The sequence below is a fragment of the Streptomyces sp. NPDC059832 genome, assembly GCF_042731715.1.
Classification (GTDB): Bacteria; Actinomycetota; Actinomycetes; order Streptomycetales; family Streptomycetaceae; genus Streptomyces.
This window is the reverse complement of sequence record NZ_JBHWIY010000001.1, coordinates 515,886-572,311: the sequence shown is the minus strand read 5'-3', so window position 1 is coordinate 572,311 and position 56,426 is coordinate 515,886. Positions and strand designations below refer to the sequence as shown.

Genomic DNA, 56,426 nt, shown 5'->3' with positions numbered 1-56,426 from the left:
ACCGACCTCGTGCGGGGAGTCGGCGGACACGATCTGACCGTACCCGTACCCGTACCGTCACTGTGCGGGTACGGATTCGGAATTGTCGGCTACTCGCTGACAATCGAGGGCAGGTCCGTGAGCGAATCGATCACCCAGTCTGCCGTCTCCCGTACTTGAGGGCCGTCTGTCCACAAGTGCCCCCAAGGCCCACGGCGCAGGTGCACCGTCCGAAGACCGGCCCGAGCAGCCGGGAAGGTGTCGTTCATCGGGTGGTCACCGACGTAGACGGTGTCCCGTGCCAGGGCCTGCGAAGCGTCGAGGACCCGCGCGAAGAAGTCAGCCGACGGCTTGGCGCACCCCCACTCTCCACACGGCCTTAAAACCTGCGTATTCACGACGGCCGTTCAAAGTCGCCCCGATCAGCTGCCGTTGGACGCGAGAACGTCATCGGGTTTGCCATGAGAAGTGTCAGTAGCCCGCCCAATGCCGCCACGCCAGTTCGGCGTCGCGCACGTCTTGCGCGAGGTACTGGCGGTGCCCGGTGCGCGGGTCACGTTGTGGGGTGAGGGCTCCAGCGCGTTCCCAGGTGCGCAGGGTGGCGGGGTTGAGCCCGAGGTGGCGGGCAAGTTCACCGATGCTGTACGGCGCCCGAGTGCCGGCCGCCGTATCCGGGGTGCCGGCTCCGAGATGTGAGAGCGCCCCTTCGACGGTTCGTGGCGTGTTGCGGTCGCGAGCCAGGAGCGCGTGCCCATCGTCGACGTACTCCAGTGCTTCGTCGAGCCGGCCGCCGGTGACGGCATGCATGATGCGTCTGCTCGTCGAGTGGCCGAAGGCAGGGACGAGCGCCAGGTGCCGCGAGGCCGGCGGCATGAGTGGCGGTGCAGTCCCGGTACCCCGTCGGTGCCGGCGGTCTCGTGGTTGCGGACCGCCTGCGTGGAGAGGCCATGGCGACGAGCCAGGTCCACGGGCCGCAGCATGTGACCTCCGATTGAGGGTTCCGACGTGGGTGAGCGGAGGATTCGTCGCAGAGTCTCCACCGAGTGTTCAAGGATATGATTCATGGACATGGGACAGAGCAAGTACACCGTGTCCGGAGACTTCGATCTGACGATGGACGAGCTGCGCGTCGTGGCGCGTTATGTGGTTCGGCACGCAGAGGACGTCCTGTCGGTCTTTGAGCAGGATGTTCCCGATGATCCGCGCCCCCGTGCGGCGATCGACGCGGCCTGGGCGTTCATCAACGGTGCCGGCAGGACGAAATTGCAGCGCGTCACTTCCCTCGACGCTCACCGGGCAGCCCGGTCCGCGCCCTCCGAAGCCGCGCGACTGGCCGCGCGATCCGCCGGCGACGCCGCATCGGCCGCATACTTGCACCCCATCGCCCAGGCCGGCCAGGTCGGCCACATCCTGCGAGCCTGCGCGAGCGCTGCGCGCATCGGGGAGATGGAGGCGGGCGGTGACCCCGCGATCGGGCATGCCCTGCTGGAACGGTCGCGGCAGCGTGCGACACCGGTGCTCATCGACGTGCTCTGCCGCTACCCGCCCGCGCCAGGCGGCAGCAATCGTGTCGCCCGGCTGATGAGCACTCTGGATCATTCCCTGCGCCAGGCGGCTGACCGGCCCCCGGAGCACACCGCAGCGAGCGGCGCCGATGCGCGCAGGAGGGGGTGCACGTCATGATCCTCCCGAAGGTCCGCGACCCCCGCTTCGTGACGATCCGCCGTGGTGGGACTCTCACTGATGCGGATCACCGTCTCCTCGCTCTATGGGCTGCCGCCTGTGCAGAGCACGTCCTTGGCCTCTTCGAGTCGGCCCAGCCCGGGGACCCGCGACCGCGCCAGGCGATCGAGCATGCGAGGGCCTGGGTGCGTGGCGAGGTCAAGATGATGCAGGCCCGCGCGGCGGGCGGCCATGCGATGGGGGCAGCCAGAGACCTGCGTGGGGCAGCGCGGCATGCCGCGTACGCCGCCGGCCAGGCCGGGGCCGTCGCTCACGTCGCCGCGCACGAGCTCGGCGCGGCCGCCTACGCGATCAAGGCCGCACGTGCAGCAGCACCGGAAGGCGAGAGCGAGACCGCGGGACGACTTGAGTGCCAGTGGCAGCGCCATCAGCTCCCGGATGCGATCCGCGAGCTCGTACTTGATGACCAGCGGCTGCGCAACGACATCTGCTGGTCGGTGTTCGACTGTTGAGGCCGAACCGTGCACGGCCCCCCGTTGTCGGCCCAATCGGTCAGAGTTCCCCGCCTTGATGCCGGCGATCTTCCGCCAACCGGCTCGGTCGATGCCTGGCCGCTCTCGTCGACATCGGTTTCGGTGCCGACGCCGGCGCCGTACGGCCCGAAGGGGGGCTGGCAGCGGGCGAGGAGTTGGCGGTGGGCGGCGGGTGGGGCGCTGACGCGCAGTGAAGTCGGCGACCTTGCCCGGCATATCGAGGGTGCCCGCCAGCTCCAGGGCCGGGGCGTCCTGGTGGCCGGTGGAGTGCTCGGGCATGAGGTCGGCGACGGCCGTACGGATGGCGCCGCGGCTGACGTCGTGCTCGCGGGCGAGGCCGGCGCTGGACTGGCCGCCCAGGTACGCGGCGCGTACGCCGTCGGTCTGCTCGTCCTTGACCGCCGGGCGGCGCCCGCCTATCCGCGGTGGCCCGCAGCCCGTCGTAGGTCAGTTCCCGCTGCAGGTCGCGCCGGAGTTCGCCGGCGGCCGCGAGGGTCTGCACCATGAACTTCACGGTGGACAGCAGTTCTCCGGTGCGCGGGTGGCGTGCGGTGAGGTCCACCGCGGAGAACGCGCCGTCGTGGATGCGCAGGGCGAGGCGACCCTGGTGCAGGACGTCGAGCACGTCGAGGATGTGCTGCGTGCCGCGTACGAGGCGGAACATGTCGGAGATGTGCACGGCGTCGCCCGGCCGCGCGTACGCCGGCGGCTCGCTGAACTTCGGGCGCTGGAGCGGGTGGAGGCGGCTGGAGGTGTCGGCCTCCTCCTCGAACGTGACCGGACCCTCGATCCCGGCCTCGGTGAGGAGGAGGTTTTGACGGTCGGTCGACTGCTGGTCGGTCGACACCCGCCTGTAGACCAGATTGGCCATGGCGAGCTCAAGCGGTCAGCGCATCACCGCTGTTCAGGAGGCCAGCGTAGGCCTCTGCCGGAGTGCGGTAGCCATGGGTCTCGCGCGGACGACGGTTGAGCTCATGGGCGATGGCGTCCAGGTCGGCCTGGCTGAACGTGCGGAGGTCCGTGCCCTTGGGGAGGTACTGCCGAAGCAGCCGGTTGGTGTTCTCGTTGGTGCCGCGCTGACGCGTCTCAGCGGAACGCGGCGACATTGCGGGCGGCCCAGTCGGCGAAGGGGCGCGGGGCGTGGCCGAGGACCCGCTGGACGTCCGGGCTGACGCGCAGCTCGGCCGGGCTCGGGGAACCAAGGATTTCCAGAGTGTCGTCGGCGAGCTCCGCCGGCATGCTCTGGGTCATGGCGGCCTTGGCCTCGTCGCGGGTGAGCTCGTGAAACCTCACCGGCGAGCCCAGCGCGGCGGCGATGGCCTCCGTCTGCTGGCGCGGAGTGATCACCTCCGGGCCGGTCAGCTCGTAGACGCCGCCGGTGTGCCGGTCATCCAGCAGGCAGGCCGCCGCGACCGCGGCAATGTCCGCCGGGTCGATGATCGGCACCCCGACGTCGCCGAAGGGCGCGGCGACGACCTGTTGCGCGCGGACGGACTCGGCCCACCACAGAGCGTTGGAGGCGAAGCCACCCGGCCGCAGGATGGCCCACTCCAGGCCGGACTCCCGCAGCGTGTCCTCCAGCGCGCGCATCGCGATCCGTGTTGGGCCGAAGGGCCTGGTCACCACGCCCAGCGTGGAGAGCAGGACGACCCGGCGGACCCCGCTGACCGCGGCTTCGCCGATGATGTCGGCAGGGCTGGCTCCAGCGGCGTGCAGGTCGCCGGACAGCAGCAGGAACAACGCCTTCGCCCCGGCCAGCGCGGGCTTGAGGCTGACTGGCCTGGCCAGGTCGGCCGCCACGTGGCGGACGCCGTTCGGCACCGCCGCCGTGTGCCGTGACACAGCCGTCACCTGCTGGCCCGCCTCGGCCAGCGCCTGCGTCAACGGCCGGCCGATATTCCCGGTAGCCCCGGTCACCACGATCATGATCAGCTCCTTGTCGGATGTCCTGTGTGGCCTTCACGCTAAGAGCGGTGGCTAACTTTTGGTAAGGACATACCTTGGAGTAAGCTCATGAAATGACGGGAAGCGCGCAGCACGGACAGGCCGAGACAGAGAAGCGGTATGACGTGTTTCACACCGACTGCCCCGCGCGCGATGTGGTCGACCACGTGACCAGCAGGTGGGGCGTCTGGGTGCTGATCTCGTTGCGGAGCAATGACCTCCGGTTCTACGAGCTGCGCGAGAGCATCCAGGGCATCAGCGAGAAGATGCTCGCCCAGACCCTGCGCGCACTGGTCCAGGACGGCCTGGTCTGGCGGGAGGTCGAGCCGACGACGCCGCCCCAGGTCACCTACGGGCTGACCGAGTTCGGCCGGGACGTCGGCGAGCCGCTGACGGAGCTGTTCGACCGGATCACACGGCGGCTGTCGCCGCGCAGCGCGGGATAGCGTGGTACTGGCTGGTGCACATCCGCGACGCGATGGACGGCCGGCTGAGCCAGATCTTCGCCCTGATCCCATAGCGCCCTCTGGCCGCCCTGAACGCGCTGCATGACCTCCAGGTGGAAGAGATCACCACGGCCGTGACCCGCGGCCCGGCACAACGGCGGGGCGTGGCAGCAGATCGCCAACCAGCTGGGAGTCTCCAGGCAGCTGACGTGGCAGAAGTCCAAGTCCGCCGGTTCCACCGAGGACGTCGTCGACGCCTACGCGAAAGCCGGGTCGCTTTCGATCGTACGCGCCGGCCAGCGGCTGTCCGTCCTCGCTGTCATCCGTGCGCGGGTCACGCGGTTGCCGTGGCCCGGCGCCGACGGGCCGGTGAAGGCGCAGCTGCCGAGGAAGTCGGCAAGCTCTGACGAGCCGCCAGTTACCGTTTCGGGTCATGCCGGAACGCCGACGCCAGCCTGGCAGTAACCCAACCCGGGCCGCAGGTCGACCATCACAGTTGCCTTTTCCGTGGCTCCGCAATGGGGCCTTCCGGCCCTTCGGGTCCGGCATGGCTTCCCCCCTGTCGCGGTTGATGATCCCGTGGGACCTTCTTGTCCTGCGGACAGGTGCGTGATCAGCTTCGGAGATGGGGGCCGAGGAATCCGAGCACATGAAACCCATCCACCGCTGGCTGGCCGGCGAGGTGGTCAACAACACCGTCGGCATCAAGCTGACCGGCGGTCCGTTCAGCGGACGGACCAAAATCGTCCAGCTCGATCAGGACGGGCTTCCACCCGCACGCCTCCGTGCTCGCGGCGGCCGGGGGCAGGGACCTGGGAACCCTGCCGCCCGGCATATCTGCACAGCCGTCCGGGCCTCTGACACTTCCGCCGGCCGGACCTACGGATACGCCGGATCCGACACACCCACGGACGACTGACGCTCCCGCTCAGAACCCCTCAGGCGCCCACACGGCTTGACCAAAGAGTCCTCGCCTCAACCGCGCTTCATGCGCGCCGTCGGGGGCCCGGCCAGGGGTAGCCGAGCTGATCAGTAAATTCCCTTCGAACCGCCGCAAACCTCGGCGACCTCGCGGGGATCCTCGGCCGTGAGACGCGCCTCCAGGAGCTCTGCCTGATCAGCCGGGTCGTCTCCGGAGATCGGAAGGGCCATTCTGAACTGAAGCCAGGGACGGTCTTCCCTGATCGCGGAACGGCCGGGATGGAACAGAAAGACATTGATCTGGTCAGGCTCCCAGTGCCAAGCCGAGACGGCTCCCAGCTCGCATTCCCAAGTCGTCAGCCGGCCGGCGTGCTCCCGGAGCCTTTCCTCCAGAAGCCTGGCGACTGTTCGGGCCGGCCACTCCCAGCTGTGGTCCGTCGAGGCCCGGCGGACCTCCACTTCGTACTGATTGACGTCGAATCGAAGCTCTGGGAGATCGACATCATCCTCATACGGGTTGCGCCAGCCGCTCCAGATCACGTGTTGCCCTTCGCGCCTGATGGTCACGTAGACAGCGCCGCAGCATCCTTCCGTGCACTCGGCCACGGCAAGCCGAACCTCATGGGGGGTGTCTGTCGCGTGAAGCGGCGCGTCCGGCCCCAAGAGATAGCGAGGGTCATCTGCCGGGCCTTCATCGAACACTTCGGCCAGGATGTCTCGTCCGTTGACGATCGGTCGGCATTCCACGGCGCCGTGTCGACTTCCCAACGGTGGCACGACGATGCTGAGGGACAGCAGATGCGGTTCTGTGGTCATTGGCTGATGGTCTCGGAGCCAGTGGCAGTTGTCCTGCATATTTCTGCTCGGGAGGAGACGGAGGGCCTCCGTCTTGGACCTGGTGGCGATCCAGCAGATGCTCGGTAACTGGACGGTCAGCTCGACCACACGTTGTGTCCGGCCGTCGGCGACCTTCGTCGAGGACGCCTGTCCGCGTGCCGTCGCCAGTACTTTGGCTGAGCTGGGCGGGAAGGACACCACGTCGTGAAGATCCAAGGACGCGTCCGCCCGCTCGACGATCTCACCTCGCAGCTGCTGCTGGACCGGCTGGAGCACCGGCGCCGCCGGTGGCCGACCACTGCGCACCTCCACCTGCTGATCAACGACCTGACCGCCAACGGAGGTCAGTGCCCCGGTCGTCAGCGGCCGGGCAGTACGTCGACCGGGCCGATGTACGCCTGGGTCGCCTCGTCCGGGAGCCGGACGGCCTGCGCCCAGAAGTAGATCAGCAGGCTGAACGCGGCGATGATCGCCATGTCCCACCACAGAGGGATGACGCCGGTCGCACCGCAGGACACCTTCGACGCCGGTCCTCCGCTGCAGTAGCCGCCCTGCCAGGAGACCAGGCCCAGCCCCACCAGATACACCGGCAGCCACTGGGCGGACCGCCAGTCCAGGTGCGGGGCCCTCGGGTTCAGCCTGAGCAGTGCCGAGCCGCCCAGCAGCAGATATCCGAGGACGATCGCCAGGCCGAGTCGCCACAGGGTGTCCCAGCCGGCCCAGTAGATGATCAGGTTGGAGACGATGAAGGCGACGGGGGCCCAGAACAGACCGCCGGGCAGCCGGTATGGGCGGTGCCGGTCCGGGTCCTGCTTGCGCAGACACCCGAGGGCGAGCGGCGCGCCCGCATACATCAGCACGCTCGCGGAGGTGACGAAACCGACGAGCTTCTGCCAGGTGGGGAAAGGCAGGAAGACGATGAGCCCGACGAGGAAGGCGAAGAGCAGACTGAACCAGGGAACCCCGCGCGCCGTCGTCCGTTCGAAGACCGCGGGCACATAGCCGTTGCGGGAGAGGCCGTACGACACCCGGGAGGCGGCGGTGGTGTAGATCAGGCCGGTGCCGGTCGGTGAGACGACCGCGTCGATGTAGATCAGCGCGGCGAGCCAGCCGAGCCCGGCGGACAGGGCGAGTCCGGCGAACGGCCCCGCCTTGTCGGCGAAGGTCAGATCGGCCCAGCCGTGGGCGAAGGAGCTCTGTGGCAGGGCCCCGATGAAGACCACTTGGAGCGCCCAGTAGACGAGCGCGCCGATGAGGATCGAGCCGATCACCGCCCGCGGAATGTCCCGTGCCGGGTTGCGGCTCTCCCCCGCCAACTGGTCCGCCTGTTCGAATCCGAGGAGCGCGAAGATGATTCCGCCGGTGCTGACGGCGGAGAGCACGCCCTCGACGCCGAACGGGGCGAAGCCCTGGTGGCCGAAATTGCTTCCGTGGAAGGTGGTCCCCGCCAGAGCGGCGATGGTGAGCAGGGGGATGGCGAGCTTCCACCATGTGGCCACGCTGTTGGTGTGGGCGAGCCAGCGGATGCCGAAGAAGTTGACGAGGACGAAGAAGGCCATGAAGGCGACGGCCAGACCGTATCCGGCGGCGGTCAGCTGGTTCTTCTCCGTCTGTACCCAGGTGGCGTGGATGCTGAGGTAGTTCAGCGACGCCATGACCTCGATCGGTGCCGTGGCGGCGGCCTGGAGCCAGGAGAACCAGCCGAAGGAGGCCCCGGCGACGCTGCCGAAGGCGTAGTGCGGGAAGCGCGCGGTGCCGCCCGAGACCGGGTACATGGCCCCCAGCTCCGCGTGGACGAACGCCAGAACGGTGATCGCGAGGGCTCCGATCCCCCAGGAGACGAGGGCGGCCGTCCCGGCCACCTGCGCCGCGAACAGCGCGCCGAACAGCCAGCCGGAGCCGATGATGGACCCCACGGAGGTCCAGACGAGTCCGATCAGGCCGATGTCTCGCCTCAGACCCGGCTTCCGGGACAGCTCAGGTGCGGCCGGCGTCGGCATCTGACAGGCAACCTCGCTCCGGTTTCGACGGGGCGCGCAGCCGTTCCGTCGCGTCCCGTCGGCATCCTCTCCCTATCCCGGTACCGGCCCCCGGCCCGGCCGCTCCGGCACGGCGAGAGTTGCTCCGAACGGAGGGGGCGGGAGGCAGACAGCCACTGCGGCACGGCCGGGCCGCCGGCACCTGCGAACAGCGGGCTTCAGCCCCCGGCCGGCGGCACCGCGGGCCCGCCCGCACCACCGTCGCCGTCGGACGGGTGCCGGTGCCGCAGGGCCGCTGGTGCGCACAGCACCAGCGCGGCCCCGATCGCCACGAGATGCTCCGTGCCGGCCAAGTTGGGCTTGACGATCACCTCGCCGACCATCGCCACGACCACCAGCGCCACGGTGAACCACGCCCCCGTACACACACAGACGCAGACCGCGAGCCCCGTGACCGCCACCGACGGCCCGGTGTCGACGATCCGTGCGTCCGAGGCCGGCAGCCCGAGGAGGCCCTCGGGTCCGATGGCGATGCCGAACCGCGCGTAGAGCGTCCCGGCGAGAGTGCAGACGTAGGCGATGACGAGGGTACGCGGCCGGCCCAGAGTGATCTCCGCAACGCCGAACACGGCCAGCACCTGCAGCATCGCGCCCCAGACGGGCAGGCTGAGCGCGGGCACGAAGAGCGAGAGCGGGGTACGGAGGAGGGCGAGCCAGAGAGGGTCCTCGGCCCGGACGAAGCCGATGTCCTGGATCAGGCCGTATCCCCAGCTCTGGTCCTGGACGATCTGACAGAGCGCGATGAGACAGACCGAGGCGAGCGTCAGCGGGACGGCCCGCCACCCACGGGTGGCCAGGGCCGTCCGCACGGTCACGTAGAGGGGTCCCCACTCGCGCCGGGCGAACGAGGCAGCCATGTTCAACGGCGAGTCTCCAGACGTCTGCGGTGCAGCCACTTCGGCAGTCCGGGCGCCTCCAGGAAGCCCTCGGCACGGGCGCTGGCAAGAGCGATCCGCGGCAGATCGGTGCTCTGGGCGTACAGCAGGAAGCGGGGCTCCCAGATGGGCCGGTACTTGGCGTTGGCGCGGTAGAGCGACTCGATCTGCCACCAACGGGAGAAGAAGGTCAGCAGCGAGCGCCACAGCCGCAGCACCGGGCCCGCGCCGATCCGGGAGCCGCGTTCGAAGACCGCGCGGAACATCGCGAAGTTCAGCGAGACCTGGGTGATCCCGAGGTCGCCTGCACGCTGGATCAGCTCCAGCACCATGAACTCGAACAGGCCGTTGTCCGAGTTCCGGTCACGTCGCATCAGGTCCAGGGAGAGCCCGTCGGCGCCCCAGGGGACGAAGCTCAGCAGGGCACGCGGCCGCCCGGCCGTATCACGACAGACCAGCATGATGCAGCGGCCATCCTGCGGATCGCCGAGACGGCCCAGCGCCATGGAGAATCCCCGCTCCGTCGCTCCGTCACGCCAGTCGTCGGCCAATCCGATCATCTCGGCCATCTCGTCCGCCGTCATGTCCTCGTGACGGCTGACACGGACGGTGTATCCGGCGCGCTCGACGCGGTGGTGTGCCTGGCGGACACTCCGTATGGCACGGCCTTCCGTAGTGAACTCGCCGATGTCGACAATCGCCTCGTCGCCCAGTTCCAGAGCGTTCAATCCGTGCCGGGCGTAAATGATGCCGCCCTCTTCGCTCGCCCCGATCACAGAAGGTGTCCAGCCGTGCTCACCGGCCTGGACCAGCCAGCGGTCGATCGCTCCCGGCCACTCCTCCGGGTCTCCGATCGGATCACCGGACACGAGCGAGACCCCGCCGACCACTCGGTAGGCGACGGCCGACCTGCCCGACGGCGACCAGATGACGCTCTTGTCGCGGCGAAGGGCGAAGTAGCCGAGGGAGTCGCGGTCGCCGTACCGCTCCAGCAGCGCGCGCATCTCTCGCTGGTCCTCGTCGGTCTGCGGGTCGACGGCGCGTCGGGATCTGAAGGCCGCGTACAGGACCAACAGGATCAGGGCCGTACTCATCAGGTTGATGAGCACATTGGCCCAGCCGGGGGTGGCGATTCCCTCGAAGCGGATGTCGTCGTAGGCGAGCGAGAACATGCGGAGCACACCGTAGTGCCAGCGCTCCAGGAAGTCGGAGCGCCCGGCGTCCAGGTCGGTGTTGCTCACGGTGACCATCGTGGTGGCGAGCAACGACCCCACCACCAGCCCGACCACGCCGACCACCGCCGCCAGTTTCGGGTTGGCGCGGTCGCCCTTCGCGTGGAACTCCCGCCGCCCGGTGAGCATGGCGGCGACGAAGAACGCGGTCAGCAGGACCGCGATCCAGTTCTGGACGTGCTGCCGGTACACCGGCAACTCCAGGGCCAGGGCCGTCAGTACCAGTGTCAGCCCGGCCAGGGCGAGATTGAGGATCCAGGCGGCGCGCTTGCGCCGCCGCATGGTGATCGCGAGAAACGCGGAGAGCACACCGGAGAAGAACCCGGCAGTCAGCAGATAGGGCGTGAAGAATTCGTCGTCGTTGTGCCGCCGGATGTCGTTTCCCAAGGACACCCACACAGCGCCGAGGAAGTTGATGAAGGCTACGGCCCGCAGATACCAGACCGCTGAGAGGTATCCGCGCCGTGACCACTCGCTGCGGTCCGCGCCGGGCTGCGGACTCCGTCGGACGCGCCCCATGCGAGCGACCCTAGGGGCTGCGGGGCCCTCGGAGGCGCTCCACGGAGTGCGGTGAACGGGTGAACTCGCCGAGGCGGGCCCGGACGCGTTCAACGCCGCGTACCGGACGGCCGAGGCGGCGGACGCCGTATACATCGGCGTCGAGCGCCGCGGACGGCGGTGGACGGCGACGCAACCGACGGCGCGACGGCCCCTCCCCATCGAGCACATGATCCATCTGTGACGGTCAAGGTCAATCGGGCGGTCCTCACGCATCGGCTCTTCACCGGGATCTCCCGGCGTCATCTGAGCTGTCTGGCACAGGAGTTGGCCCAGCCGTGGCAGGCCACAGTCGAAGGCCGCCGTCATGAAGTACGAGGCGGGGCGAGAAAGCGGGCCGCGGGTGCCGGCGCCCGGCACCAGTCGGTCTTCGTCGACCGGCTGGTGGCCACGCTCATCCACCTGCGGCACGACTTGCCGCACTCGGTGCCGGGGCTGCTGTTCGGTGTCGACCGTTCCACCGTCACCCGCGCCGTCGGCGAGACCGCACTCTCTTGGCCGAGCGAGGCTGCGCGGTCCCCGGCCGGCCCGCCCTGCGTCTGAAGACACTGGCGGACGTATTCGCCTACGCCCAGGCCGAGGGCATCGAGCTCCGCCCGGACGCCACCGAGATCCAGGTTCGCCGGCCCCGGCCGGCCGCGGCGCGGCGGACGCCGTGCGTTCGTCCCGGGCAAGAAGAAACAGCCCCCGACGTGGAGGTCCTCCTGGACGACGGCTACCTCGGCCTCGGACGCGATCACCCGGGCCAGGCGATCACACCACCCAGGAAGCCGAACAGGAGCGCACTGCCCGACGTCCACCAACGCTGGGAACGCGGCCCTGCGCCGCGAGCACGCCCGCCACCAGAGCGCCGAGCTCAGTGGTCCAGCAGACCGGCCGCGTTGATCCGGTGCAGATGGATGAGCACATCGTGCGAGGGCAGCAGCGATACGGGGTACACCGCGTGATCCGGGTACGAGGTGCCGATGCTGCGGGTCGGCCGGGCGACCGCCAGCCAGTTGCGGGCCGCCGCCGGCGCGGTGCGCAGGTCCACCATGTAGTCCCGGTGGCGCACCGCGTCCAGGGTGCGCTCGTTGCTGCCCCGCCCGGCGGGACCGACGGTGTACCGGGTCAGTGCGCCGTTCGGCCCGTCGGCGTTGAACGAGCCCTGGTCGAAGGTGAACCCCACGCTCAGATAGGACGAGCCGATCTTGTCGCGGATGAACGCGCCCTGCATCCTCGGGTACTCCTTCGGGGAGTAGGTGTCGTAGCCGACATGGGCGTTGTGTGCGGAGAGCAGCACCCGGTCCCCGGTGTGCCGCTGCCACCACACCGTGTTGTCCGCCATCACCTGGTCGCGGTAGCGCATGGCCGCGGCGCCCTGGGTGGGCTCGTTGAAGTCGTAGCTGTACCCGGTGGCGGTCTGGTCGATGGCCCGGACATGCTGCACCGCCCAGGTGTACGCCTCCTGCTCGGCCTTCCCGCCGCCCGGCCGTTGGCCCTGCAACAGTGCCAGCGCCTGCCCGGTGCGCTGCGCCATCTCCTTCCGCTCGGCGATCGGCTTGGCCAGATAGGCGTGGACATAGGTGTCCACGTCGGTGGTCGGGCGCAGCCCCTGGTACAGAGCGGTGAACTGGGGCAGTAGTGCGGGGAAGCGCTGCCCGACGTACGAGGTCAACCGGTCGTACAGGTCGGGCCCGGCGTAGCCGAAGTCATTGCCCATGAACTGCACCGGGTCGCCGGGGTGCGCCACGTTCCACGAGCGCATCCACTCGATCAGCCTCAGGTATTCCTGGTTCTGCCAGACCTGGTAGGAGTTGCGGAACTCGTCCCGCATGATCTGCCGCGGGTCGCCCTTGCCGTACCGCACATAGCCGTTGAGTCGCTGACCGGTGCTCCAGGGCGCCTCCAGCGCGAAGGTGCGGAAGCCCTTCTCCTGGACCAGATAGCGGAACGCGCGGTGCTTGAAGGAGAAGAACTCGTGTGAACTGTGGGTGGCCTCGCCGATGCCCACGATGGTGGCGTTCCCCACCATCCGCCCGAGCGGGCGCAGATCGCGGAAGCCGCCGGTGGGTTCGGTGGACAGCAGCGGATGCGCGGCGCACTCGATGGCGCGCACCGCGTCCTTCTCCTGCGGATCGCCGGGGGTGGCCGGGCCGCGGAGGTGAGCCGCGGAGGTGGTGGCGGGGGCGTGCGTCGGTGCCGGCCCCATCGCCTGGACCGGGGCGGCGGCCGCCACCAGTGCGCTGGTGCACAGGGCCGCGGAGACCAGGAGCCCGTTCTGCTTTCGCGTCAGTCGTGTCATGGCTTCCAGCGTGGCGAGCGGCCCGGTGATGATCCATCCGCCCAGCTCCCGGATCCGGGGGTGGCGCTGGGTCCACCGAGGGGTGGGGCTGGGTCCGCCGGGGGCGGAGGCAGCCCCACCCCGCTGCTTGCTGTGCGCGTGACGCCGTCCGCACCTCCGACACCCCGGTACGCCCCCTTCCAGGGAAGCAAACCGACCGCTCAGTATGTGCGTCGGTGATGTCCGGCCGAGGGAGTGCTGACAGTGGACACGGTGCGCGGTGCGGGAGTTGTGGTGACCGGGGCAGGCGGCGGGATCGGTGCCGTGCCGGCCCGCCGATTCGCCGCGGAGGGTGCCCGGGTGGAGGTGAACGACCTGGACGAGGCCAAGGCACGCACGATCGCCGAGGAAATCGGCGGGACCGCCGTACCCGGTGACGCCTCGCATATCGTCCCCGCGGCGAGCAAGGCGCTGGGCGGTGGCATCGACATCTACTGTGCCAACGCGGGCATCGCCCCGGCCGGTCGTCCGGAGGCCGAGAGGAGATCTGGGCCGACGACTGGGACGTCAATGTGATGGCGCACATCCTCGCAGCCCGGCAGTTGCTGCCCGGCTGACCGGAGCGCGGCGCGCCGCGTCACCTCAAGCGGGGTTCTCGACCGCGACGGGCTGGCGTTCCGGCGCGAGGCCGGCTGCGGGGAGTTCTACGCCGACGCCGACGAGGTCGGCGAGGACCTGGCGGTACTCCGGGTGCCGTGCGAGATCGTGACGGCCTACCGGTTCCCGCCGGCCAACGGCCGCTCCCAGCGCTCCCGCAAGTGTGGTACTGGATGGCCACCTTGCCGGTGCGGCAGGGCGAGCCGGCCGGGGCGGCACAGGTGAACATCGGGCAATCATTCGAACCCACGCGCTTGAAGTCGTCGGCCACAGCTCCGAACCGTTTCATGAGGGTGTTTCAGGCGTCCACTCGTTTGCAACGGCTCACGAAACACGATCGCCGCAGGTGGACCGCCGGGCGGGCGGGTGTTTCATGAGCGACCATCTATGAAACATCGGAGTGACGTACTCAGGCCGGTAAGTATGGATGCAGCCCGATGTGCCGCACGCCGCAATGCGCGGTACACGGCACGTCGGCGCTGTCCGCCCCGGCGAGCATGTCCGCGGGCAGCGACACCACCAGGAACCGCGCCCGCGCCGAGCAGCACGGGCGTCCCTGCCTCGGCCGATCGGGAAAGGTCAGCCGGCGCGGATCTGTAGAACGATGCCCGTGCCGGGGGCGGTGTCGAAGTAGGTGAACCCGCTGCCGTCGGGCCGCCTCCCTCGCAGCAGTACCTCCAGCCCCAGCTCCGTGGGTCGGGGTGGGCGTGGACGGTGAGGACCTTCACGGGGTGCTCCTGTTGTCGGTGACGGGGGCGGGAGAGGCGGGGGCTGCTGTGGTGACGGCGACCGCATTGGCCCCGACGATCACCGTCATGGCGAACCATGCCGCCGCGTCGAGGTGCTGGCCGAGCACGACGAGGCCGATCAGCGCGGCGAAGACCGGGTTGACGCTCATGAACACGCCGAAGAACTGCGCGGGCACCTTCCGCAGGGCCAGCAGATCGGCCAGGAAGGGCACGGCCGAGGACAGCACGCCGGCGGCCGGCGCGCAGGCCAACGCGGTGGCGGTGAGGGGATGGCGCCACAGCACCACGATGCCGATGGGGAGGTAAAGCACGCCCGAGAGCGCGGCGGCGGCGGCCGAGCCCTCCAACCCGGGCAGGCGGCGGCCCACCGCGCGGTTGAGCAGGATATAGCAGGCCCAGCACACCGCGGCGAGCAGGGCCAGGGCGATACCCAGGTAGTCGGTGGAGGGCGACGGCCGGGCGAGGACGACCACCGCGGCCGCGGCGGCCACCGCGCACAGGGCGTCGAGACGGCGGCGCGAGCCGGCCAGGGCGACCGCGAGCGGGCCGAGGAACTCCAGCGTGACGGCCAGCCCGAGCCCGATGCGGTCGATGGCCGTGTAGAGGGACAGGTTCATCGCGGCGAAGACCAGCGCGAGCCCGAGGACCGGACGCCACTGCGCCGCGGTGAAGGATCGCGGCCGCGGCCTGCCGACCACCCACAGCACTGCGGCGGCCACCCACTGGCGGACGGCCACCACGCCTGCGGGCCCGAGCACCGGGAAGGCGAGCGCCGCCATTGAGGCTCCGGCCTGGTTGGACAGGCCGCTGCCGAGCATCAGGGCCACACCGGCCAGGCGCCCGCCGGCCCGGCCGGTGCCGCTGTCGTGGGTGTTGCCGGAAGTATGTCCGGCGCCGTGGTGAGAACTCTCAAGCACCATGCCGTCCACGGTGGAGCCTTCGCGACGATACGCAAAATGCATCCACCGGCACATCGATACGCTGGGCGTATGGGTGGGCGACGGAGCCCGGCCGACCTGGAGCCGAAGCACCTGCGCTGCCTGGTCGCCATCATCGACACCGGCAGCTTCACCGACGCGGGCCTCGCGCTGGGCATCTCCCAGGCCGCCGTCTCCCGCACCCTGCACGCCCTGGAACAGCTCCTCGGCGTGCGGCTGCTGCACCGCACCAGCCGCGGACGTGACCCGATGCGAGAGTTCCGGTGGCCGTGGAACGGTCACGATTCCACAGTCGCCGTTGGCGAATGCCCTTGGAGGCAGGCAAGTTGTGCTGGGTACCCCGAGTGACCGGCGTGGATTCGGCGCACAGTCAGGCCGGACAAAGGCGGTCGGATGTCACGGCCGCCCGAACGGTGACGCTTGCAGATGGCCGCAGCGTGGGCCTCGACCGCGCGACGCCCGAGCTCAGAGTTGGTCCGGGTTGCCGAACAGCAGGGAGTCGAGGCCCCTGCGCACGCCCACCGTCTCGTTCACCCGGCGAACTGCCAACAGGGCTCCGGCGATGTAGGGATCGGGGTCGGCGCCGGGGTCGTAACGCATCACAAGTCGTTCACCGGGACCGGCGAACACGATCTCGGTGGTGACCACGAAGCTCGGCAGCCGGATCGAGTGGATGCGGCTGTCGGAGACCTCGGTGCCGCGTGCCTCCACCGGGCCATGCAGATTGCCCAGCGGGACGGCAGGCTGGGGTGCGCGGATCGTGCCGAGCGTTTCGGCCAGTTCCCGGGATGTGCCGCTGGGCACGTCTGGCTCGGTGTCGCCGGCGTAGTCGATGATCTCCCAGTGGCTCAGGTGTTCTGCGGCCATGGTGGCGGCGTGCCGCAGTACTGCGGCCAGGACGGAGAAGTTGCCGGCGGCAATGACACCCGTGTGGTGCTCGTGGGCGAGCCGGTCGATTTCGGCGTAGTCGTCGGCGGTCGGACCGCTGGAACCGACCACGACGTGGACTCCGGCCCGGACGGCGGTGAGTACGTTGGCCCGGACAACAGCCGTGCTGGTGAAGTCCACCAGCACGTCCACCGGAGCGGCCCGGAGTGCTGCGGCCACCGAATCGTGTACCGATCCACCGCTGCTGGAACCGACCCGTCCGCCAGCGTCGACCCGGCGGCCGAGCGGGAGACACCAGCGGTCAGGACGAGGTCGTCGGCCCGGTCGATGGCCCCGACAATGGGCGGAGCGGCCCATCCGGTGCTACCGGCAAAACAGACATTGACGAACGCCGCGGCGGACGATCACCGGTCTGACGCCCTTCGCCCGGACGAGACGGCAGTACTTGTCGTGGTCGTGGCCTCGGTCGCCGAGGAGCGCGTCCGGTCGCCTTCGCGGCCGCCCGGCCAAGCCGGCGACGGACGGAATCTTCGCGAGCAGGGGCATCAGCCGCGTGGCGTCGAGAAGCGAGTCGCGAACCACCCACCTCCCGTTGCGCATTGTGGCGTACTCCTCACACCCTGCTGCGTCAACCTCTACCGTTCCACGAAATACACCCTGACTGTTCATCAATTCTGGTTAGAGGCAAGGGGCTTCGGTCGGCGCGCACAGGGATGGGCAGGCAGGACCGTGCCCACCGCAGACGGTAGCCAATGCTCTACCCACCGGGTTTCATCCGTTCGGCGGTTGTGTCACCCCTGCCGGGATGCGCCCAGCCCCGACGCGGTATTGGGTGGGTCCTGTGGCCCGACGACTGCGGTACGGCCCCGGACAGGGCTGTGGTCACGTAGGCGGATCAGGGCCTCTCGCCACGCTCATCAGGGCTCCTTCGCGGGACGGCGAAGGAACGGCGGCATCGGATCTGCGACTTCGAGGCCGCAGCTGCGGGGCACCGCCGGTCGGACCCGTCGGCGTCCTCATCGAGGGAGCCGAGAGGCAACAGGGGCAGTGATGAACACCGGACCGAGCATTCCCGACCCCACAGGCCGGAAGGACGCGGACCCTCAGAACACCGTGTATCGCGTCGAGCAGCGCAACGGAATGCCGTACCGATCAGAGGTCCACGCACTCGCGGATGTCGCCACCTCTCGCCACGTGGAGCCGGAGCCCAAGGAATCGGACGGACCCCGGCCGCAGCACGAGCGGGACAAGGTTCACCCCGTTCTGCGCGAGTGGCTGGACAACCGGGCGGCGAACGAACGCGAACAGGTCGTCGTCGTTCTCGACGACTCGGTGCCGATACCGCGTTTCCCGGAACCTGCCACGGACGAGCCGCCGGAGTCGGACCGCAACCGCGCGCTCCTGGACCAGGCCCGGGACATCATTTCCGCGATCGAGCAGCAGCGGGCGGCCGGGTACGAACGGTTCCAGGCCGGGCTCGGAGAATACGAGGCCGAACCGGTGGAGCGCTTCTGGCTCATCAACGGTGCCGTGGTCGACATGCCCCTGGCGTCGGTGGAGCGCATGGCGGCGCGGGACGACGTGGTCTCCGTGGAGCCCCGGTTCTCCGGCGAGCAGCCACCGCAGAGCCCGCAGGTCGGTGACGGCCGCACCAGTCTGGCGTCCGAGCCGTACTTCACCTCCACGACCCCACCGTGCAACGGGGGCAGGATCGGACTGCTGGACACCGGGGTGCGGTTCTCTCACACCCAGTTCACGAATCCCTCGCACGTCTCCTTCCGAGGAGACTGCAACAACGGCGGCGCGAACTGCAATACGGGCACCGGCCTCAACCCCAACGACGACTGCTGGAACCACGGCACCTCATCGGCGGGGATCATCACGGCGAACGCCAACCAGGGCAACAACCTTCGTGGCGTCACCAGCATCACGCTGGACAGCTACAAGGTCTACGCCACGGGCAACCCGTGCCAGGGGCTCGACCAAGCGGCGGCGGTGCGGGGCTTTCAGGCGGCGGTAGCGGCGCTGCAGCCGGTCATCGTCGCGGAGATGCAGGGAGGCGGCGACCACCTGAGTGCCATCGCGCAGGCGGCCGACGCGTCGTTCAACGCCGGGGCGGTCGTGATCGCCGCCAACGGCAACAACGGCCCCAACGCCGGGACGGTGAACTGCCCGGCCAATGCCCGCCGGGCCATCGGAGTGGGGTGCTTCGACCTCCAGACCGGCCAGCAGAGCAACTTCCAAAGCCGCGGCCCCACCGCCGACGGCCGAACCAAGCCCGACATACAGACCCCGACGAACGTCACGACGGCGAGCAGCACCACCGACACCGCGACGCAGGTCTTCGGCGGGACCAGTTGTGCCACACCGTTCGCCGCGAGCGCGGCCGGGCTGCTGCGCAACTGGCTGAGAGGCGGCACCGGCACCATCGACCCCGGACAGGTCTACGCGTCCCTCATCCTGTCCGGTCAGACGCCGTCGTTCAACAACACTTCCGGGGCCGGACACGTACGCCTGCCCTGGGGAGGACTGCAGACCTTCGGCAAGATGGCCATCGCTCACCACGCGACGGTCGACCTCGACTTCGGCACGATCAGCAGCGCGGCACCCTTCATCGACGCCGCCATCTGGTGGCCCGACGGCTCCGTGCACAGCGACATCGACGTCGCCCTGGTGGACCCGTCGGGCGTCGTACGAGCGTCCAGCATCTCCATCTCCAGCGTCTTCGAGCGGTGCAGGGCGACGGCCCCGATCGCAGCAGGTGTCTGGAAGGTACGCATCACCGGATACAACGTGCCCTCCGGGCCGCAAACCGTCTATGTGTCCGCTTACACCCCGGGCGTCTGATATCGACGTACACGGTTCCCAGCCGTGGTACGTGGAGCGACCCGAGCCCGAACTGGACGTCCTCGGCACCTTGGAGTCCGCGCCGAGGGTCACCGGCCCGGACAACCGTCCGACGTTGTCATTCGTCCTACGAACGCCCGACAGTGCCGTGGACGTGTATGCCGCGGGGGTCGAGGACACGCTCGCGTCACTGTCAGGCCGCCGTATGCGCTTCCGCGGCAAGACCGTTGATGCAGGGCTCCCGGGCGCGGCGCCTGAGCTGTGGATCGGGTCGGCGTGTCCGGTCGATGAGTAGGTGGTCGCGCGTGCGTCTGGGGCAGGTTACCGCTGATGGCGGGCAGCCCCGAGCGGTCCGCCCCGGCGCGTGCGCGCGCCGGGGCGTAGCCTCGTGCGATTGCCCGCAGTCCATTGCGCACCACGACGCGTCCCTTGCGCACCGTCGCGCCGGACGGCCAGCCTGCGACTGACATCGCGCCAGTTACCAAACACCCCGCCAGGACAAAACGCTCTTTGAGCGCTTCAGTTGGTGGGAATCGCCAGCTGAAGCGCTCAGTCGCACGTGGTGAACGAAGGCAGCGTCGCGGCCTGCAACAATTTCAGCTTCCGCCCGATAGCGCCGGGGCCCCGGCTCCGGGTGGGGCCCCGGCGAACCGCAACCGGCCGGCGGCGGCGAAAGCGGCCCCTTCCTCGTTCCCGGAATGGGTTCAGATGGCGAACAGCAGAGCGGCGCTGCCGAGGACCACTACGGCGGTGGCGAAGTGGATGCCGTACGCGACCGCCTTCGTGCCGCCGTGGCGGAGCACTATGAGCGTGTCCCCGAGCGGCGCCAGCGCGACGAGAAGCATGAACCATGCCTCGGCGCGGGCGCCGGCGAACGCCAGTAGCGCCAGGCCCAGCAGACCGAAGGTGAGGTCTCGCAGGCCCTTGATGGTCAGGTACGCGGGGTCGCCGCCACTGGGCGCCGCGGGCACGCCGTAGCCGGCTGCGGACGCGACTGGCTGGAACAGGAAGCGCACCCCGATGAAGACGACGAACAGATCGAGTACGACGGCCAGGGTGTACGCGGTGACAGTCATGACAGCTCTCCTTGAGCTCGCTCCGGAATATAGCGACGCTAGCAACAGGAGCGAAGCTATCAAGGCGTCGGCAGATTCACTAGCGCCGCTAGAGTTTTAGGTATGACGATTCAGACGCGCCGGGAGCGCGAGCGGGCGGAGCGGGAGCGGCTGATCGTGTCGGCAGCCCGGGAGCTGGCCGAGGCGGAGGGCTGGAGCGCGGTGACCACGCGGCGCCTGGCGGCGGAGGTCGAGTGCGGAGGTCGAGTACAGCCAGCCGGTCCTCTACAGCCACTTCAAGGGCAAGGACGCGATCATGGCAGCGGTCGCGGTGGAGGGCTGCGCGGAGCTGGCGACGGCGCTGCGCGCCGCGCGCACGGACGAGACGGACGAGCGGGGCGCGCTGGCCGCGGTCGGCGCGGCGTACACAGCGTTCGCGCGGCGGCGGCCCGCGCTGTACGACGCGATGTTCACGCTGGCCGTGGATCTGCCGTTCGCCACAGCCGAGGCTCCGGCCGAACTCCAGGCGGCGTTCGACGAGCTCCGCCAGGCCGTCGCCCCGATCGCGGCCGACGGCGACGACATCGGACTCCTCACCGAGACGTACTGGGCCAGCCTGCACGGCCTGGCATCCCTCACCCGCAGCGGCCGCCTCCCCGAGAAGGCCCACGATCGCCGACTGGCCTTGCTGGTAAATCACCTCGCAGCCTGAGCCCGGCACCTCTCGAAGGCATACCCCACGGTGATCGCCTCGGCCATGCCGGTCAGCTTGCTTCGTCGGCGCCCCAGGGTGAGTGTTCCGGTGGTCGTACGCCTGGAGAAGTGATCGCCATCCGTCACGCTCAGGAGTGGGAGCGGTTTCTGCGCGAGTCGGTGGCGGGTGCTGCCGACGCGCCCAAGGAGCCGTCTCGCGGGCCCGCGACGTGGCGAAGCGGCTGCGCGCGGAGCGCGGCTGCGGCTTGGAGGGCTGGCGCAGCTACACGCTCGCGCGGCCCAAGCGGAGCGCGGGCTGGTACGTGGTCGGGCTGCCGGCCTCGCTGGTGCTGCTGGTGGTGGCGCACGCACCGGGGCGGATAGTGGACCTGTTCGCCGGCGACGACCCTGACTCCCCGCCGCTGGCGGCCGAGACCGCCCGCCCGACCCAGGCACCCCCGGCGGAGGCAACCCAACGCCCCACCATGGACGAGACGTTCCGCGGCTCGCCGGCGGCGAGCTGGGCGAGCGGAGCGGCGGGAATCACCGTGCCGAAGGCCGGGCGGTCGGCCGGATGAACGCGGCCCAGGTCGAGCGGGCCCTCGCCCGCAGCCGGAATCACAAACCATCGCGCGTCGGCCGGGGGCCGGCCGACTGCCCACATGCGCTATTATTGATCTTGACAGTTCGCCGGAACTTGCGGTGACTGGCACTGCGTTGGTGGTCCAAGGAAAGACGCCCCGCTTCCCGTGGGGAAATGCAGGTGCAAGGCCTGCCCAGCGCTCACTCACGAAGCCCTTCCCTCCACCGGGGAAGGGCTTCGTCACGTTCCCCTGATGCAACACCTTCAAAGAGCGTCACCTGGGCCCTGCCGCCTACTTCGCATCCGAAGCCGCCACCCGCACCGAGCGTGACGAACTCGCCCGCAAGGCCGACATCCCCGAGCAGGGACAGCCCCTGGCCACGGCCCGAAGCCGCCCGCCCGAAGGCCCTCGAAGAAGCTGCTGAACGCAAGCGGCAGGCAGCAGCGCGCACTGCAGCTGCTGACCGAGCAGGAACCTCGGACGCACGCTCTGAGTTGGTGACGACGACCAGGTCGTGCCAGCGACCGGCGAGGACACCACGTGGCCGGAGGCCAGCGCCTGACCTGCTGCCGGTCACGCCATCTGCTCCAGGAGCCGAGGGCCGATCGCCCGACCGGCTTTCTCCGCGCCGGCCCTGCGCAAGGCGGCGGCCTGGGTCGCCGCGGCCTGGCGGCGGCGCTGTGCACGTGCCTTCTCGATCGGCTGGCGCCGGACGACGATGTCGGCCTCGGTGGCGTTGTTGGTGAGCTACGAGTGAATGACCAGAACTCGGAGCAGGGCTGGCCGCTGCGCAGGCATGGCGCGCATACAGGTAGACCCGGCGGTCCGCTGCGGGCCCGAATCGGGCGAGGCCACCACCATGCGGGCCCTGTCGCGCTACCGCGAGACCTACGGGCCGCACATCCCGCTGGGCGCCGCCGGGCAATTGGATCTCATCCTGGCGGAATCGGACCCGGCAGCCCGGCTTGCTCCCAACTCCGGCTGCAGCAAGGACGATGCCCGTGACTCGGAGCACTCCCTCCTTGCCCACGGGATGCTTCTCATCACCGACGACGGTTCCCTGCGGATGACGATCCCACCCGACACCCCGATCTCCGCGCCGAACGGCGAGTGGGCATTCGTCGAGAAGAAAGCGGAAGCGCCGGCAGAACTCATCGACACGACCGGCTGATCTCCCACACTCACGCGCTACGACCTACCTGACGGGGCACAGCAGGCGTGGGCGTGATGGCGGTGAGGCTCCACGCCGCCGAAACCGTGCCCGGCCGCCCGGCGGAGCTCCTGGCGGCACTCCGGGTACCCCGGGTACCCACCGGTGCCCGGCGCGGGGAGACGCCGGCCGTGCCCGTCGGCGCCCGCGCCGTGCACTGGCTCGCCCTGGTCACCATCGAGCCCACCCCGCTGTTTCCGATCGCCGTCGAGGTGGAGCTCACCCCGAAGTCCACAGCCACGATCCGGGGAGGGCGGCGCCGGGGCCGATGGAGCGAGGACCTCAGCCCGATTTCTCACCGATCCGGAGCGGGTACCGCTTCCCGTACCTGGTGGCCAGAGCCAGGCTGAGGGCACGAACACGCCAGGGTCGGGCGGGGTCAGCTGTTGCCGCCGCTCCCGCCGCCGTTGTTACCGCCGCCCCCGCCGTTGTTGCCGCCGCCGTTGTTACCTCCGCCGCCGTCAGTGGTGGGCGGCGGGGAGAACAGGTTGAGCAAGCTGCCCAGAATGTCGGGCTTGAAGATGTTCGTGTTGCCGCAGATGTTCGACACGCCCGCGTCTCCACCGACGGCGCATGCGACGGCGGGGTTGCCCTTGCGGCTGCCGTGGACGCCCGAGTCGGCGACGGCCCAGCTCGCGTTCGTGAGAACGAGGCCGGCGGCAGCAGCCGCTACGACAGCGATTTTCCTGATCATGTTTCTGCCTCTTCGTCGGTGGCTTTGTGTCACGCTATGAGCCACGTGTGCCGCTACCGCTGAGGCACGGTTGTCGCTCCGCAAGTTGTGGGATGACTCCACTCCTTTGCACCAGGCATGGGCGAGGACAGTCCGACCACTGATCACTCCGCTGACCGGCGAAGCATTGAGTCGCGCTTGCCCGGATCGCCGGCACCGGCCTGAGCGTCCCGCGGCCGCCGGGCGAGCGGCTGCTGCACCACCTGACTGTCGCAGACGCCGGGATCGCGCTGGAGACGGGCGGGTACGCCGTGCTCTCCGAGCGGAAGTGCACGCCGCCGAAGTCGTGCAGGGCGACCCCACTCCTGCGGGCAGCTGCGTGCCGCCTGCCCGGTCGAGGCGCCGGAGACTCCGCTCTACGACGAAACGCAACGTGCCGGGTGACGAGAACGGGTCGGCGCTCACGAGAGGGACAGCCGAGCGGGTGTGATCCGGTTCCTTGCTCGTCCGTCGGCATCAAGAGGCAGCACTGCCGACAACTTCTGACAGCTCGTCAGCCGACTCGGAGGTCAGACGGTAGAACCCCTGAAGACTGATCGAGCGCTCAAGACGGCCATCCACCACGTACTTCAGGCCGCGGGTCTGGCCTCGGCGGTTACGCCAGGTGAGCCTCGCCAGCAGATCGCCGGGAATCGGATTCCGTAAGTGATCACTGCCCGTGAAGCCAGCGGCGTGTGATGTGATGGCGGAACTTCACCTGTCCTCTGCGGATCTGTGGCGGGGCTCGCTGCTCCCACGCCTGATTCTCACGGGGGGCTTGCGTGTCGAGGGCGCTCCTGCGGGACACTCGCCGGATACCGGACGAGAAGGTGTCTGGCTGCTGTCGCGTCGGCCCGCGCGCTTGGGCTGACCCAGGACGACTCCGGCCACGACCAGGGCCAGTCCGCACAGTTGCTGAACGGTCACCACCTCCCCGGCGACCGCTGTGCCGAGCAGCACGCCGGTAACGGGGTTGAGCAGTCCGATCAGTCCGACTGTCCCCGCAGGCAGGTGCCGCAGCCCGGTGAACCAGGCGGCGAAGGCCAGCGCGGTGGCGACCAGGGCGACGTAGCCGAACGCGAGGAGCGTTGATGGGGAGAGCGCGGGTGGAGGGCCCTCCACAGCCGCGGCGACTGGGAGCAGGAACACACCCCCGGCGGTGAGTTGCCAGGCGGTCGAGGCAAGCACGTCGGCACCACCGCTCCACCGTTTGGCCAGGATGTGACCGAAGGACGACACCAGCATGGCGGCGGCCGCGGCAAGGACTCCCGGTACGCTCACCCCTTCCACCCCCGTGAGCAGCATGAGACAGACCCCGCCGAATCCGACCGCCGCGCCGGCCAGATGGGCGGTACGGGGCCGCTCGGACAATAGGGGCCAGGCGATGAGCATCATCGTCAGCGGGGACATCGCCATGACCGTCGAGGCCGCGCTCGTCGGAAGCAGTTGGGAGGCGGCGTAGACGAGGACGAAGAACACGCTCATGTTGAGCAGCCCGAGCACCGCGGACCGCCCCCACCACGCGCCGTGCGGCCGCTGCCTGCACAGGGCCAGCAGGACCAGTCCGGCGGGCAGCGCCCGCAGGGCGGCCCCGTACAGCGGGCGGTCGGCCGGCAGGAACTCGTGTGTGACGAAGTAGTTGGTCCCCCAGGCCACCGGCGCGACTGCGGTCAGTGCGACCCAACGCATATTAGCTTCCACGGAAGACAATATAGCTTCCCGGGAAGCTATATTGGAGTCCATGGAGCACCATCAACCGCTGGACCGAGTGGCCCGCATCCAGGCCGACTGGCACCTCGAACGGCCCGACGTCGACGTCAGGCCGCAGGGCGTGATCGGCCGACTGCACCGCCTGGCCAACCTGCTCACCGAGGAGCTCTGCCTCGTCTACGGCCGCTACGGGCTCAGCGAGGGGGAGTTCGATGTCCTGTGCGCACTGCGCCGCGCCGGTGAGCCCTACGAACGGGCACCCGGCGAGCTCGCAGCGCACACCATGGTCACCACCGGCGCAATGACGAAGAGAATCAACCGCCTGGAGCGAGCCGGACTCGTCACCCGCCGCCGGTCGAACGACGACCAGCGCGGCCGGATCGTCGCCCTCACCACACCTGGACGCGAACTCATCGACCAGGCGTTCACCGACCACATGCACAACGAACGCCACCTGCTGGATCTGCTGACGCCGGTTGAAGCCAAGACACTTGAAACGCTGCTCACCACCTGGCTCTCCCGCATGGAACATCCGCGTCCCGCCAACAGCGAGTGACCCACCACGCGCATGTCGCTCCCGGAGCGCCTCACGCAGAAGCTGATGCTCCTGAGCGAAAATCACGCCCGGTACCGCTCACCGAAAGTTCCCCTACGTGCGTGGCCCGGCACGACACGGCCCAGCCCCGGTGGCCGGCCGAGATCCTGTCCGTGCCTGGACACCCCGGCCGGGAGACACCGCCGCGGCCCACGGATTCCTTTGCCCCGCCTCGACTCCCAACAGGAGACGGATGGTCGGCTATCGGTCCGGAACTTGGTGCTCAAGTGCCTTGCAGGGCACAGGACTGCACGCCGGTGGTTGCAGCCGCAGACGACGGCGAAGCCCACGCTACCCAGGCTTACGCCTGACGATGCCGATTCAGTTCCCATTGGAGGCAAGCCGTAAATTAAAGCGCCGACCTGTTATTTAACGACCGGAAAGGAATTGTTCAAAGGATGGTTCGCCACCGGATTGAACAACCCGCGAATCTCCCTCACCCGGCCACATAGGTGCAGGTCACGCGGGGGCTGGCCTGGGCAGGGGAAACCCCCCATTCTTGAACTCGTTCCCACGTGCGGGTGCGGTGGAATCGTTCGGCCTTTCCGTTGGTCCGGGGACGCCAGGGGCGGGTCCAGCGTGGGCTGATCCCCGGGTCACGGCAGATCTGGCGCCAGGTGTTCTTGGTGTAGGCCCAGGCGTTGTCGGTCAGGACACGCTCGACGGTGATGCCTCGTCGGCATGAAGTCGGCATCGTCTACATATCAGCCGTCGACGTGGAGAGTGTGCCGCGAGGCCGGCCCGCCGTACGGAGGCACCACTCGGCCGACGTCCTGCTCGCGGCCGGACAGCGCTCTGCTGACGTTCCGTCGGCCGCCCCGCCCCCCGCCATCGGGTGCGACGCCTACCGTCCCCGGCTGCACCGAGATCCCTGCCAGGCCGTCGAGAGGGCACCGCGGACCAACCTGCGTTGTCAGTGGCCCTCGTTAGTCTCCCCCTCATATCGCAGTTCAGGGGCTTCGTGGCCCTTGGTTCGGGCTGCGCTGACATCTGATGGACAGGCGGAGGGGCACGGCTGATGGCGTGGCTGGCAGCGGGTGAGGGGTACGAGATCACCCTTGAGGACGGGCGTGTGGTCGCACGGCGAGTCGGGGGGCGGCAGTTGAAGGCGCTGCCGAAGGCGTTGCGCGACAGTCCAGAGGTCGACGGGCTGAGGCAGCTGGCCGAGTGGCTGGACCGGCACGCGGCCTCGTGCGTGGCTCAGGTGGATGCCTGGATGGTGTCGTCGCTTCCGGTTCCGACCGAGCTGATCGCGCGGGTGTGGCCGGACGAGGTATGGCAGGCAGCGCTGCGTGACATGGCCGTCGTGGGCGACGATCCGGACGAGGTCGGCTTCCTCCGGGACGTCACCGGCGACGGGGAGCTCAAGGTGGTCGACCTCGACGGTGAGACCGTGCGGCTGTCGCCGCGCACGGTGACGCTTCCCCACCCCGTGCTCCTGCCGGACCTGGACGACGTACGGGACTTCGCGGCCGACCTCGGCATCACCCAGAAGGTGGAGCAGATCCACCGGGCGACCTGGACCAGGCCGGACGGGCCGGATGCCGGGCGTCCGGAGACGGCGACGGAGGTACGGGACTACGCGGGCGGGAAGTTCGCCTCGCGGTTCGGTCTCGCGGCGCGCGCCACAGGCCTCGGCTACCGGGTGTCCGGTGGCTACGCCACGTGCAAAGTACGTGATGGGGGCCGCAGCACGGAGGCGTCGGTATGGATCGGCGAGCCGTACTGGGACGGGGAGTCGGAGACCGGCGGGCTGAGCTGGCACGACGAGGACGGCCGCGCGGTGCGGCTGACCGAGGTCGGGCCGGTGGCCTGGTCCGAGGGGATGCGCATGGCCGCTGCGCTGTACGCCGGCCGCACGATCGAAGAGGGTGGGGACGCGTGAGCGGGACGGTTGGGAACGACAACAAGGAGCTGCTCGCGGCAGGCGCGGTCCTCCCGGCCGACGCACGGGGTGCGGGCCCCTCAGCGGTCGAGCTGACCGCGCGGGCCTATCGCCACGCGGTGTTCGGCGAGGATCGGGTCGTCGTGCGGCTGGCCGCGGCCGAACTGGGCCCCGCCGAGGACCTCGCCGCCGGCTTCCTCGGACTCGAGCCGCAGGGCGAGCCGGCCGTGGTCGGTCTCGGTCGGCGCCAGGAACTCGGCTTTCCCGAGTGGGTGCTGGTGCACCACCCCGAGGACGGGCACCACGCCCTGGCGGTCGTGCCGGAGCTGGACCGGCTGGCCCGGCAGGCCAAGACCAAGCCCAAGGCCGCCCTGGACGCCTGCCACGAGCTGGCCGGGCGGCTCGCCGCGGCCGTCCCGCACTTCCTGCCCGTCTTCTACGAGCAGGCCGCGCGGGTCTTCCTCGGCGTCGAGAACAGCACGTACGCCGGCCAGCTGTTCGGCCGTGCCCGCACGAGCGAGGCGCAGCACGGGCTGACGGTCGACGAGGACCGGCTCGACGCTCTGTTCCTGGAGTTCGCCCTGGCCGGCGCGCTGCCGGTGAAGGTCCTGACCGGTTACGGCAAGGACCTGTCGGCCCGGCTCGCGCCCGTCGAGGCGTACGAGCGGTTCCGGCGGCTGTGCGTGCGCCGGACCGCCGGGGGTCTCGCGCCGTCCGCCCAGGCCGCGGTGGAGCTGAAGCGGCTCGCCCGCGCCGCGGCCCTGTCCGGCAACGAGGCGGAGCAGGACTACCTCGCCGAGCTCCTTCCGCTGCCGGCCACCTTGCGGGCCGCCGCCGGTTGGTGGAAGTCGCACCGCGGCGCGCTGGTCGCGCTGGCCCGGCGCGTTCCGTCCGTGCGCGGCACGCTGCTGTCGATGACCCCGCCCGGGGACAACGGGGATATGACCGAGCTGTGGCTGGGAGTCATGGCGGAGTCGGGGGCCGACGCCGGTCTCGCGGACGCCGGCCTGCCGCAGGAGGAGCAGTGCTCCGACGGCGCGGCGGGCTGGCTGGAGCGCTTTCACGGTGCCCGGCATAGCGGTTGGGGGCCGCGCCCGACGCCGCCCGCCCTGCTGGAGCTGGTCGAGCGGGCGGCCGGCCGGCTGCGTGTCGATCTGGCGGCGCGGCCCGAGGGCGAGCGGTTCCTGCGGATCGGTGTCGAGGACGTGAACCTGCTGGACCTCCTGCTCTCGCTGGAGATCGCGGTCGCCGCCCCCGAGGAGAAGTCCGCCCACCACCAGCGCGTCAGCGCCCTGAACCTGTCGGACTGGGCCCGCGGCGAGGAGCCGCGGGACCTGGTCGCGCTGGCGGCCGACCCGCGCTTCCGGCCCGCCTTCGGGCGCGGAGCGAACAGCTACAACAGCGCGTCCTCCGGTGCGGACGTGATGCGGCGGCTGGCCGCCTCGCCCGGCGGCCGCCCGATGCTCACCGAGTGGATGCGCGAGGTGGCCGCCTCGTCGGTGGCGGCCGGGCTGCCCGGACTGCCGAAGGCGATCGAGCGGCTTTCGTGGCTGCCCTCCGAGGCTCTCGCGCTCGCGCCGCAGGAGGTCGCGGCCGCGGCCGGTGCCGATCTCGGCGAGGCCGTGGCGCGCACGCTTCGGGGCGGTCTGTGGGAGGAGCTGCGCTGGCCGGCGTGGGAGGAGGCGCTGGCGGAGCTGGCTCCGGGGCACCACACCACCGAGGGTCTGACGGTCGTCGAGGCCTGGCCGTATCTGATCGTGGCCAACGCGACGCAGGTGCGCGTCATCGACGCCGACTCCACCGTTCTCGTGCACGATCTGCGGATGCCCACCACGTCCGTGTGGCGGACGGGCTTCCACTACGTGGACGGTGCGTTGCTGGTGTTCTGGAGCACGTACGGTCGCGGCGAGCCGCAAGGCTACTGGCACACCGCGCCCGACACGGTGTTCGCTCTCGCCGGCGCCGGCGCCGGCTCCTGGGCCATGCGTTCGGATCACCTCAGCCTGCAGCTGCCCGGCGGCGGCCGCACCACCGGCGGCGGGGTCCTCCACAGCGGCGACACGAGGCTGCCCGCGGAGCGCGCGCTGCTGTCCGACGGCATGTCGTACTGGGTGTGGCAGGACAGGGACGGGGAGGCCAAGGGCGGCTGGCTCGAATACGACCCCGTGGGCGGTGCGTACGGCCGGCGCTCGCAGCCCGGTTTCCTCGCCGACGCGTTGCTGCGGCACGCCCCCGGGGCCGAGTTGGCGGCTGGCTCGTGCTGGCTGCGGCCCGCCCCGGCGGTGGCGGGTTCCGCCCAGGGGACGTCCGCGGACGGGCTCCTCGGCTGGCGTGTCGTGCGGCTGTCCGACGGCGGCCACCACGGCGAGGACACCACCGGACGGGTCGTCACCCTTCCGAAGGGCGGCGACCGGCCGGTCGCCGCGCTGACGTTCCCCGGCGACGACCGGCCGCGGGCACTGACCCAGCAGTGGCGCGAGCTGTTGCTCAGCGACCCGGAGGGCACGGTCACGACGTCGGCCCAGTGCGACCACCGCAACGAGCTGTACGGGACCGCGGCTCAGGCCCTGCCGCCGCTGCCGTACCTGTACATGCTGCGCGCGCGTGATCCGCAGGGGTCGGCGGCGCTGCGGGGCGCCGACGCGGAGTCGGCCGGCGTCCTGCTGAAGGCGGCTGTGCTCGCGGAGCGGGTGGCGGACCTGCCCGAGCTGGTTGGCGCCGCACTGCCGCAGGTCTCGGCACCCGAGCTGGTCGCCGGCGTGGTGAAGGTGCTGCGCTTCGCGGTGCGGCAGCAGAAGGCGCTTGACGCCGTGGCCGCACGGCTCGACCCCGCCGCCGAGCCCACGGAGGTCCGGGTCCAGGGACCGAGCGACCACATGCTCGCCAAAGCGCTGCACGGCATCGTCGATACCGGCTACTACCGCTACGGCGCGGACACCGACGTGACCCACCGATACCTGGAGACTCTGGCGTCCGTGCGCGCGGACACCGCCGCCACGGCGCTGCCGGGCCGGCTGCACTTCGATCTGCCGTCGCTGCCCTACTCGGGACTGCCGTTCGTCTCGCTCTTGGACGAGCCGGCCGCAATCGCCTACCGGGCCGTCGCGCCCGGCAGCGACCCGGCACACCGGGCAGCCCTGCTCGAAGTCCTCGGCCGGGTGGACGCGCTGGGGCTGGCCTCGACGGCGGCCTCGGCCGGTCACTGGCGCCGGGTCCTGGTCCGCCTGGCGACGCCACACCTGCACACGCCGGACGGCCAGCGGCGCAACGTCGCGCACCGCAGTGTGCTGCCCCTGGGCGGCGGTGCTGTGCTCGGCATCACCGAGCACAACTCCGGCGTCGACGACGGGTGGGAGTTCGGCGCGCTGCTCCACGACCCGAGCGGCCGTTTCGAGGTGCCCGGCCCCTACACCGTGAGCAGTGACGCGCCGGTGGGCGACCGGGTGCGCGGCGCCGACTGGCTGACCGGCTTCCTCGGGGAGGCGCAGTCCCGTGAGGCGGTGCCCTTCCTGCCGGAGGCCGCCGACGAGTTCAGCCGCCTCACCGGTGTGTCCCGGGCGCTGGCCCGGATCGTTCTCGCGGGCATGCCCGACGTGGACAGCTGGGAGAACAACTTCCTGCCGACCGAGCTGCGCAAGGCGCTCGGGCTGAAAGTGGCCGAGGCGGGACACGCCCGCGACGAACTGCGCGCGCTCCCGGTCGAGGTACGCCGGGCGGTGCTCGCGGCGCTCCTGCCCGACGACCCGGCACGGCTGTGGAGCGAGGGCCCGGACGTGGCGTCGGCGACCGCGGTGTGGAACGAGAAGGTGGGACGGCGCCGGCAGGTGCCCGACTGGCTGGCGGCGGAGGCTGCGCGAGCCGCGCGCAGCGGCTGGCCCGTGCACCGGGCGCTCCCGGCGCTGCTGGAACCGGCGTCGTCGCCGGAGCTCGGCGTCGACGTGCCGTGGCGCATCGAGGGCGATCACCCGGCGACGGCGTCCCCCGCCGATGCGCCGTTCACCTCGGAGGTGCTGGCCGGCTCGATGAGCCTGATGGCCTGGCTGGCCCACCGGCTGCCCGCCGGAGATCCGGTACGGGCGGCGCTGCCGAGTGCGCTGACCGCCGTGCGGCAGCGTCTTGCGGCACCCGAACTGCTGCTCTCCGCTGGGCACTACACGAGCCTCGCGGACTTCCGGAAGGTGGCCGGCGCCCCGACGGAGACGGCACCGGACCACGAGCGGTACGGCGCGGTGCTCATGGCCACGCAGGACGGCCAGCCCCAGCCGGCCATACGGCCCGCCCTGCTGGACTCCACCGGCTCCGACCCGTACCTGGTGGCACTGCGCGGCGCCGATCAGCAGCCGACCGGGGTCGAGACGGCCCTGCGGCGGGCGCACGACCCGGCGTTCGCACGGCTGCTGGCCGACCCGGGCGCGCCCGCCGCCGGCGCGGCGGACGACGAGGGCCTGTGGTGGCCGCAGGATCCGTCTCGTTCGGTGCCCGAGCGGGTGGCCGAGGTCGCCGAGGCACGCGGTCTGACCGCCGACGCGGCGACGCTGTACCTGATGCTGCTGGCCATGCCCGACCCGACGGACCGCAACACCGCGCGATGGACGGGGTGGAAGCCGGCCCGTCTGAAGACGGCGCGGGCCGAACTGGCCGAGACCGACCTGGTGGTGTCGGCCGTACGGGCCCGGTCGGGACGCTCGCTGGTCTTGCCGGGGGCCTGGGCGGAGCAGTCGGCGCCCGTCCTGCCCGTCGAGCAGTGGAAGCTGCCGATGTACGGGGTGGCCACGGGCGGCCGGCCGGTGCTGGGCACCCTGGTGCCGGTCGAACCGGCCGCGGAGCTGTTCACCCGGGCCTGGCAGCGGATCCTCGACGGCGACCTCCCGCGCTTCGAGGAGCTGAAGGTGCGGCGTACCAGGCGCCGCCGCTGAGGCGCCGCCGAACGGCACCTGAGCCGACGCTGACCGGCCGCCCGTCGTCAGCACGGCGCGGCGCGCCCGCCCCTGGGTGCGCCGCGCCGGTCCCCGACCCGTATGAACACCTGTCGAACCATGACGAAGGAAACCCGCATGACCGTCACCGAACAGACCGCACCCGTCCGGCAGGGCCAGCCGGTCGAGGAGCGCCACGCCGCCGAACTCGCCTTCCTCGCCGCCCAGGACCCCGGGCCGCGGCCGCCCGGCTGGGCGCTCACTCCTCGTGCGGTGGTCACGTTCGTCTGCGGCAGCGACGGCGCGGAGGCGGCCCTGCCCCGGCGTCGCGCCGGTCTGCCGTCGAAGCTGGTGATCACCCCGAAGTTCGTCGGCGAGCGCGCGCTGGTCGAACGCTGTGTGGTCACCCTCGCCGGAGAGCGCGGGCTGCTGCTCACCGGTGAGCCCGGTACGGCCAAGTCGATGCTGTCGGAGCTGCTCGCGGCCGCTGTCAGCGGGACCAGTGCCCTGACGGTGCAGGGCACTGCGGGCACCACCGAGGACGCGTTCCGCTACGGCTGGAACTACGCCCTGCTGCTCGCCCAGGGCCCCACCCCGCAGGCCCTGGTGGACTCCCCGGTCCTCGCCGCCATGCGGGCCGGACGGGTGGTGCGGGTCGAGGAGATCACCCGCTGTCTGCCCGAGGTTCAGGACGCCCTCGTCTCCATCCTGTCGGACCGGCGGATCAGCGTTCCCGAGCTGACCTCCACCGAGGACGCGGTCGTTCGCGCCTCCCCCGGCTTCACCGTCATCGCCACCGCCAACCTGCGCGACCGGGGCGTCTCCGAGATGTCGGCCGCGCTGAAGCGCCGTTTCAACTTCGAGACCGTCGACCCGATCGCCGACGCCGACGCCGAGGCGGTTCTGATACGCCGCCAGGCTGTCGCCGCCGTGCAGCGGGCGGGCGCGGCCTTCGCCGTCGATGACGCCGTCCTCGACGCCCTCGTCACCGTCTTCCGCGACCTGCGCTCCGGCCGCTCCGACGAGGGCTGGGACGTGGAGCGGCCGGGCACGGTCATGTCCACCGCCGAGGCCGTCCAGGTGGCGGCGTCGCTGGGGGTCGCGGCCGCCTACCTGCCCGGCGACGACGTGCTCGACCTGCTGCCGGGACATCTGCTCGGCGTGGTCCGCAAGGACGACCCCGCCGACCACGCACGGCTGCTGGGCTACTGGGACGGCCCGGTGCGCCGCCGCGCCGAGAACGGCTCGGCGATGTGGCGCCGGCTCTGGGACCTGCGCGGGAGCCTGCGTTGACGACCGCCGATCCACGGACGGCCGTGGACGCTCTGGCCGCGTCGCGGGCGCCGTACCTGCTGGGAGTGCGCCACCACAGTCCGGCGCTGGCCGCGGTGGTACCCGCCCTGTTGGAAGAGGCGCGGGCCGAGGTGGTCTGCGTCGAGCTGCCGACCGACTTCCAGCCCTGGCTGGAACACCTGGCGGACCCCGAAACCATCACCCCGGTCGCCCTGGCCGGGGCGGGCGAGGGAGGACGGCTTTCGTTCTACCCGTTCGCGGACTTCTCACCGGAACTCGCCGCGGTCCGCTGGGCCAGAAGCCGCGGGGTGGAGGTCGTGTGCTGCGACCTTCCCCTCGGTGACCCGCGCTGGTCGGCGCGGGCACTCGGGCCGGTGCGCGAGCGGGACGGGAGCGAGGCCGATGCGCCCCTGGGGGCCACGGGTGCGCTCGACGCCGGTCCCGACGCCAGTCCTGACCCTGCTCCCGGCGACGGGACGGCGCGGGTGCGGCGCTCGTACGCCGAGGCGCTCGCCGCCGCCGGGACCGGCCGGGACGGTGACGATCTGTGGGACCGCGCGGTGGAGGTGCTGGCTCCGGGGTGCGCCCCGGACGCGGTGCGCCGAGCCGCACTGGGCGTGGGCTGGGCCCTGCGCGCCGACGCCGCCGTACCCGCCGCCGACCTGGCGCGGGAGGAACGGATGCGGCAGGTGATCGCCTCTGCCTCGGCGGACGGGCGCCGGGTGGCAGCCGTGATCGGCGCCTTCCACGCGCCCGCGCTTCTCGCGTCCACGGAGGCGGATGCCGGAACGGAGGCCGGGGCCGGGCCCGCGGGCGTCTTCGGCGCTACGGAGCGGTCGGCCGTCCCGTCCGAGGCCGCGCCGCGCGGTGCGGGGCCCCGCACGTGGGGGTCCGGTACGGACGCGGCAGGGGTTTGGGCGGCCGGCAGGGCCGGGGAAGACGGCGCCGCAGCGACCGAGGGCTCGGCGGTGACCTCCCTCGTGCCGTACTCCTTCGACCTGCTCGACTCCCGGTCCGGCTACCCGGCTGGAATCCGCGACCCGTTGTGGCAGCAGGCGGTGCTCACCGCCGCCGGCGATCCGGAGCGGATCCGGGAGGCGGCTGCCGACGCGGTGACCGGCCTGTGTCGCGAGATGCGCCGCGGCGGTCACACCGCGGGGACCGGCGAGGGCGCCGAGACGCTGCGCCTGGCCTGTGACCTGGCCGCCCTGCGCGGACTGCCCGCCCCCGGGCGCGGCGAACTCCTGGAGGCCGTCACCACTGTCCTCGGCCAGGGCGAACCCCTGGGCCGGGGCCGGGCCCTGGCCCGCGCGCTGGAGGCCGTGTTCGTCGGCACCGCACGCGGCCGGATCAGCCCGCACGCGCCCCGGTCCGGTCTCGGCCCCTCGGTCGAGGCCGAACTCGCGGAACTGCGGCTGCCCCGACCGGACGACCCCGACCGCCGCGACCTGCGCCTCGACCCACTCCGTTCACCGCTGGACGGCCGCCGCGAAGTGCTGCTCCAGCGGCTGCTGGTGATCGGCGCCTCGTACGGCGAACCCCTGGACGTGGCGAGCACGGGCGACGGCACCGCGCTCGGCACCAGGTGGCGCCTGACGTGGACGCCGTCCGTGCCCGCACGCCTCGACCTCGCGGGCGTGCGCGGGGTGACCGCGGCCCAGGCCGCCGCCGGTACGCTCGCCGCGACCGCGCGCCACGAGGCCGCCGAGGGCGGCCCCACCCCGGCCCAGATCCTCACCGGGCTGACCGCCGCCGCGCGCTGCGGCCTGCCCGAACTGGTCGACGCACGCCTGCACGAGGCCTCCGTCGTGCTGCCCGACAGTGCCGACCTGCCCGAGCTCCTCCAGGCCCTGGACCTGTTGGAGGGACTGCGGCGCGGCCACTACCCCGACACGATGCAGGACGCCCGCACGACGGCCGGCGCGCTCACGGAGGAACTCCTTGACGCCGCGGTCCGGTCCCTGCCCGGCCTCGCCGGGAGCGACAGCGGCGCCGACGCCGGGGCGCTGGTGGCGCTGGCGGACCGGACGGCCGCCCGTCATCTGGGCCTGCGACTGGACCGGGCGCTCGCCGGGCTGGCGGCCGAGGGCTCCCCGCTCATCCAGGGCGCGGCCCTGGCCGTACGCGTGCTGCTCGACCTGGACGACGCGGCCGGGCTGGGCGAGCGTACGGCCGGCTGGATCGACGGGGCCACGGCTCCGGACACGCGCCGGGCGCTGGCGAAGCGTCTTGCCGGGCTGCTCACAGCCGCCGGTCCCCTGCTCCAAGCGTCGCCGGACGCGCTCGCCGCGCTCATGGACCGGGTTGACGCGCTGGCCGACCAGGACTTCCTCGACCGGCTCCCGGCCCTGCGCGGCGGCTTCGACACGCTGGCCCCGGCCGCGCGCGACAGGCTACTCACCACCGTGACGGAGCGGCTCGGCGACCGGCTCGACCTGTCACTCGACGCCCCGCCCGAGCTGCTCGCCCTGTGGGCGGCGGCCGACGCGGCCGGATCGGCAGCGCTGAAGGCCCTGGGCCTGCCAGGCGCGGACGCCGACGCAGGAACGGACCCGGGCCCGGACTCGGACTCGGACTCCGCCGACAATCCCCGCCCCGTACCCCCACCCGCAGCGGACAGCGCCGCCGCGGACGACGCGGACCGACGGCTCGGCCGTGCCGACCGCTGGCGGCTGCTGCTCGGCCGCCACAAGGAACGGCTCACCTGCGACGCGCGCCGCTATGCCCACGCCCTGGACGAGCTCTACGGCCGCGGGCGCGGCGAAGGCGCCCAGGACCTGGCCGGCGGCGCACCAGGTCAAGGCGGCGGTCAGGACCCGCCCTTCCCCACCGCGCGGGAGTGGGCGCAGGAACTGGAGGCCCTCTTCGGCACCGACGTACGCGAGGAGGTCCTCGCGGAAGCCGCCGACGCGGGTCGCACCGACGTGCTCGCGCAGCTCGATCCGGCGTCGGTACGCCCGTCGGTGGAGCTGCTCGGGTCGGTGCTGTCCCTGGCCGGAGGCATGCCCGAGGCCCAACTCGCCCGGCTGCGTCCGCTGGTGAAGCGGCTCGTCGACGAGTTGTCCCGGGAGCTGGCCACCCGCCTGCGCCCGGCGCTCACGGGTCTGGCCACCCCGCGCCCGACCCGACGGCCCGGCGGGCGCCTCGACCTCGCCCGTACCCTGCGGGCCAATCTCACCCACACCCGGCGGACGGAGGACGGCCGGCTCGTCGTCGTACCGGAGCGCCCGCTGTTCAGCACGCGGGCGAGCAAGGAGGCGGACTGGCGCCTGGTCCTCGTCGTCGATGTCTCCGGCTCGATGGAGGCGTCGGTGATCTGGTCGGCGCTGACGGCCGCGGTCCTCGGCGGGGTTCCGACCCTGTCCACGCACTTCTTGGCCTTCTCCACGCAGGTGATCGACCTGACCGACCGGGTCGAGGATCCGCTGTCGCTGCTGCTGGAGGTCCGGGTCGGCGGCGGTACGCACATCGCGGCCGGTCTCGCGCACGCGCGTTCGCTGGTCACCGTGCCCAGCCGCACGCTGGTCGTCGTGGTCAGCGACTTCGAGGAGGGCGCACCGCTCGGCGGGCTGCTGGGCGAGGTGCGTGCCCTGGCGTCCTCCGGCGCCCACCTGCTGGGCTGCGCGGCGCTCGATGACACCGGCACGCCGCGCTACTCGGTGTCCGTGGCGCGCCAACTCGTCGCGGCCGGTATGCCGGTGGCCGCCCTCAGCCCGCTCGAACTCGCCCGCTGGGTGGGCGACCACCTCCGTGGAGAACCCCGTTGAGCACCGAACTCCTGCCTCCCGTCGCCCCCGACGTCCTCGCCGACGCCGTGGAGCAGCTCAGCGCACGGCTGCGCAAGAAACTCGACTCGGCGATCTCGGGCTGCGCCGGCCAGGCGTCCGCCACGGCCGACGGGACGGTCGAGGTCCACTTCGGCGAGGACGCCACGGTCACGCTGCTCCCGGGCCCGTCCGGCACGGTCACGAACGCGGAACAGGCCGTGTGCACCTGCCTGTTGGCCCCGCGCTGCCTGCACCGGGCCGCAGTCCTGGGCGCGGCACCCCTCGCCGATGGGGAGGGCGACGCGGGCGGGGGTGACGACTCGGGTACGGGTAAGGCCGCAGGCTCGGGCACAGCCTCCGACACGGGCGCGGGCTCCGAGGAGGCCGCGCCCAACACCCCCGCCGCCGACGCTGCGGCCACGGCTGTCTCGCCGGCCGCCCTCACCGCGGCGCAGGTCCTTGCCGCCACGGCGCTGTGGGACGCCGCCGCCGAAGCCCTGTCCGCCGGCGTCACGGCGGGCGGCGCCGTGGTGCAGGCCGAGCTGCTCCGGGCCGCCCACACCGCGCGGCTGGCCGGGCTGCCGCGGGCCGAAGCGGCCGCGCTGCGAGTCGTACGGAGCCTGAGGGCCGCGCGGGAGCGGAGCGAGGGACAACGTCTCGCCGACCTCACCGGAGCCTTCCGTGAGCTGCTGGCCGGCACCGCCCTGCTCGCCTCCGGGTCGGCCGACACGGAGGCGGCGGGCTCCGCGCGCCGGGTCTATGAACAGGGCGGCAGCCTGCGGGTGTACGGCCTGTGCCGGGAGCCGGTGCTGTCCGCGACGGGGTACGGCGGAGTGACCACGCACCTGGTCGGTTCGGACGGCGCCGGTTACACGGTGTCCGACGTGCGCCCCGGTGGCCTCGCCCGCGTGAAGGGTGCGGGGTCCGCGTCCGTGGCGCTCGGCGGTGCTGTCCTCGACCACGCCGGGCTGGCCCGCGGGGGCCTGCGGATCGTCGGCGCGACCGTCTCCGCGGACGGGCGGCTCGGGGCAGGGCGGGGGGTCAGCGCGACGCCAATGCGCGGGGTGGACTGGTCCGAGGAACCCGCCGCCGCCCTCTTCACCCGACCGGTGCGGGAGGTGATGGCCGCTGTGCTCGCCGACGGCGCGCCCGAGGCGGGCGGGCCCGGCAGGACGGCACCGAGTCTGCTGGGCTGCGACGTCGAGGTGATCGGTGCGGCCGGCGACTCTGTCGTCGTCCGCGTCACCGGTGAGGGACCGCTGCTGCGGCTCCGCCCCGCACACCCCCACCCGGAGCTGCCGCACGCCGCCAACCTGCGCCGGATCGCCGAACACCCGGGGCTCGCCCTGCGTGTGCTCGGCCGTCCCGACCTGGACCGGGCGGCGACGCTCCGGTCGCTGGCCGTCGGGCCGGTGCCGGGGGCGTCCGCCACGCTGCGGCTGCCGGACGCGTGGAAGGGCCGTGCCGACCTGGGCTACGACCGGCTCCAGGGCGAGCACTTCCCCCGCGAGACGGCGGGATCCGCGGACAGCGGGCCGGTCACCGCGGGCCCCGACCCGCTGGCGGAGGCACCGCTGTGGCGTGTCCGGCGCCTGCTGGAGACGGGCGTCGCGGGCGGTCGCCGTGCCGTGGCCGAGGCGGGCCGCGGGACGGACGCGGCCTCGCTCTCCGCCCGCCTGACCCGGGCGGAACTCGGCGTAGCGGCCCACCTCGCACAGGCCCTGACAGCGGAGGCGGGCCGCCGCCCCCGCGACACCTTCGGCCGCCTGACCGACCCCTCGGCCGACGCCTACGCGAGGGCCTGGCTCGCCTCGGCCGTGCACCTGGCGGCTGCGGAACGCTCGCTGGTGGCCGCGTCCTGGTCGTGACCTACCGCTGAGCCCACCGGGCCGCCGGGGCCGCCCGGTGGGCTCAGGCGGTCCCGGGCCCCGGTCCTTCCGGCGTTCCGCACCACCGGGTGTGGCAGCCTGTCTGCGAACTCCTCCACCGAGCCGCTCCCGAACCACCGGTCCCTGCTACCCGTGTTCGACACCCTGGGCGCGGCAAGGTTCGGCGGCACGGCCCGGTTCCGCATCGGTGTCGCCCGCGGGGGCGACGCCCTCTCCGCGACCGCGACCGCGACCGCGACCGCGACTGCGACCGTGGCGGTGGCCGGTCAGGCTGGGCTGGCGTATCTCTGCGGGGGAGCCCTTATCCCCTCTCCTTCAGACCGTTCAGTACCAAGTCCGTCAAGCGCTCCGGGAGGTCCGGCTCGATCGGGCGGTGGCCGAGCAGGGAGCGGGTCTGGAGCGGGGAGCAGAGCAGTTCCAGTGCCAGGGCCGCGTCCGTGTCCGCCGGAAGTTCCCCGCGTTCGACGGCCCGGCTGATGATGGCGCCGGCCTGATCGAGGCGGGACTGCCAGAAGGTGTGCCAAGCCGCGGCGAGGTCGGGGTCCTCGGAGCTGAGTGAGGCCTCCCGGGCAACGGAGCGGCCGATCGGGGTGGCCAGGTACTCGGCCAGTGCGCGGGCGAAAGCGGCCAGGTCGGTGCGGACGGCTCCGGTGTCGGGGACGGGGATGCCCTCGTCACTGCCGACCAGCATGGCGTCCAGCGCGAGCTTCTCCCGACTGCCCCAACGCCGGTACACCGTGGTCTCGTTGACCCCGGCACGGGCCGCGACCTCGGCGATGCTGAGCCGGGCGATGCCCTCCTCGGCCAGCACCTCCATGGCGGCTGCCAGAACGGCCTGGCGGACGCGCGCGGCGCGGCCTCCGGGGCGGCGGACCGGCTCCGGTGCTTCCTCAGTCATGTGTCGATCACCTCGACCACCACCTTAACGCAGGGCGGCTTGCATTAAGTGCCGCCCAGGCGCATAGTCGCTAATGCAAGAGATCCGGCTTTAAGCACAGCAGGAGGCATCACCATGTCCTTCACCTGGCCCCTGGACCCACAGGACCTGTTCGTCGAGCGCTACCCGCAGATGACCCTCGGCCTCCCCGTCGACGAGGTGGACGCGGTCCGCGCCGCCGTCACCGAGATGTGGCCCGACCGGCCCGGCAGCTGGGTGTACGAGTGGTCCGCCCTCGCCGCCCGGCACGCCGAGGCCGGGCGCCACCGCCTGGCCGCGCAGGCGTACGGCTGGGCCAAGTTCCCCTCGCTGGCCGACGACCTGAAGCGCACCGCGCTCGCCCGCCAGGTCGAGCAGTACGCCCTCGCCGCCCCCGGCTTCCCGGTGGAGTTCGAGCGCCGCGCGCTCACCGTCCCGTACCGCGGCGGCGAAACCACCCTGCCGATCCACCTGATGGCCGCCCCCGGCCTGCCCGCCGACGCGCCGGTCGTGCTGGCCAGCGGCGGGGTGGACTCCTGGAAGACCGACCTGCACGGCATGTGGGAGCAGCTCGCGCTGGCGCTGCCGGTACGGCTGCTGCTGTTCGACATCGTCGGCACCGGCGAGACCGCCCACCTGCCGATGACCCCGGACGGCGGGGCCGAGGTGATTGCCGGACTGGTCTCCTTCGCCCGCACGATCGGCAACGGGAAGGTCGGCCACTTCGGCATCTCGATGGGCGGCTACTACTCCGCCCGGACCGGGCTGACCGGGGCGGTCGACGCCTCCGTTGTGCTCGGCGGCCCGGTGGAGCGCTCCTTCGCTCCGGGCCGCGGCTTCGCCTTCGGCATGGACGGCATCGTCGGCAACGCCCTCGGCTTCGACGCCATGCCGAGCACGGCCGCGCGCGAGGAGGCCTTCGCGGCCTTCGACCTGCGCCCGCTGCTGGACCAGGGCGCCAACGGGCCGATGCTGGTGGTCAACGGCACCGAGGACGTCCACGTCCCACTGGACGACACCTTGGTGTTCGAGGGCCGCCGGGACACGCGGGTCGAACTGATCCCCGACACCGGCCACTGCGCCATCTCGCGCTTCGACGAGGCGATGGCCGTGATCGCCCCCTGGCTGAAGGACACCCTGATCGGCTGATCCGACGGTCCTGTCGCAACACGAAGCCACCAACCCACGAGCGCTGTGCGTGGCGTCGCCGAGAGGAGACGCTCACGCACAGCGCTCGCGGATCCGCACCGGCGTTCACAGCAGCGATGGGTCCCCCGGGGTGCCGTCCGGGTGGTCGCGGGGATCCGGTCGGGATTCCAGAGGGGCCGCACGAGTTCGTCCCGCATGTCGATGAAACAGCGCCGCTTGTCCGGGCCGTACGCCCGGCCACACCCGGTAGCCGACCGACCTGCACCGCTCCATGCGGTGCAGGTCGGTCGGCACGAGTTCTGAACCCGACCTCCTACCTCGGTGCGCAGGGCCGTGGCGGTTCGGGCCCTGGCGGCCCAGTCGGCGGGCAGGAGCGCACCCAGGGTGGCGATGAGCAGGCCACCGAGTGCGAGCGGGAACAGTTCGGTTGCGTGGTGGACGGCGATGACGGACGCGGGGAAGCGGAGCCCCGCGCTGTCGCCCCTCGCGGGGATGGCCCAACCGTGCAGGACCACGCCGAGCGGCACGCCCAGAGCGCCTGCGACCGCTCGCTCGAACGCGGCCTGGAGCTGGGCGCGGGTCAGCCGTGCAGCCCTGGCAGGCGTCGGCGCGGCTGCGCAGCAGAACGCGCAGGACGGCATCGGTCAGGGCGTCGCACCGGTGTCCGTCGCGCGGCCGGAGCACGGCAAGCAGCCGGGCCGGCCCGAGGGGACGCTCCCGGTCAGCGGTGTCCGCTGTGGTCGTGGGCGGGGGTTACGAGCTCGGGCTGTTCCTGGGCGGGCAGCGGGGGCGCCGCCTGCCGGGCCAGGTTCTCTCCTTCGATGTCGATGTCGGGGAGGATGCGGTCGATCCAGGCGGGCAGGGACCAGGCGCGCTTGCCGAGGAGGGCGAGGGTTGCCGGGACGATCGTCATGCGGACGATGAAGGCGTCGAAGAGGACGGCGATGGCGAGGCCGAAGCCCAGGGCCTTGATCATGGCGTCGTGGGAGCCGACGAAGCCGGCGAAGACGCTGATCATGATGAGGGCTGCGGCGGTGACGACGGTGGCGCCGTGCTCGAAGCCCGTCTCGATCGCGGTGCGGGCGTCGGCGCCGTGGACGTACGCCTCGCGCATGCGGGTCACCAGGAACACCTGGTAGTCCATGGCCAGTCCGAAGACGATGCCGACCAGGAGGACGGGCATGAGGCTCATGAGAGGACCGGTCCGTTCAAGGCCGATCAGGTCCTTGAGCCAGCCCCACTGGAAGACCGCGACGAGGGCGCCGAGGGAGGCGAGTACGGAGAGCAGGAAGCCGAGGGCGGCGGTGACCGGGACGAGGATCGAGCGGAAGACGAGGATGAGGACGAGGAAGGCCAGGCCGGCGACGAGGGCCAGGTAGGGCACGATCGCCGCGCTGAACTTGGCGGAGATGTCGATGTTGAGGGCGGTGGTGCCGGTCACGAGGGACCGTGCTCCGGTGTCCGCCTTGAGGTCGGTGGCCAGCGAACGGATGCCGTCGACCAGGTCCTTGGTGGCGTCGCTGCCCGGTGCGCTCCTGGGGACGACCGTGACGATGGCAGTGTCACCGCTCTGGTTGAAGGCGGCCGGGGTCACGGCGGCGATGTCCGGCAGCTCGGTGATCGAGGTGCGCATCTCCTCGGCGCCGGCGCGGGTGACAGCGGGATCGCTGTCGTCGATGGTCACGGTGAGGGTGCCGTTGAAGCCGGGGCCGAAGGACTCCGCCAGCATGTCGTACGCCTTGCGCTGCGTGGACGAGGTGGCCTTGGAGCCGTCGTCGGGCAGCCCGAGTTCGAGGTCGGCCGCGGGCACGGCGACGACGCCCAGGGCGACGACGGCCAGGAACAGGACCCTGCCGGGTGTGCGCAGGATCCGGGAGATCCACCGCTGCCCCGGTCCGGTCCTGCTCCTGGCGGGCGCGGTCCGCTTGCGGGCCTTGCCGGCGACGCGTTCGCCGATGAAGCCGAGGAGGGCAGGGATCAGGGTGACGGCGACGAGGACGGCGAGGGTGACGGCACCGGCCGCCGCGAGGCCCATGGCGGTGAGGATGGGAAGGTTCACGACGGCCAGGCCGGCCAGCGCGATGACCACGGTCAGACCGGCGAAGACGACGGCGGTTCCGGCGGTGCCGGTGGCCCGCGCGGCAGCCTGCGGGGCGTCGTGGCCGTCGGCGCGTTCCGCGCGGTAGCGGGAGACGATGAACAGGGCGTAGTCGATTCCGACGGCGATGCCCAGCATCGTGGCCAGGGCCGAGGCGTTGCTGTTGAGCCCGAGCGGACCGCTGAGCGCGGTGATGGCGGCGATGCTCACTCCGACCCCGACCAGTGCGGTCAGCAGCGGGAGACCGGCGGCGGCCAGGGAGCCGAAGGTGATGACGAGGATGACGGCGGCGAGAGCGAAGCCGATGGCTTCGGCCGTGTGGCTCTGCGCGGGTGCGGCCAGGGCGTTGCCGGTGGCCTCGACGGTCAGCCCCTGGTCACGGCCGGATTCCAGGGCCTCTTCGAGACCGGTGTGGTCGGCGTCGGTCAGCTCGGCGTCCGTGGCGGTGTAGGTGACCTGCGCGTAGGCGGTGGCTCCGTCCGCGCTGAGCGCCTTGGCCGTGAACGGGTCGCTGACCTGGCCGATCCGTCGCGAGGACGCCTTCACCTCCGCCAGCGTCGCCTCCAGGGCGGCCTTGTTCTCGGCGGCAGTGATCTTCTCCCCGTCGGGGGCCCGCAGGACGACCCGGACGGCGGCGCCCTCGGCGTTGGCGGCCGGGAACTTCTCTCCCAGCAGGTCGATCGCGCGCTGCGCCTCCGTGCCGGGCAACGTGACGCTGGAGCCGGCGGGGCCCGAACCGGCGGCGCCGGCGGCGCCCATCGTGCCCAGGACGAGCACCCACAGAAGGACGACGAGGCGGCGTCGCGCGAACGCGGTCCGGCCCAGCCGGTACAGGAAGGTGGCCATGAAGGGGTGACAACTCTCTGTCGGTCGGTGCGTACGAAAAGAAGGGGCTGATCCACGGGGTGCCGGTGGGGCGGGACCATCCGCTCACGGACCCGGCCCACCGGCACCTGCCGGCCGCGTCGTCCCCACGGGCAGTCGGCACAGGCTCCGTCCCGGTCCATGCGCGGACGGGGCGGAGCCGCCCGGCGCGGTACGGACCCCGGCCCGGTCTGAGCCGACGTTGTCCGCGTGTGCCGGACCCGCTGGCCGGCGGACGGGCCTCTGGGTGTGGCACCGTCCGCCGTGCGTCCATGATTCCGCCGCCGCCGGGTGCGCTGTGTCGGCCTTTCGTCCAGGACCTGCGTCGTGGTGTCGGTCATCCGGCCGACACCACAGCCGTCTCACGCTCCTACGCTGGGCAGCGTGGACTCGTATCTCCCACTTCCCCCGGCCATCAGCAAGCTCATCAAGGTCAGTGGCGTAATCGCGTTCACGCTGACCTGGTTCGCGGATTTCGCCGCCGTGCTCAGCATGAACCCCGATCCGTTCGGCACCCCCACCACCTGGCTGCCCGTGGTCGTCACCGGCCCGCTGATCGGCCTGAGTGTCCTCGGCACACCCCGGGCCCCCGCCCTGCGTAAGCGGATCATCGCCGCCGTGACGCTCTCCCTCGCCCTGACCGTGTGGAGCCTGATCCAGCCACCCGACATCACCTGGTGGGGTGCGCTGGAAACGTGCGGACTGCTCTGCCTCACCGTCCGCGCCACGGCCCAGCCGTGGCGGCCGGTCACAGCGGCGGCCTGGGCCGCCGTCCTCGGCATCACGACTCTTCTCCTGCCCCTGCGGCCGGGATCACAGCACGCCCTCGTCGCCGGCACCTACAGCCTCACCGTGGCACTGGCCGTCTGCGTCGCCCTGGGCTGCGCCGCCCGCGCGCTGGAGATGCGCCGGGAACGGGCCGTGCACGATGTCCGCCAAGCCGAACGCCTCGCGCTCGCCCGGGACCTGCACGACCTGATCGCCCATCACATCACCGGCATCATCGTCCAGGCCAACGCCGCCCTCACCATCCAGGCCACCGCGCCCGACGCCGTCGACCCCATCCTGCGCAACATCGCCGGCTCCGGTACGGAGACTCTGGAGTCGATGCGCCGCCTCGTACGCGTGCTACGAGAGGACGACCACGCCGCCCTGCGCCCCGGAGACCTGCTCACCGAACTGGCAGACCTCGTCTCCGCCCACTCCGCCGCCGGCCCCGACGACAGCCCGGCGCGGCTCGACCTCACGGCAGCGGCCCGCACCACCCGCCTCAGCCCCGAAGTCGAACTCTCCGTCCTCCGACTGGTCCAGGAAGCCCTCACCAACATCCGCCGCCACGCACCCGGCGCCCCGGCAACCGTCCACCTGGACGTAGCCGCCGACCGGTTCCAGGCAACCGTCACCAACACCGCACCGCCCGGAAGAGCCGCCTCACCCGCCGGCGGACGCGGCGGCTTCGGCCTCCTCGGGCTGTGCGAGCGCGTCGAAGCCCTCGACGGAACCCTCCACGCCGGCCCCCTCTCCCACGGAGGTTGGCAGGTCCAAGCCGTATTCCCTCTGGTGCCGGCCGTCGGCACCCTCATGCCGGACGCCCCGCCGCCGCACTGACCGGCGCGCGCTCACTCGACGGGGCGTACCGTGCCGTGGGCCCAGGCCCACGCCGCGATCTCCACCCGATTCCGCGCCTGAATCTTGGCCTGGACCCGCGCCAGATACGTCTTCACCGTCGACAAGGAGAGGAACAGCTCACCGCAGATCTCCTGATTCGTGCGCCCCACCGCCACCAGGCGCACGATCTCCAGCTCACGCTGACTCAGCCCGGCAACGGCCGCTCCTTCCGTCCCAGGACGCAGTCCCCGCTCCGACTCCTCCAGCCGCCTGAGCAGACGAACCGTCACCGACGGCGACACCAGCGCGTCCCCACGGGCCGCAGCCCGCACGGCCTCCACCAACAACCCCGGTGAAGCGTCCTTCAGCAAGAATCCGCAGGCTCCGTTGCGCAGCCCGGTCCGCACATAGTCGTCCTGGTCAAAGGTCGTGATCAACACCACGTTCATCGGGTCGGCCACCTCCGACCCGGCCAGCTGACACACCACCTCCAGCCCGTCCAGGCGAGGCATACGAATGTCCGCCAGCACCACATCCGGGCGCAGCCGGCGTGCCTGCTCGACGCACTCCACGCCATCAGCCGCCTCCCCGACCACGCGAATGCCCGGCTGCGCCCCCAGAATCAAGCTGAATCCGGTGCGCACCAGCAACTGGTCGTCGGCGATCACCACGTCGATGTGCGTTTCTGTCACTGTCTCTTCCTACCAGTGCTCCGACTCGGCGGTTCGACCCCCTGGCAGCCGCACGGTGTTGACCGAGGCATCGCCTCGAAGAAGAGACGATCGCGATGCGCCGCCACCGCCAGCCCTGCCCCCGAACCGGGGCGCCGGTAAGAGCGCCGGCCGCAACGGAGAGTGTCACGTTCGACGGCGTGTGGCGGGGTCGCGCTCGCTCGGCCACGGCGCCGAACTCCCGGGCGGGCTCCTGCGGCGCCCCGTGGCGGCTCATGGCCGTGATCCGTTCCGCGTCGCCCATCTCCTTGGCCGTGATCACCGCGCACAGGCCGCCCGGTCACCTACGACGACGGCAGTCGAGCCTGGTGCGGCCTCGGTGGCGTCGGCTGCCCACCAGCGGGTGCCCAGCAGGCCGGAAAGGGCCGGCAGACCGGGCCAGAACTCCTCGCCGGCGTCTCGTCGGTGGCGACCAGGATGCCGCTGGCAGCGGTGGGACCGGCGAGGAGCGGGCCCGTTCGGTACGTGCCGGGCGGGCCCGGCACCCGTGTGCAGAGCCACCGGTGGGCGGCGGGCCGCCGAACGGGGCTCAGTACGTCTGGATCTCCAGGAGATTCCCGTCCGGGTCGCGCAGGTGCGCCGCCCGCAGCCCCCAACCCGGCAGCTCCCGGGCCGGCGCCACCAGGACCCCGCCATGCCGCCGGCACAGCGCGACCGCCGCGTCCATCGCCGCCGCGTCCGCGACGGGCACCACGAGGGTCGCACCGCCCGCAGCAGGAGCCGGCGGAACCTCACCGACGAACGCATCCCGCTGGATCACGGCGAACGCGGTCGCCCCCTCGGGCACGTCCCAACTGGCGTACCCGGACACCGCGTCACCGCGCGCGAGCACATATCCCGTCAGCTCGGGCAGTACGGCCGCATAGAAAGCGAAGACGGCCGGATAGTCCCCGGCGAGTACACGCGGATACAGAGCGAACATGAGTACCAACCTACTGGGCCCCGGTCTTGGAAAGTACGACCTGGCGTCCCGCTCGGCGAAGGGGCACCGTACGCAGATCCGTGAGGCGCTCGGCTTCGCCCGGCGACCCGCACGGATGGGGAACGGCTGACCGCCTGGCTCGCTGTCGAGGTCTGCCCTGTCGAGCTGGTGGAGGGCCGGCTGCGCGACGCCCTGTTCGTGCGGTGCCGCAGCGACCGCCTCGAAGTACCTGCTTGTGATGTACAGATGCCAGAAACGACTCTGCGGCTGAGCCGGGGCTTTGGTGAAGGCATGGTCAGTGGCGATGACAGGGCTGAAGACGCCGGGCTGTCGTCGTGATCTGCGGGTCTGTCGGAGTCACCCGCCTGACCGAGGCCTGGTGACCGTCCAGAAGGTCGCAAGCACCAGCACCACCGGACCGATGGGTCGAGGGGATCCCCCCTTCCCATCCACTTGCTCCACCAGGTATCTTGCATCGCATGGAACCAGGTGATTCGACCAAGCAGGCTCGGGCAGCCGCCCAGCTGCGCAAAGGGGTACTGGAGTACTGCGTACTCGCCTTGATGCGGGACCGTCCCCGCTACGGCGTGGAACTCCTCCATGCCTTGGAGGAGTCCGGTGCCCTGGCCACCAGCCAGGGCACGGTCTACCCGCTGCTCTCCCGGCTCCGCCGCGACGACCTGGTCACCACCACCTGGCAGGAGTCCGCCTCCGGCCCGCCCCGTCGCTACTACGCGCTCACCGACAGCGGCCGGGCCGCACTCGACGAGTTCAGCCGCGTCTGGCCCGGATTCCGCAACGCCGTCGACGCCTTCCTGACCACCCCGCACCAATCCACCGGAGACCTCGCATGAAGACCCCCACCGATCCCGTACGCGACTACCTCTCCGCCGTCGAGCGCGAGGCCTCCGTGCTCCCCGCCGACCGTCGCCAGGAACTCCTCGCCGACCTCGCCGAACACATCGAGGTGACGCGCGCCGAACGCCCCGACGCCGCGGTCGGGGAGGTCCTGGCGGAGCTGGGAGACCCCCGCACGATCGCGGCGACGGCGCTGTCCGAGGCGGAGAACGGGGCCGCCGGGACCTCGGCCCGAGGCGATGTGGGTGCACCCGCCCGACGCGGCAAGGTGCACCCCCTGGTCCCGCTCCTGATGCTCACCCTCTCGATGCCCTTCATGATGGTTTTCTCCGCTGCCCCCGGCCAGCTGTTCGGCGTCCTGTTCCGCATCACCGGCGCGGTACTTCTCTGCACCTCGGTGCACTGGACCGCCGTCCGGAAAACCACCGGCGTACTGCTTGCCGCCGTTCTGCCGAGCGTGATCATCAGCACCTGGAACCTGTCCAACGGCGGCCCGGAGGCCGGCACCCCGGCCCTCCTGGCCAACCTGGCGATGCTCGCCCTGATGGCCGGCACGGCAGCATGGCTCTGGCGGGTCCGCCGCGCCTGAGACGTTGCTTCCGGTCTGCGGGTTCGTCAAGAGCCGTCGGCCGACCGGGAAGCCGAGGCCCGCCAGCGCCCCGAGGCCGGCGGCGCGCAGGTGAGCCAGGACGTGATCGTGGCGGGCGGCGGTGATGTCGTGGGTGCGGCCGGGCCGGGCGGCGGATATCCGGATCAGGCGGCCTCTCTCGTCGGTGAGGGCGAGGAAGTGCAGGCCATGGCGGCGGTGTTTGCCGGAGTAGTCCCGTCGGTCGGCTCTTCCGGTGCGGCGCTGGGTGGGGATGAGGGTGCCATCGATCAGGACCACCTCCCTGCCCCGTTCGGCGATCTTCTTCAGGGCGCGGTCCAGACGAGGGGCCTGCGCGGCGAGCAGGGTGATCAGCTCGTCGCGCCAGCGGCGGACGGCGGTCCCGGACACGTTGTTGCCGCCGGCCATATCGGCCAGGCGCTGGTCGTGACGCAGCACGGCCAGGACGATCACCGCGATCCTCCCGGGCGGCAGGACCCGCCACCTGGACCGTATCGCCTTCAGGTGACGGCGCAGCACGTCGGCAAGGTGATTGGCGGTGCTCGTGCACAGTGGCAGACGGCACTGGTGGACAAGCGGGCAGGAGTCCTCGGCGCGTTCTTCGGTTCTCGTCACACAACTCCAACGGCCACCGGGGGGCACCCCGGTTACGCCGTACCGCACCGCTGCGGGCGGCGGCGTCCCGGAGCGCGCGGTGCGGGATCAGCATGACCGCCCGACCACCCACCTGGCCCGGTACCGGCACAGCCGAAGCGCGCTCGTCGGCCAGCTGCTCGCTCACCCGCTCAAGGGCGCGTTCGGCGACGGCGAGTTCGTCCCGTTCGGCCCTTACCTCCGCCAGCTCCTTGGCCGGCTGTTCTTCGAGTACAGCCGCCCATGACCAGCGCGAGTACCCCGAGAACCGGTCACGCCAGCCCTTTGACCAGCGACTTCAAGTTGGCGGAGGCTCACAGCAGGACACTCCTGCCGATGACGACGTGCCTCCACAGGTACCGGCAGGCCCCGCGGCGGCAAGCGTAGCCTCGGGCCCTGCACATCACTCAGTGAATTCGCCGCGCCTGCCTGACGGCCCGGCCCCGGAGGCGCGTGACGCGATCAGCCCCTGGCACCTCCGGCTTGGCCGATCGATGATGGGCGTCCGCAGCCTGAAGTTGTGTCCCGCTCTGCGGGCCTGCGGCCACGGTCCGTCGCCGGGCATACGGGCGTGGGGGCCTCCGGAGTGCACCACTCGTCAGCCGGACTGAACACGCTGCACGGACAGCGCCGCTTGTCTCTCGGCCCAGAAACGGCAGACAGCCCAGCCGGCACCGAGCACAGCCGCCGTCCAGACGATGACCTCGGCGAGAACAATCGCCGGGGTCAAGGTGAGGTGCGGCCGAGGCGGCAGCACGACCATCTGCACGGCAGCGCCCACCGGAACCGTCAACGCCGCAAGCAAGCCGACCAGTCCAGGCTGCCTGATGGCTGCACCCACCACACCAAGGACCAGTCCGAACGGCACACCCACCACCAACCAGCTGACCATATCCATGTCGGCCCCCGAGACGAAGGCATCCGTCACGTAGTACGCCACCGTGGCAGCGACCAGCGCGAGGGCCCCGACCAGCGCACCGCGGACCCATGTCCCGGCCAGCCAGCCCATCGCCACCGCCAGCGCGGCCCAGGACCAGCCTGCGTCCACCAGCAGGCTGAGCACCTTGGCGGCCTTGGCCCAGACTGTGCCCGTGAGCGGCATTCCGAGCTCCGCATACGGCGACGAAAGCGCGTTGACGAGCGAGGTAGCCGCCCCGAAGCCCACCCCGACGGCAAGGCTTCCCACCATGATTTTCATACCGAGAGGGTATCCAGTGCGCTGTGACGCCCCTCCGAGCTGTCACTGACCGTACGCAAGCCGGGCTCAACGCGCCGCCCCCCGCCGTACACAGGCCTGGCTCGGCGTGGACCGAGCTGCCCCGCACCGCGAGTCCGAGCGACAGCGAGTTCTGCCAGCGAGCTCTACCAGTGGTTGCTTCACCATGCCCGGCTGATGGGCTGGGCATGGTGAAGCGGTCGACGAGGTGGACGGTGTCACTGTGCCCCGGCGGCGCTTCCTTCTCGTGTGGGCGTCGATCGCCCTGGCCGATCCAGGGTGAAGCCGCTGTTCTCGCAGCTCGGGGCATGGTCTGTGCGTCAGGCACATGAGACGGTCCCACAGCGGGAGGGCGTAGCGAACGCAGTCGTTACGGCTCCTGGCCGGCGAACCCAGTCGCGTGAGGTGAGCGCCGGCGGTCAGGCCGGGGTGGTTTGCGGCCGATTCCCCGGAGCAGCGTGGTCAGTCGGCTGCCTCAGGGCGAGGACGATCAGCAGAACGAACGCGGTGAGGGCGGTGAACGTGCGCAGGTTGTTGAACAGTTCCCAGCGTCGCAGGATCTCCGCGTGATCGGCCGGGGCCGAGGTGAGCGCCCATTCCTTGATCCGGCCGTTGATCGGCACATTGCCGAACCGGGTTATCAGGAAGGACGCGAGGGTCAGCAGACCTGCCGTACCCGCGATCAGCCGGGCACGGCCGCGTGTCAGGGCCGCGAGAGTGAGGGAACTCAGCGTCGACACGGCCATCGCCGCCTGCATGGTGATGCCGTTCATCTTCATCAGCTCGGCGTGGAATGACAGCCGCATGTCGAGTGGTACAGCGTTGAAGGTGGGGACGAGGTTGGCCGCGCCGTAGCCGAATGCGCCGGCGAGGAGGCCGGTGGCGAGCAGGGCGAGTCCCCGGAGAAGTCGGATGCGCATGTTCGTTGGCTCCAGTACATGGGTGCTTGTGGGGCCAGGTCCGGTCAATGGCCTGGGTGTCGGAGGACCCGAACCAGACCTGTGGTCCGTCACTGGCGGTCGTCGAGTTCCGTCGAGGGTCCGGTCACCTGGCAGCCGGTGACTGGCGCGACCGTGACAGTTCTCCGGCTGTCCGCTGCAGAGATTCGGGCGACTTCAACTCGTGCTGGTTCTGCGGGGCGGCGTAGGGCGGAGCGGGTTGCTGCCTGCGGTGTCGCCGTTGGCCGGCAGGCATGCAGGTGACCGTCCGGGGACTACCGCGGTCACACCTGCGCAGCGAGGAGGAAGCGACCGCCCGGTTCGCCGCGGAGGTGTCCTGGGGGGAGCCGTCGGCCGTATGCGAGCAGGAGGAGATCCTGTGCGGCGCCGGACAGAGGCGTTCCGGTACCGAAGGACCAGTCGAGATCGTCGGCGCGGAGTTCGATGCCGCTCAGATCGGCTCCGAAGAACTTGAGGGTCTTGGCGTCGACGCTCTCCAGGAGGATGCGCACGCGGTCTTCGGGAACCCGGCGGCCGAGGCCCAGCGCGACCGTGATGTCCAGGCCGTGGATCACGTCGTGGCCCAGGGCCGCTTCGATCCCGCCGACCGGCGGCTTCCAGGGGTGATCCGCGTTGTCACGGAGCAATGCGGCGAGCTCACGCGTCGAATGGGCAGCCGCGTCCTTGTGGGCGCAGCGATCGGTCATCCGGTGGAGATTGCCTCGCGATCTGACCAGTTCCCACGCCATCTTGGGGAGCGAGTACCGAAACCCCATCGTCATGTGGGCCGCGACTTCCCGTACCCGCCATCCCCCGCACAGGGTCGGTGCGTCCCATTCGTCGGCCGACAGGCCATCCAGCATGGCTGCCAACTCTCGGCGTTCGGCCGCGATCACGGCTCTGATGTCCGCCGCTGGTCTGCGGTGCGTCGTGTTCCCCATGGCTTCAAGGCTCTCGGCAGGCCCACCATAAGTCCAATATTTTGCATGTCTCACAACTAGAATGATCAGTTATGGACATTCGGCAGCTGCGGTACTTCGTCACCGTCGCGGAGGAAGCCAACTTCACCCGCGCCGCCGCCCGGCTGCACCTGGCACAGCCAGGAGTGAGCTCCCAGGTCCGGCAGTTGGAAAAGGAGCTCGGGCATCTGCTGCTCGACCGCTCCGGCCGGTCGGTGACCCTGACGGAGGTGGGCGAGGCCGTGCTGCCGTACGCGCGGGCCGCGATCAGCGCCGTCGAGGCGGTCCGCCAGACCGCCGACGAGTTCACCGGGCTGCTCCGCGGCCAGGTCACCCTCGGCCTCGTCTCGGGGGCGGCCGCAGCAGCCGATGAGTTCGACCTGGCCGCCGTCCTGGCCCGCTTCCACGCAAACCACCCCCAGGTGGAGATCTCCCTGACCGAGGACACCTCGGAGTGGATGCTCACCGCGCTGCGCCGGGGGGAACTCGACATCGCCATGATCGGACTCGCGGACGAGGAACCCCCACCGGGCATTTCCCTCCAGGTCCTGGTCGACGAACCCCTGGTCGCAGCCGTCGCCCCGGACGACCCCGCCCTCACGTCCCCGGACCGCACGAGCATTCCGTTGGCCGAGCTCCGCGATCGGCCGCTGATCAGCCTGCCACGTGGCACAGGCATCCGCGGGGTACTCGACCGTGCGTGCGCGCAAGCCGGGTTCCAGCCCCACATCGCCTTCGAAGCGGCCGCTCCGCTGCTCCTTGCACAACTCGCCGCCCGCGGCCTCGGCGTGGCAGTGGTCCCGGTCCTGCCCGCCGACGAGACGTCGGCCTTCGGGCTGCGGATGCTGGAGATCACCGAGCCGCGGCTACGCGGCCGGGTCGCTCTGACCTGGCGGACAGACGGTCCCTCCAGCCCCGCAGCCACCGTCTTACTGGACCTGCTGCGTACCACCCTCACCGCGCCAGGGACCGACTGACCGGTCAAAGTCGAACAGCGGGCAACAACAGCAGCACGCCCGCCTCAAGTCCCTTGCCAACGAACATAGTCCGCCCTGGTCAGCGGAGCACCGTCGACTGTCTTCGCCGGCAAAGGACACCATGGACACCCGCTCCCGGAAGGCGGGTTCCGGCTCATCTTTCCGCGAAGCGGGCACCGTGGTGACGGCGCTCTCACTGCTTGGGCCTCACGGTAGTCATTCGTGCCTGCGCTGGCCGCTCGGCGGGGTCGCAGGTCCGGTTGTCCAGGAGGCAGCGCGGAGTACTTGCGCGGCGATCTCCAGCACGGTCAGACCATCTGTCGGGACACGGACGGTTCCCGCTGGAGCCTCGGCATCCAGACGCCGCGCCATTCGCAGGCTGCGCTCGATGTGCGCGACAAGTTGTGTTCCGATTTCCCGCTGCGCCAGTCTTTGCCTCACGGTGGTCTCGCTGGCCGTGAGCAAGACATGGGTGACTCTGACCCCGTTGCCGCCCATGGCACGGCTGATCATCGGCTCTTCGAGGATGCTCACCGTGTTGGTATAGATCAGTCGCCTCTGGCCGAGCGCAGCGTAGTTCGACCAGACTGCGGCGATGTTCCGTTCGGTGATCGATGTGCGGTGAGGGTCGTTGGCAGGGGCGGGATGGATCTGGTCCATGAAGTCCCCCTCGATCAGACAGTGCGCCGTCCCCACCTTCTGCAGGGATGCGGATACTTCCCAGGCGACGGTCGTCTTCCCGACGCCCGCACCACCACCGATGAGCAACAGTTCATAGGAAGGCATGGTCGATCAGCTTGGCAGAGCCCGGGTCGGGGGGCACATTGTTTTCCGGCGGTGACTCTGACGCAATTGACCTCGTGCACGGAGGAGCCGAGCTGAGGGTGGGAGCGTTTCCGCCCGGCAGCAAGACAGAAACAGGTCGTGGCACCGTTTTCGAGCGCGTGGACGTGTACGACCGCCCGATGCCCATGGGCAAGGAGAACCTCTTGCCCGGTCTGCCGACCGGGCAGGAGAGAATCCACGCTCAAGTCACGGCAGGGGCGAGGCGCTTGACTTCCCGCAGGGTGGGGGCGGTCTCGATGCTCTGGATGCCAGGGAGCCGGCTGATGCGCTGGTCGATGTAGTCGTACAGGTCCGCCGGGTCGCGGAAGATGCCGCTGGCGACCAGGTTGGACGTGCCGGTGATGGCTGCGGCGAATGCGATCTGCGAGTGGGTGGCGAGGGTTTCCCCCACGATGCGCAGGTGCGCGGGGGCGACGTTCAGCCAGATCCGGGTGGCCATGTGGTAGCCGAGGAGCTGCGGATCGAAGTCGACAGAGAGATTCAAGGCACCCTCGCCGCGGAGGCGATCGAGGTGGCGCTGGACGCTGGAGGGGGAGCGGCCGGCGGCTGCGGCGAGTTCGGGCAGCGTCGCACGGCCGTCTCGGGCCAGCTCGGTGAACAGAATGTGGTCGGTTGCGTCCAAGCCGAGCGGGGCGGCGGTGGATGAGCCGGAATCCACCGCGGCCGCAGTGCCCTGCGGCTCGAACCGGGTGGCGTGCCAGGTGCTGGTCGCACCGACGAAGATGCGCATCATGCAGTGAGCGCTGACGGAGAGCACCCGCGGGGTGCGGGGGAGTTTTCCCAGCAGCAGTGCGTTGCGTTCCTCAGCTGTACGGGCGTTGAACGCGCAGTAGAGCTCGGTGCCGCCGGAGGCGAGGGTGACCCAGCTGGTGTCGGGACGGCGGGCGAGGGCTTCGGCGATGGTTCCGGCGGCGTCCGGGGTGCAGTGCAGGCGCAGCAGCCACCGGCTCAGGCCAAGGCGGGAGGAGACGGGCTGGCCGATGATGCGCAGGCCGAGGGCGCGCAGCCGTTGGTAACGGCGGGCGACGGTGCGTTCGGAGACACTGCGGTCTCGCGCGATGCGGCTGAAAGGGGCTCGGCCGTCGAGCTGGAGGGCCCGGAGCAGGTGCTGGTCGAGGTCGTCCATGGTGTCTCGATCCACCGGTACACCTTATTTCTTCGCCGGATGATCCCGCTTTCAAGAGTACGGCTTGGGCCGGAGCGGGACGGACCTGGATGGTGACCAGGTCGTTGTCCACCCGGTGTGAAAGTTGGGAATCCATGCGTATCTGGGGGCCGTTGGCCGCCATCTGCCTGGGCACGTTCATGTTGCTCGTCGACGTGACGATCGTGCTGGTGGCGCTGCCTGCCATGTCGGAGTCGCTGGGCTCGTCACTGTCCCAACTGCAATGGGTCGCCGACGGCTA

46 protein-coding genes and 9 pseudogenes (2 of these 55 cut by a window edge) are annotated in these 56,426 nt (G+C 71.0%); 27 read left to right on the top strand and 28 right to left on the bottom strand.

All coding sequences use genetic code 11. The features are described 5' to 3' along the window. From ACFV8T_RS02120 to ACFV8T_RS02110, 3 genes and pseudogenes are all read right to left on the bottom strand, one after another. Positions 1–30, bottom strand: the start of a protein-coding gene (locus ACFV8T_RS02120) for a helix-turn-helix domain-containing protein (RefSeq protein WP_385323442.1). Its footprint begins 303 nt before the window's first position; only the first 30 of its 333 coding nucleotides appear in the window; its start codon is at positions 28–30; the stop codon falls past the left edge of the window. A gap of 59 nt (positions 31–89) precedes the next feature. Next, positions 90–347, bottom strand: a pseudogene (locus tag ACFV8T_RS02115) (HAD family hydrolase); the annotation flags it as partial. Positions 348–450: 103 nt separating this feature from the next. Next, complete coding sequence (locus tag ACFV8T_RS02110) at positions 451–786, bottom strand: MerR family transcriptional regulator (RefSeq protein WP_385323440.1); 336 nt, start codon at positions 784–786, stop codon at positions 451–453. Positions 787–1,041: 255 nt separating this feature from the next. Here ACFV8T_RS02110 and ACFV8T_RS02105 point away from each other — a divergent pair, with 255 nt between their 5' ends. Both ACFV8T_RS02105 and ACFV8T_RS02100 read left to right on the top strand, forming a co-directional pair. Beyond that, positions 1,042–1,662: a putative immunity protein gene (locus ACFV8T_RS02105; protein WP_385323438.1), complete on the top strand. Its 621-nt coding sequence runs from the start codon at positions 1,042–1,044 to the stop codon at positions 1,660–1,662. Next, complete coding sequence (locus ACFV8T_RS02100) at positions 1,659–2,174, top strand: putative immunity protein (RefSeq protein WP_266424730.1); 516 nt, start codon at positions 1,659–1,661, stop codon at positions 2,172–2,174. The genes ACFV8T_RS02105 and ACFV8T_RS02100 overlap by 4 nt, the downstream gene beginning before the upstream one ends. A 40-nt stretch (positions 2,175–2,214) precedes the next feature. Here ACFV8T_RS02100 and ACFV8T_RS02095 read toward each other — a convergent pair whose 3' ends face one another. The 3 genes and pseudogenes from ACFV8T_RS02095 to ACFV8T_RS02085 all read right to left on the bottom strand — a co-directional run bounded on the left by ACFV8T_RS02095 (position 2,215) and on the right by ACFV8T_RS02085 (position 4,121). Beyond that, complete coding sequence (locus tag ACFV8T_RS02095) at positions 2,215–3,066, bottom strand: recombinase family protein (protein ID WP_385323436.1); 852 nt, start codon at positions 3,064–3,066, stop codon at positions 2,215–2,217. A 7-nt stretch (positions 3,067–3,073) separates the two neighbouring features. Next, positions 3,074–3,274 (bottom strand): annotated as a pseudogene (locus ACFV8T_RS02090) (transposase); the annotation flags it as partial. Between the two features lie 7 nt (positions 3,275–3,281). Further along, on the bottom strand, positions 3,282–4,121 hold the full coding sequence (locus ACFV8T_RS02085; RefSeq protein ID WP_385323434.1) for an SDR family oxidoreductase: 840 nt from the start codon (positions 4,119–4,121) through the stop codon (positions 3,282–3,284). Positions 4,122–4,213: 92 nt separating this feature from the next. On the opposite strand from ACFV8T_RS02085, the gene ACFV8T_RS02080 reads away from it, so the two are divergent. Next, positions 4,214–4,585, top strand: coding sequence for a winged helix-turn-helix transcriptional regulator (locus tag ACFV8T_RS02080; RefSeq protein ID WP_385323432.1), 372 nt, complete (start codon positions 4,214–4,216; stop codon positions 4,583–4,585). 649 nt (positions 4,586–5,234) lie between these two features. After that, the gene (locus ACFV8T_RS02075) at positions 5,235–5,504 is read left to right on the top strand and encodes a hypothetical protein (protein WP_385323430.1); all 270 of its coding nucleotides are present in this window, start codon (positions 5,235–5,237) and stop codon (positions 5,502–5,504) included. A gap of 110 nt (positions 5,505–5,614) precedes the next feature. Here ACFV8T_RS02075 and ACFV8T_RS02070 read toward each other — a convergent pair whose 3' ends face one another. Beyond that, positions 5,615–6,322 carry a hypothetical protein gene (locus ACFV8T_RS02070; protein WP_385323428.1) on the bottom strand — a complete coding sequence of 236 codons (708 nt, stop codon included), beginning with the start codon at positions 6,320–6,322 and terminating at the stop codon, positions 5,615–5,617. Positions 6,323–6,395: 73 nt separating this feature from the next. Between ACFV8T_RS02070 and ACFV8T_RS02065 the strand changes: the two genes are divergently transcribed. Further along, positions 6,396–6,551, top strand: coding sequence for a hypothetical protein (locus tag ACFV8T_RS02065; RefSeq protein WP_385323426.1), 156 nt, complete (start codon positions 6,396–6,398; stop codon positions 6,549–6,551). A 151-nt stretch (positions 6,552–6,702) separates the two neighbouring features. Here ACFV8T_RS02065 and ACFV8T_RS02060 read toward each other — a convergent pair whose 3' ends face one another. The 3 genes from ACFV8T_RS02060 to ACFV8T_RS02050 form a co-directional block, all read right to left on the bottom strand. Further along, the gene (locus ACFV8T_RS02060) at positions 6,703–8,343 is read right to left on the bottom strand and encodes an APC family permease (RefSeq protein ID WP_385323425.1); all 1,641 of its coding nucleotides are present in this window, start codon (positions 8,341–8,343) and stop codon (positions 6,703–6,705) included. A gap of 197 nt (positions 8,344–8,540) precedes the next feature. After that, positions 8,541–9,239, bottom strand: coding sequence for a hypothetical protein (locus ACFV8T_RS02055; RefSeq protein WP_385323423.1), 699 nt, complete (start codon positions 9,237–9,239; stop codon positions 8,541–8,543). A 2-nt stretch (positions 9,240–9,241) separates the two neighbouring features. Beyond that, positions 9,242–11,008, bottom strand: a complete 1,767-nt coding sequence (locus ACFV8T_RS02050; RefSeq protein WP_385323421.1) for a phosphatidylglycerol lysyltransferase domain-containing protein — start codon at positions 11,006–11,008, stop codon at positions 9,242–9,244. Positions 11,009–11,227: 219 nt separating this feature from the next. On the opposite strand from ACFV8T_RS02050, the pseudogene ACFV8T_RS02045 reads away from it, so the two are divergent. Then, a pseudogene (locus ACFV8T_RS02045) lies at positions 11,228–11,853 on the top strand (transposase family protein); the annotation flags it as partial. A gap of 50 nt (positions 11,854–11,903) precedes the next feature. Here the strand turns inward: ACFV8T_RS02045 and ACFV8T_RS02040 are convergent. Further along, positions 11,904–13,322: an erythromycin esterase family protein gene (locus ACFV8T_RS02040; protein WP_385323646.1), complete on the bottom strand. Its 1,419-nt coding sequence runs from the start codon at positions 13,320–13,322 to the stop codon at positions 11,904–11,906. 252 nt (positions 13,323–13,574) lie between these two features. Here ACFV8T_RS02040 and ACFV8T_RS02035 point away from each other — a divergent pair. After that, positions 13,575–13,921: pseudogene (locus ACFV8T_RS02035) on the top strand (SDR family NAD(P)-dependent oxidoreductase); the annotation flags it as partial. 770 nt (positions 13,922–14,691) lie between these two features. On the opposite strand, the gene ACFV8T_RS02030 reads toward ACFV8T_RS02035, so the two are convergent. Continuing rightward, positions 14,692–15,534, bottom strand: a complete 843-nt coding sequence (locus ACFV8T_RS02030; protein WP_385323643.1) for a DMT family transporter — start codon at positions 15,532–15,534, stop codon at positions 14,692–14,694. Between the two features lie 138 nt (positions 15,535–15,672). Here ACFV8T_RS02030 and ACFV8T_RS02025 point away from each other — a divergent pair. Further along, positions 15,673–15,903 (top strand): annotated as a pseudogene (locus tag ACFV8T_RS02025) (LysR family transcriptional regulator); the annotation flags it as partial. Between the two features lie 216 nt (positions 15,904–16,119). Here ACFV8T_RS02025 and ACFV8T_RS02020 read toward each other — a convergent pair. Next, a complete protein-coding gene (locus ACFV8T_RS02020; RefSeq protein ID WP_385323420.1) occupies positions 16,120–16,899 on the bottom strand; it encodes a 4-hydroxy-tetrahydrodipicolinate reductase in 780 nt (259 codons plus the stop codon). Between the two features lie 693 nt (positions 16,900–17,592). On the opposite strand from ACFV8T_RS02020, the gene ACFV8T_RS02015 reads away from it, so the two are divergent. Further along, entirely contained in the window at positions 17,593–19,389 is a 1,797-nt protein-coding gene (locus tag ACFV8T_RS02015; protein ID WP_385323418.1) for a S8 family serine peptidase, read from the top strand. A 704-nt stretch (positions 19,390–20,093) separates the two neighbouring features. Here ACFV8T_RS02015 and ACFV8T_RS02010 read toward each other — a convergent pair. After that, a complete protein-coding gene (locus tag ACFV8T_RS02010; RefSeq protein WP_385323416.1) occupies positions 20,094–20,465 on the bottom strand; it encodes a DUF4267 domain-containing protein in 372 nt (123 codons plus the stop codon). Between the two features lie 102 nt (positions 20,466–20,567). Between ACFV8T_RS02010 and ACFV8T_RS02005 the strand changes: the two are divergent. The 4 genes and pseudogenes from ACFV8T_RS02005 (at position 20,568) to ACFV8T_RS01990 (ending at position 23,281) form a co-directional block, all read left to right on the top strand. Further along, a pseudogene (locus ACFV8T_RS02005) lies at positions 20,568–21,156 on the top strand (TetR/AcrR family transcriptional regulator). 211 nt (positions 21,157–21,367) lie between these two features. Beyond that, entirely contained in the window at positions 21,368–21,715 is a 348-nt protein-coding gene (locus ACFV8T_RS02000) for a hypothetical protein (RefSeq protein ID WP_385323414.1), read from the top strand. Between the two features lie 802 nt (positions 21,716–22,517). Continuing rightward, positions 22,518–22,892, top strand: coding sequence for a hypothetical protein (locus tag ACFV8T_RS01995; protein ID WP_385323412.1), 375 nt, complete (start codon positions 22,518–22,520; stop codon positions 22,890–22,892). Between the two features lie 56 nt (positions 22,893–22,948). Next, positions 22,949–23,281: a hypothetical protein gene (locus ACFV8T_RS01990; protein WP_385323411.1), complete on the top strand. Its 333-nt coding sequence runs from the start codon at positions 22,949–22,951 to the stop codon at positions 23,279–23,281. A gap of 29 nt (positions 23,282–23,310) precedes the next feature. Here ACFV8T_RS01990 and ACFV8T_RS01985 read toward each other — a convergent pair whose 3' ends face one another. Continuing rightward, positions 23,311–23,625 (bottom strand): hypothetical protein, encoded by a 315-nt coding sequence (locus ACFV8T_RS01985; RefSeq protein WP_385323409.1) that lies wholly within the window; start codon positions 23,623–23,625, stop codon positions 23,311–23,313. Between the two features lie 732 nt (positions 23,626–24,357). Beyond that, positions 24,358–25,332 (bottom strand): DMT family transporter, encoded by a 975-nt coding sequence (locus ACFV8T_RS01980; protein WP_385323642.1) that lies wholly within the window; start codon positions 25,330–25,332, stop codon positions 24,358–24,360. A gap of 52 nt (positions 25,333–25,384) precedes the next feature. On the opposite strand from ACFV8T_RS01980, the gene ACFV8T_RS01975 reads away from it, so the two are divergent. Continuing rightward, complete coding sequence (locus ACFV8T_RS01975; RefSeq protein WP_385323407.1) at positions 25,385–25,909, top strand: MarR family winged helix-turn-helix transcriptional regulator; 525 nt, start codon at positions 25,385–25,387, stop codon at positions 25,907–25,909. 559 nt (positions 25,910–26,468) lie between these two features. Here ACFV8T_RS01975 and ACFV8T_RS01970 read toward each other — a convergent pair. Continuing rightward, positions 26,469–26,621: pseudogene (locus ACFV8T_RS01970) on the bottom strand (IS481 family transposase); the annotation flags it as partial. A 345-nt stretch (positions 26,622–26,966) separates the two neighbouring features. Between ACFV8T_RS01970 and ACFV8T_RS01965 the strand changes: the two are divergent. The 5 genes from ACFV8T_RS01965 (at position 26,967) to ACFV8T_RS01945 (ending at position 39,677) form a co-directional block, all read left to right on the top strand. Next, positions 26,967–27,833: a DUF4132 domain-containing protein gene (locus ACFV8T_RS01965; protein WP_385323405.1), complete on the top strand. Its 867-nt coding sequence runs from the start codon at positions 26,967–26,969 to the stop codon at positions 27,831–27,833. Further along, on the top strand, positions 27,830–32,749 hold the full coding sequence (locus ACFV8T_RS01960; protein WP_385323403.1) for a DNA-binding protein: 4,920 nt from the start codon (positions 27,830–27,832) through the stop codon (positions 32,747–32,749). The genes ACFV8T_RS01965 and ACFV8T_RS01960 overlap by 4 nt, the downstream gene beginning before the upstream one ends. A gap of 138 nt (positions 32,750–32,887) precedes the next feature. Beyond that, positions 32,888–34,042, top strand: a complete 1,155-nt coding sequence (locus ACFV8T_RS01955; protein WP_385323401.1) for an AAA family ATPase — start codon at positions 32,888–32,890, stop codon at positions 34,040–34,042. Beyond that, complete coding sequence (locus ACFV8T_RS01950) at positions 34,039–37,809, top strand: DUF5682 family protein (protein ID WP_385323399.1); 3,771 nt, start codon at positions 34,039–34,041, stop codon at positions 37,807–37,809. The genes ACFV8T_RS01955 and ACFV8T_RS01950 overlap by 4 nt, the downstream gene beginning before the upstream one ends. Continuing rightward, the gene (locus ACFV8T_RS01945) at positions 37,806–39,677 is read left to right on the top strand and encodes a hypothetical protein (protein WP_385323397.1); all 1,872 of its coding nucleotides are present in this window, start codon (positions 37,806–37,808) and stop codon (positions 39,675–39,677) included. The genes ACFV8T_RS01950 and ACFV8T_RS01945 overlap by 4 nt, the downstream gene beginning before the upstream one ends. A 322-nt stretch (positions 39,678–39,999) precedes the next feature. Here the strand turns inward: ACFV8T_RS01945 and ACFV8T_RS01940 are convergent, their stop codons facing one another. Beyond that, positions 40,000–40,596 (bottom strand): TetR/AcrR family transcriptional regulator, encoded by a 597-nt coding sequence (locus ACFV8T_RS01940; protein WP_385323395.1) that lies wholly within the window; start codon positions 40,594–40,596, stop codon positions 40,000–40,002. A 114-nt stretch (positions 40,597–40,710) separates the two neighbouring features. On the opposite strand from ACFV8T_RS01940, the gene ACFV8T_RS01935 reads away from it, so the two are divergent. Next, entirely contained in the window at positions 40,711–41,763 is a 1,053-nt protein-coding gene (locus ACFV8T_RS01935) for an alpha/beta hydrolase (protein WP_385323393.1), read from the top strand. Positions 41,764–42,484: 721 nt separating this feature from the next. Here the strand turns inward: ACFV8T_RS01935 and ACFV8T_RS01930 are convergent. After that, the gene (locus ACFV8T_RS01930; RefSeq protein ID WP_385323391.1) at positions 42,485–44,707 is read right to left on the bottom strand and encodes an MMPL family transporter; all 2,223 of its coding nucleotides are present in this window, start codon (positions 44,705–44,707) and stop codon (positions 42,485–42,487) included. Between the two features lie 402 nt (positions 44,708–45,109). On the opposite strand from ACFV8T_RS01930, the gene ACFV8T_RS01925 reads away from it, so the two are divergent. Continuing rightward, complete coding sequence (locus ACFV8T_RS01925; RefSeq protein ID WP_385323389.1) at positions 45,110–46,333, top strand: histidine kinase; 1,224 nt, start codon at positions 45,110–45,112, stop codon at positions 46,331–46,333. Positions 46,334–46,344: 11 nt separating this feature from the next. On the opposite strand, the gene ACFV8T_RS01920 is transcribed toward ACFV8T_RS01925, so the two are convergent. The 3 genes and pseudogenes from ACFV8T_RS01920 to ACFV8T_RS01910 all read right to left on the bottom strand — a co-directional run bounded on the left by ACFV8T_RS01920 (position 46,345) and on the right by ACFV8T_RS01910 (position 47,986). Beyond that, entirely contained in the window at positions 46,345–47,025 is a 681-nt protein-coding gene (locus ACFV8T_RS01920) for a response regulator (RefSeq protein WP_385323387.1), read from the bottom strand. A gap of 208 nt (positions 47,026–47,233) precedes the next feature. Continuing rightward, positions 47,234–47,492 (bottom strand): annotated as a pseudogene (locus tag ACFV8T_RS01915) (IMP dehydrogenase); the annotation flags it as partial. 101 nt (positions 47,493–47,593) lie between these two features. Next, a complete protein-coding gene (locus tag ACFV8T_RS01910; RefSeq protein WP_385323385.1) occupies positions 47,594–47,986 on the bottom strand; it encodes a glyoxalase/bleomycin resistance/extradiol dioxygenase family protein in 393 nt (130 codons plus the stop codon). Between ACFV8T_RS01910 and ACFV8T_RS01905 the strand changes: the two genes are divergently transcribed. From ACFV8T_RS01905 to ACFV8T_RS01895, 3 genes are all read left to right on the top strand, one after another. Beyond that, positions 47,985–48,116 (top strand): hypothetical protein, encoded by a 132-nt coding sequence (locus ACFV8T_RS01905; protein WP_385323383.1) that lies wholly within the window; start codon positions 47,985–47,987, stop codon positions 48,114–48,116. The genes ACFV8T_RS01910 and ACFV8T_RS01905 overlap by 2 nt on opposite strands. A gap of 349 nt (positions 48,117–48,465) precedes the next feature. Continuing rightward, positions 48,466–48,840 carry a PadR family transcriptional regulator gene (locus ACFV8T_RS01900; protein ID WP_385323381.1) on the top strand — a complete coding sequence of 125 codons (375 nt, stop codon included), beginning with the start codon at positions 48,466–48,468 and terminating at the stop codon, positions 48,838–48,840. Then, positions 48,837–49,433, top strand: a complete 597-nt coding sequence (locus ACFV8T_RS01895; RefSeq protein WP_385323379.1) for an HAAS signaling domain-containing protein — start codon at positions 48,837–48,839, stop codon at positions 49,431–49,433. Before ACFV8T_RS01900 ends, ACFV8T_RS01895 begins: the two co-directional genes overlap by 4 nt. 51 nt (positions 49,434–49,484) lie before the next feature. On the opposite strand, the pseudogene ACFV8T_RS01890 reads toward ACFV8T_RS01895, so the two are convergent. Further along, a pseudogene (locus ACFV8T_RS01890) lies at positions 49,485–49,859 on the bottom strand (transposase family protein); the annotation flags it as partial. A 286-nt stretch (positions 49,860–50,145) separates the two neighbouring features. Between ACFV8T_RS01890 and ACFV8T_RS01885 the strand changes: the two are divergent. Beyond that, the gene (locus tag ACFV8T_RS01885; RefSeq protein ID WP_385323377.1) at positions 50,146–50,331 is read left to right on the top strand and encodes a hypothetical protein; all 186 of its coding nucleotides are present in this window, start codon (positions 50,146–50,148) and stop codon (positions 50,329–50,331) included. Positions 50,332–50,682: 351 nt separating this feature from the next. Here the strand turns inward: ACFV8T_RS01885 and ACFV8T_RS01880 are convergent, their stop codons facing one another. From ACFV8T_RS01880 to ACFV8T_RS01870, 3 genes are all read right to left on the bottom strand, one after another. Next, complete coding sequence (locus ACFV8T_RS01880) at positions 50,683–51,282, bottom strand: hypothetical protein (protein ID WP_385323375.1); 600 nt, start codon at positions 51,280–51,282, stop codon at positions 50,683–50,685. A gap of 437 nt (positions 51,283–51,719) precedes the next feature. Continuing rightward, complete coding sequence (locus ACFV8T_RS01875; protein WP_385323374.1) at positions 51,720–52,220, bottom strand: anthrone oxygenase family protein; 501 nt, start codon at positions 52,218–52,220, stop codon at positions 51,720–51,722. Between the two features lie 302 nt (positions 52,221–52,522). Then, complete coding sequence (locus tag ACFV8T_RS01870; RefSeq protein ID WP_385323372.1) at positions 52,523–53,179, bottom strand: maleylpyruvate isomerase family mycothiol-dependent enzyme; 657 nt, start codon at positions 53,177–53,179, stop codon at positions 52,523–52,525. Positions 53,180–53,250: 71 nt separating this feature from the next. Between ACFV8T_RS01870 and ACFV8T_RS01865 the strand changes: the two genes are divergently transcribed. After that, the gene (locus ACFV8T_RS01865) at positions 53,251–54,174 is read left to right on the top strand and encodes a LysR family transcriptional regulator (protein WP_385323370.1); all 924 of its coding nucleotides are present in this window, start codon (positions 53,251–53,253) and stop codon (positions 54,172–54,174) included. A gap of 216 nt (positions 54,175–54,390) precedes the next feature. On the opposite strand, the gene ACFV8T_RS01860 is transcribed toward ACFV8T_RS01865, so the two are convergent. Next, on the bottom strand, positions 54,391–54,960 hold the full coding sequence (locus ACFV8T_RS01860) for an AAA family ATPase (RefSeq protein WP_385323368.1): 570 nt from the start codon (positions 54,958–54,960) through the stop codon (positions 54,391–54,393). 241 nt (positions 54,961–55,201) lie between these two features. Beyond that, on the bottom strand, positions 55,202–56,161 hold the full coding sequence (locus ACFV8T_RS01855) for an Lrp/AsnC family transcriptional regulator (RefSeq protein WP_385323366.1): 960 nt from the start codon (positions 56,159–56,161) through the stop codon (positions 55,202–55,204). 119 nt (positions 56,162–56,280) lie between these two features. Here ACFV8T_RS01855 and ACFV8T_RS01850 point away from each other — a divergent pair, with 119 nt between their 5' ends. Then, positions 56,281–56,426 carry the 5' end (the start) of an MFS transporter gene (locus ACFV8T_RS01850; protein WP_385323364.1) on the top strand. Its footprint extends 1,396 nt past the window's final position, so only the first 146 of its 1,542 coding nucleotides appear in the window; its start codon is at positions 56,281–56,283; its stop codon lies beyond the right edge, outside the window.

Bases quoted from the DNA above. Each gene is read 5' to 3' on its own strand.
- ACFV8T_RS02110 (WP_385323440.1), bottom strand. From the start codon at position 786: ATGCATGCCGTCACCGGCGGCCGGCTCGACGAAGCACTGGAGTACGTC.
- ACFV8T_RS01935 (WP_385323393.1), top strand. From the start codon at position 40,711: ATGTCCTTCACCTGGCCCCTGGACCCACAGGACCTGTTCGTCGAGCGC.
- ACFV8T_RS01955 (WP_385323401.1), top strand. From the start codon at position 32,888: ATGACCGTCACCGAACAGACCGCACCCGTCCGGCAGGGCCAGCCGGTC.
- ACFV8T_RS01910 (WP_385323385.1), bottom strand. From the start codon at position 47,986: ATGTTCGCTCTGTATCCGCGTGTACTCGCCGGGGACTATCCGGCCGTC.
- ACFV8T_RS02100 (WP_266424730.1), top strand. From the start codon at position 1,659: ATGATCCTCCCGAAGGTCCGCGACCCCCGCTTCGTGACGATCCGCCGT.
- ACFV8T_RS02030 (WP_385323643.1), bottom strand. From the start codon at position 15,534: ATGCTCGGCAGCGGCCTGTCCAACCAGGCCGGAGCCTCAATGGCGGCG.
- ACFV8T_RS02055 (WP_385323423.1), bottom strand. From the start codon at position 9,239: ATGGCTGCCTCGTTCGCCCGGCGCGAGTGGGGACCCCTCTACGTGACC.
- ACFV8T_RS02010 (WP_385323416.1), bottom strand. From the start codon at position 20,465: ATGACTGTCACCGCGTACACCCTGGCCGTCGTACTCGATCTGTTCGTC.
- ACFV8T_RS02085 (WP_385323434.1), bottom strand. From the start codon at position 4,121: ATGATCGTGGTGACCGGGGCTACCGGGAATATCGGCCGGCCGTTGACG.
- ACFV8T_RS02050 (WP_385323421.1), bottom strand. From the start codon at position 11,008: ATGGGGCGCGTCCGACGGAGTCCGCAGCCCGGCGCGGACCGCAGCGAG.
- ACFV8T_RS02095 (WP_385323436.1), bottom strand. From the start codon at position 3,066: ATGGCCAATCTGGTCTACAGGCGGGTGTCGACCGACCAGCAGTCGACC.
- ACFV8T_RS01975 (WP_385323407.1), top strand. From the start codon at position 25,385: ATGGAGCACCATCAACCGCTGGACCGAGTGGCCCGCATCCAGGCCGAC.
- ACFV8T_RS02020 (WP_385323420.1), bottom strand. From the start codon at position 16,899: ATGGGCCGCTCCGCCCATTGTCGGGGCCATCGACCGGGCCGACGACCT.
- ACFV8T_RS01895 (WP_385323379.1), top strand. From the start codon at position 48,837: ATGAAGACCCCCACCGATCCCGTACGCGACTACCTCTCCGCCGTCGAG.
- ACFV8T_RS01865 (WP_385323370.1), top strand. From the start codon at position 53,251: ATGGACATTCGGCAGCTGCGGTACTTCGTCACCGTCGCGGAGGAAGCC.
- ACFV8T_RS01930 (WP_385323391.1), bottom strand. From the start codon at position 44,707: ATGGCCACCTTCCTGTACCGGCTGGGCCGGACCGCGTTCGCGCGACGC.
- ACFV8T_RS02080 (WP_385323432.1), top strand. From the start codon at position 4,214: ATGACGGGAAGCGCGCAGCACGGACAGGCCGAGACAGAGAAGCGGTAT.
- ACFV8T_RS01860 (WP_385323368.1), bottom strand. From the start codon at position 54,960: ATGCCTTCCTATGAACTGTTGCTCATCGGTGGTGGTGCGGGCGTCGGG.
- ACFV8T_RS01965 (WP_385323405.1), top strand. From the start codon at position 26,967: ATGGCGTGGCTGGCAGCGGGTGAGGGGTACGAGATCACCCTTGAGGAC.
- ACFV8T_RS02105 (WP_385323438.1), top strand. From the start codon at position 1,042: ATGGACATGGGACAGAGCAAGTACACCGTGTCCGGAGACTTCGATCTG.
- ACFV8T_RS01940 (WP_385323395.1), bottom strand. From the start codon at position 40,596: ATGACTGAGGAAGCACCGGAGCCGGTCCGCCGCCCCGGAGGCCGCGCC.
- ACFV8T_RS01985 (WP_385323409.1), bottom strand. From the start codon at position 23,625: ATGATCAGGAAAATCGCTGTCGTAGCGGCTGCTGCCGCCGGCCTCGTT.
- ACFV8T_RS02070 (WP_385323428.1), bottom strand. From the start codon at position 6,322: ATGACCACAGAACCGCATCTGCTGTCCCTCAGCATCGTCGTGCCACCG.
- ACFV8T_RS01990 (WP_385323411.1), top strand. From the start codon at position 22,949: ATGGCGGTGAGGCTCCACGCCGCCGAAACCGTGCCCGGCCGCCCGGCG.
- ACFV8T_RS01870 (WP_385323372.1), bottom strand. From the start codon at position 53,179: ATGGGGAACACGACGCACCGCAGACCAGCGGCGGACATCAGAGCCGTG.
- ACFV8T_RS02075 (WP_385323430.1), top strand. From the start codon at position 5,235: ATGAAACCCATCCACCGCTGGCTGGCCGGCGAGGTGGTCAACAACACC.
- ACFV8T_RS01905 (WP_385323383.1), top strand. From the start codon at position 47,985: ATGAGTACCAACCTACTGGGCCCCGGTCTTGGAAAGTACGACCTGGCG.
- ACFV8T_RS02060 (WP_385323425.1), bottom strand. From the start codon at position 8,343: ATGCCGACGCCGGCCGCACCTGAGCTGTCCCGGAAGCCGGGTCTGAGG.
- ACFV8T_RS01900 (WP_385323381.1), top strand. From the start codon at position 48,466: ATGGAACCAGGTGATTCGACCAAGCAGGCTCGGGCAGCCGCCCAGCTG.
- ACFV8T_RS01880 (WP_385323375.1), bottom strand. From the start codon at position 51,282: ATGAAAATCATGGTGGGAAGCCTTGCCGTCGGGGTGGGCTTCGGGGCG.
- ACFV8T_RS01995 (WP_385323412.1), top strand. From the start codon at position 22,518: ATGGCGCGCATACAGGTAGACCCGGCGGTCCGCTGCGGGCCCGAATCG.
- ACFV8T_RS01980 (WP_385323642.1), bottom strand. From the start codon at position 25,332: ATGCGTTGGGTCGCACTGACCGCAGTCGCGCCGGTGGCCTGGGGGACC.
- ACFV8T_RS02015 (WP_385323418.1), top strand. From the start codon at position 17,593: ATGAACACCGGACCGAGCATTCCCGACCCCACAGGCCGGAAGGACGCG.
- ACFV8T_RS01875 (WP_385323374.1), bottom strand. From the start codon at position 52,220: ATGCGCATCCGACTTCTCCGGGGACTCGCCCTGCTCGCCACCGGCCTC.